At 50.7% G+C, this 57671-nt stretch carries 51 protein-coding genes and 1 other annotated feature (1 of these 52 running past the window's edge); of the genes, 39 read left to right on the top strand and 12 right to left on the bottom strand.

Going from position 1 to position 57671, the window contains the following annotated elements:
* Positions 1 to 215: the 3' end of an MFS transporter gene (locus A3849_RS19490; protein WP_074112925.1), read on the top strand. It extends 1075 nt beyond the left edge of the window; 215 of the gene's 1290 nt are visible here — the last part of the coding sequence; its start codon lies beyond the left edge, outside the window; its stop codon occupies positions 213 to 215.
* Positions 216 to 345: 130 nt separating this feature from the next.
* On the opposite strand, the gene A3849_RS19485 is transcribed toward A3849_RS19490, so the two are convergent.
* Entirely contained in the window at positions 346 to 969 is a 624-nt protein-coding gene (locus tag A3849_RS19485) for a YktB family protein (protein ID WP_074112924.1), read from the bottom strand.
* 310 nt (positions 970 to 1279) lie between these two features.
* Here A3849_RS19485 and A3849_RS19480 point away from each other — a divergent pair, with 310 nt between their 5' ends.
* Entirely contained in the window at positions 1280 to 1876 is a 597-nt protein-coding gene (locus A3849_RS19480) for a hypothetical protein (RefSeq protein ID WP_074112923.1), read from the top strand.
* 56 nt (positions 1877 to 1932) lie between these two features.
* On the opposite strand, the gene map is transcribed toward A3849_RS19480, so the two are convergent.
* Both map and A3849_RS19470 read right to left on the bottom strand, forming a co-directional pair.
* Positions 1933 to 2679, bottom strand: coding sequence for a type I methionyl aminopeptidase (gene map, locus A3849_RS19475; RefSeq protein WP_074112922.1), 747 nt, complete (start codon positions 2677 to 2679; stop codon positions 1933 to 1935).
* A 27-nt stretch (positions 2680 to 2706) separates the two neighbouring features.
* A complete protein-coding gene (locus tag A3849_RS19470; protein WP_074112921.1) occupies positions 2707 to 3489 on the bottom strand; it encodes a TetR/AcrR family transcriptional regulator in 783 nt (260 codons plus the stop codon).
* 516 nt (positions 3490 to 4005) lie between these two features.
* Between A3849_RS19470 and gndA the strand changes: the two genes are divergently transcribed.
* Both gndA and A3849_RS19460 read left to right on the top strand, forming a co-directional pair.
* Positions 4006 to 5418: an NADP-dependent phosphogluconate dehydrogenase gene (gndA, locus tag A3849_RS19465; protein ID WP_074112920.1), complete on the top strand. Its 1413-nt coding sequence runs from the start codon at positions 4006 to 4008 to the stop codon at positions 5416 to 5418.
* A gap of 189 nt (positions 5419 to 5607) precedes the next feature.
* A complete protein-coding gene (locus A3849_RS19460; RefSeq protein WP_074088551.1) occupies positions 5608 to 6120 on the top strand; it encodes a shikimate kinase in 513 nt (170 codons plus the stop codon).
* A 25-nt stretch (positions 6121 to 6145) separates the two neighbouring features.
* On the opposite strand, the gene A3849_RS19455 is transcribed toward A3849_RS19460, so the two are convergent.
* Positions 6146 to 6454, bottom strand: coding sequence for a rhodanese-like domain-containing protein (locus A3849_RS19455; protein ID WP_074088552.1), 309 nt, complete (start codon positions 6452 to 6454; stop codon positions 6146 to 6148).
* A gap of 113 nt (positions 6455 to 6567) precedes the next feature.
* Here A3849_RS19455 and aroA point away from each other — a divergent pair, with 113 nt between their 5' ends.
* The 7 genes from aroA to A3849_RS19420 all read left to right on the top strand — a co-directional run bounded on the left by aroA (position 6568) and on the right by A3849_RS19420 (position 15235).
* Complete coding sequence (gene aroA, locus A3849_RS19450; RefSeq protein WP_074112919.1) at positions 6568 to 7860, top strand: 3-phosphoshikimate 1-carboxyvinyltransferase; 1293 nt, start codon at positions 6568 to 6570, stop codon at positions 7858 to 7860.
* A 29-nt stretch (positions 7861 to 7889) separates the two neighbouring features.
* The gene (locus A3849_RS19445) at positions 7890 to 8441 is read left to right on the top strand and encodes a GNAT family N-acetyltransferase (protein ID WP_074112918.1); all 552 of its coding nucleotides are present in this window, start codon (positions 7890 to 7892) and stop codon (positions 8439 to 8441) included.
* Between the two features lie 130 nt (positions 8442 to 8571).
* Positions 8572 to 9006: a CoA-binding protein gene (locus tag A3849_RS19440; RefSeq protein ID WP_074112917.1), complete on the top strand. Its 435-nt coding sequence runs from the start codon at positions 8572 to 8574 to the stop codon at positions 9004 to 9006.
* Positions 9007 to 9425: 419 nt separating this feature from the next.
* Positions 9426 to 11312, top strand: coding sequence for a glucose PTS transporter subunit IIA (locus tag A3849_RS19435; RefSeq protein WP_074088556.1), 1887 nt, complete (start codon positions 9426 to 9428; stop codon positions 11310 to 11312).
* A complete protein-coding gene (gene ptsP / locus A3849_RS19430) occupies positions 11309 to 13075 on the top strand; it encodes a phosphoenolpyruvate--protein phosphotransferase (protein WP_074112916.1) in 1767 nt (588 codons plus the stop codon). The genes A3849_RS19435 and ptsP overlap by 4 nt, the downstream gene beginning before the upstream one ends.
* Before the next feature lie 209 nt (positions 13076 to 13284).
* Complete coding sequence (locus tag A3849_RS19425; RefSeq protein ID WP_074112915.1) at positions 13285 to 13824, top strand: sigma-70 family RNA polymerase sigma factor; 540 nt, start codon at positions 13285 to 13287, stop codon at positions 13822 to 13824.
* Positions 13811 to 15235 carry a DUF4179 domain-containing protein gene (locus A3849_RS19420; protein WP_074112914.1) on the top strand — a complete coding sequence of 475 codons (1425 nt, stop codon included), beginning with the start codon at positions 13811 to 13813 and terminating at the stop codon, positions 15233 to 15235. Before A3849_RS19425 ends, A3849_RS19420 begins: the two co-directional genes overlap by 14 nt.
* Positions 15236 to 15293: 58 nt before the next feature.
* Here A3849_RS19420 and A3849_RS19415 read toward each other — a convergent pair whose 3' ends face one another.
* Entirely contained in the window at positions 15294 to 15818 is a 525-nt protein-coding gene (locus tag A3849_RS19415; RefSeq protein WP_074112913.1) for a type 1 glutamine amidotransferase domain-containing protein, read from the bottom strand.
* 243 nt (positions 15819 to 16061) lie between these two features.
* Between A3849_RS19415 and A3849_RS19410 the strand changes: the two genes are divergently transcribed.
* The 3 genes from A3849_RS19410 (at position 16062) to A3849_RS19400 (ending at position 18586) form a co-directional block, all read left to right on the top strand.
* A complete protein-coding gene (locus tag A3849_RS19410; protein WP_143191866.1) occupies positions 16062 to 16466 on the top strand; it encodes a hypothetical protein in 405 nt (134 codons plus the stop codon).
* A gap of 320 nt (positions 16467 to 16786) precedes the next feature.
* On the top strand, positions 16787 to 17797 hold the full coding sequence (gene ccpA / locus A3849_RS19405; RefSeq protein ID WP_074088561.1) for a catabolite control protein A: 1011 nt from the start codon (positions 16787 to 16789) through the stop codon (positions 17795 to 17797).
* Positions 17798 to 17890: 93 nt separating this feature from the next.
* Complete coding sequence (locus A3849_RS19400; RefSeq protein ID WP_074112911.1) at positions 17891 to 18586, top strand: 5'-methylthioadenosine/adenosylhomocysteine nucleosidase; 696 nt, start codon at positions 17891 to 17893, stop codon at positions 18584 to 18586.
* Between the two features lie 29 nt (positions 18587 to 18615).
* Here the strand turns inward: A3849_RS19400 and A3849_RS19395 are convergent, their stop codons facing one another.
* Complete coding sequence (locus A3849_RS19395) at positions 18616 to 19248, bottom strand: GNAT family N-acetyltransferase (protein ID WP_074112910.1); 633 nt, start codon at positions 19246 to 19248, stop codon at positions 18616 to 18618.
* A gap of 160 nt (positions 19249 to 19408) precedes the next feature.
* Between A3849_RS19395 and acsA the strand changes: the two genes are divergently transcribed.
* Positions 19409 to 21133: an acetate--CoA ligase gene (acsA, locus tag A3849_RS19390; protein WP_074112909.1), complete on the top strand. Its 1725-nt coding sequence runs from the start codon at positions 19409 to 19411 to the stop codon at positions 21131 to 21133.
* Positions 21134 to 21249: 116 nt separating this feature from the next.
* On the opposite strand, the gene A3849_RS19385 is transcribed toward acsA, so the two are convergent.
* On the bottom strand, positions 21250 to 24180 hold the full coding sequence (locus A3849_RS19385; protein WP_074112908.1) for a transglycosylase domain-containing protein: 2931 nt from the start codon (positions 24178 to 24180) through the stop codon (positions 21250 to 21252).
* A gap of 138 nt (positions 24181 to 24318) precedes the next feature.
* Positions 24319 to 24576: a binding site (T-box leader), on the top strand.
* An 80-nt stretch (positions 24577 to 24656) separates the two neighbouring features.
* On the opposite strand from A3849_RS19385, the gene tyrS reads away from it, so the two are divergent.
* Positions 24657 to 25910, top strand: coding sequence for a tyrosine--tRNA ligase (gene tyrS, locus A3849_RS19380; RefSeq protein ID WP_074112907.1), 1254 nt, complete (start codon positions 24657 to 24659; stop codon positions 25908 to 25910).
* A 116-nt stretch (positions 25911 to 26026) separates the two neighbouring features.
* Here the strand turns inward: tyrS and rpsD are convergent, their stop codons facing one another.
* Complete coding sequence (gene rpsD, locus A3849_RS19375; protein WP_074112906.1) at positions 26027 to 26626, bottom strand: 30S ribosomal protein S4; 600 nt, start codon at positions 26624 to 26626, stop codon at positions 26027 to 26029.
* Positions 26627 to 27119: 493 nt separating this feature from the next.
* Here rpsD and A3849_RS19370 point away from each other — a divergent pair, with 493 nt between their 5' ends.
* The 5 genes from A3849_RS19370 (at position 27120) to A3849_RS19350 (ending at position 32180) form a co-directional block, all read left to right on the top strand.
* The gene (locus A3849_RS19370) at positions 27120 to 29126 is read left to right on the top strand and encodes a sensor domain-containing diguanylate cyclase (RefSeq protein ID WP_074112905.1); all 2007 of its coding nucleotides are present in this window, start codon (positions 27120 to 27122) and stop codon (positions 29124 to 29126) included.
* 113 nt (positions 29127 to 29239) lie between these two features.
* Entirely contained in the window at positions 29240 to 30103 is an 864-nt protein-coding gene (locus tag A3849_RS19365; protein WP_074112904.1) for a hypothetical protein, read from the top strand.
* A 92-nt stretch (positions 30104 to 30195) separates the two neighbouring features.
* Positions 30196 to 31311: an aminopeptidase gene (locus A3849_RS19360; RefSeq protein ID WP_074112903.1), complete on the top strand. Its 1116-nt coding sequence runs from the start codon at positions 30196 to 30198 to the stop codon at positions 31309 to 31311.
* Between the two features lie 135 nt (positions 31312 to 31446).
* The gene (locus tag A3849_RS19355) at positions 31447 to 31692 is read left to right on the top strand and encodes an HPr family phosphocarrier protein (RefSeq protein WP_074088570.1); all 246 of its coding nucleotides are present in this window, start codon (positions 31447 to 31449) and stop codon (positions 31690 to 31692) included.
* Between the two features lie 182 nt (positions 31693 to 31874).
* A complete protein-coding gene (locus tag A3849_RS19350; RefSeq protein WP_074088571.1) occupies positions 31875 to 32180 on the top strand; it encodes an Fpa/YlaN family protein in 306 nt (101 codons plus the stop codon).
* 157 nt (positions 32181 to 32337) lie between these two features.
* On the opposite strand, the gene cax is transcribed toward A3849_RS19350, so the two are convergent.
* Positions 32338 to 33408, bottom strand: a complete 1071-nt coding sequence (gene cax / locus A3849_RS19345; RefSeq protein WP_074112902.1) for a calcium/proton exchanger — start codon at positions 33406 to 33408, stop codon at positions 32338 to 32340.
* Between the two features lie 153 nt (positions 33409 to 33561).
* Between cax and A3849_RS19340 the strand changes: the two genes are divergently transcribed.
* Positions 33562 to 33927 (top strand): Asp23/Gls24 family envelope stress response protein, encoded by a 366-nt coding sequence (locus A3849_RS19340; RefSeq protein WP_019911482.1) that lies wholly within the window; start codon positions 33562 to 33564, stop codon positions 33925 to 33927.
* Positions 33928 to 34065: 138 nt separating this feature from the next.
* On the opposite strand, the gene ftsW is transcribed toward A3849_RS19340, so the two are convergent.
* Together ftsW and A3849_RS19330 are read right to left on the bottom strand one after the other, a co-directional pair.
* Entirely contained in the window at positions 34066 to 35310 is a 1245-nt protein-coding gene (ftsW, locus tag A3849_RS19335) for a putative lipid II flippase FtsW (RefSeq protein WP_074112901.1), read from the bottom strand.
* Positions 35307 to 35654, bottom strand: a complete 348-nt coding sequence (locus tag A3849_RS19330; RefSeq protein WP_074112900.1) for a YugN family protein — start codon at positions 35652 to 35654, stop codon at positions 35307 to 35309. Before A3849_RS19330 ends, ftsW begins: the two co-directional genes overlap by 4 nt.
* Positions 35655 to 35891: 237 nt before the next feature.
* Between A3849_RS19330 and A3849_RS19325 the strand changes: the two genes are divergently transcribed.
* The 15 genes from A3849_RS19325 to A3849_RS19255 all read left to right on the top strand — a co-directional run bounded on the left by A3849_RS19325 (position 35892) and on the right by A3849_RS19255 (position 51166).
* Positions 35892 to 37061: a M20 family metallopeptidase gene (locus tag A3849_RS19325; RefSeq protein WP_074112899.1), complete on the top strand. Its 1170-nt coding sequence runs from the start codon at positions 35892 to 35894 to the stop codon at positions 37059 to 37061.
* A gap of 78 nt (positions 37062 to 37139) precedes the next feature.
* On the top strand, positions 37140 to 37571 hold the full coding sequence (locus A3849_RS19320; RefSeq protein WP_083613594.1) for a CBS domain-containing protein: 432 nt from the start codon (positions 37140 to 37142) through the stop codon (positions 37569 to 37571).
* A gap of 123 nt (positions 37572 to 37694) precedes the next feature.
* Positions 37695 to 39395 carry a DNA repair helicase XPB gene (locus A3849_RS19315; RefSeq protein WP_074112897.1) on the top strand — a complete coding sequence of 567 codons (1701 nt, stop codon included), beginning with the start codon at positions 37695 to 37697 and terminating at the stop codon, positions 39393 to 39395.
* On the top strand, positions 39392 to 41353 hold the full coding sequence (locus tag A3849_RS19310) for a helicase-associated domain-containing protein (protein WP_074112896.1): 1962 nt from the start codon (positions 39392 to 39394) through the stop codon (positions 41351 to 41353). The genes A3849_RS19315 and A3849_RS19310 overlap by 4 nt, the downstream gene beginning before the upstream one ends.
* 73 nt (positions 41354 to 41426) lie before the next feature.
* Entirely contained in the window at positions 41427 to 41867 is a 441-nt protein-coding gene (locus A3849_RS19305; protein ID WP_074106515.1) for a YlbF/YmcA family competence regulator, read from the top strand.
* Positions 41868 to 41910: 43 nt separating this feature from the next.
* Complete coding sequence (locus A3849_RS19300; RefSeq protein WP_074088579.1) at positions 41911 to 42174, top strand: YlbG family protein; 264 nt, start codon at positions 41911 to 41913, stop codon at positions 42172 to 42174.
* 121 nt (positions 42175 to 42295) lie between these two features.
* Positions 42296 to 43762 carry an ethanolamine ammonia-lyase reactivating factor EutA gene (locus A3849_RS19295; RefSeq protein ID WP_074112895.1) on the top strand — a complete coding sequence of 489 codons (1467 nt, stop codon included), beginning with the start codon at positions 42296 to 42298 and terminating at the stop codon, positions 43760 to 43762.
* A gap of 30 nt (positions 43763 to 43792) precedes the next feature.
* Entirely contained in the window at positions 43793 to 45148 is a 1356-nt protein-coding gene (gene eutB, locus A3849_RS19290; protein WP_074112894.1) for an ethanolamine ammonia-lyase subunit EutB, read from the top strand.
* 54 nt (positions 45149 to 45202) lie between these two features.
* Positions 45203 to 45913 carry an ethanolamine ammonia-lyase subunit EutC gene (gene eutC / locus A3849_RS19285; RefSeq protein ID WP_074112893.1) on the top strand — a complete coding sequence of 237 codons (711 nt, stop codon included), beginning with the start codon at positions 45203 to 45205 and terminating at the stop codon, positions 45911 to 45913.
* Between the two features lie 183 nt (positions 45914 to 46096).
* A complete protein-coding gene (locus A3849_RS19280) occupies positions 46097 to 47005 on the top strand; it encodes an EAL domain-containing protein (protein WP_074112892.1) in 909 nt (302 codons plus the stop codon).
* Entirely contained in the window at positions 46986 to 47951 is a 966-nt protein-coding gene (locus A3849_RS19275) for a GGDEF domain-containing protein (RefSeq protein ID WP_074112891.1), read from the top strand. Before A3849_RS19280 ends, A3849_RS19275 begins: the two co-directional genes overlap by 20 nt.
* Before the next feature lie 33 nt (positions 47952 to 47984).
* Positions 47985 to 48500: a hypothetical protein gene (locus tag A3849_RS19270; RefSeq protein WP_306010718.1), complete on the top strand. Its 516-nt coding sequence runs from the start codon at positions 47985 to 47987 to the stop codon at positions 48498 to 48500.
* A gap of 183 nt (positions 48501 to 48683) precedes the next feature.
* Positions 48684 to 49583: a LysR family transcriptional regulator gene (locus A3849_RS19265; protein ID WP_074112889.1), complete on the top strand. Its 900-nt coding sequence runs from the start codon at positions 48684 to 48686 to the stop codon at positions 49581 to 49583.
* 89 nt (positions 49584 to 49672) lie between these two features.
* Positions 49673 to 50242, top strand: coding sequence for a GNAT family N-acetyltransferase (locus A3849_RS19260; RefSeq protein WP_074112888.1), 570 nt, complete (start codon positions 49673 to 49675; stop codon positions 50240 to 50242).
* Positions 50243 to 50263: 21 nt separating this feature from the next.
* Positions 50264 to 51166, top strand: coding sequence for a PHP domain-containing protein (locus tag A3849_RS19255; protein WP_074112887.1), 903 nt, complete (start codon positions 50264 to 50266; stop codon positions 51164 to 51166).
* 323 nt (positions 51167 to 51489) lie between these two features.
* On the opposite strand, the gene A3849_RS19250 is transcribed toward A3849_RS19255, so the two are convergent.
* Complete coding sequence (locus A3849_RS19250; RefSeq protein ID WP_074112886.1) at positions 51490 to 53415, bottom strand: Rqc2 family fibronectin-binding protein; 1926 nt, start codon at positions 53413 to 53415, stop codon at positions 51490 to 51492.
* 192 nt (positions 53416 to 53607) lie between these two features.
* On the opposite strand from A3849_RS19250, the gene A3849_RS19245 reads away from it, so the two are divergent.
* Both A3849_RS19245 and dapF read left to right on the top strand, forming a co-directional pair.
* Positions 53608 to 56433: a calcium-translocating P-type ATPase, SERCA-type gene (locus A3849_RS19245; RefSeq protein WP_074112885.1), complete on the top strand. Its 2826-nt coding sequence runs from the start codon at positions 53608 to 53610 to the stop codon at positions 56431 to 56433.
* Between the two features lie 72 nt (positions 56434 to 56505).
* Positions 56506 to 57342, top strand: coding sequence for a diaminopimelate epimerase (gene dapF, locus A3849_RS19240; RefSeq protein ID WP_074112884.1), 837 nt, complete (start codon positions 56506 to 56508; stop codon positions 57340 to 57342).
* The last annotated feature ends 329 nt before the right edge of the window (positions 57343 to 57671 follow it).

The raw sequence follows: 57671 nt of genomic DNA, 5'->3' as shown, positions 1-57671 counted from the left end.
AGCAGGTGCCTAAGGGAGAGAGGGGAACCGTATGGGGACTGTTCCTGACGCTGCAGGGTTCCGGTATGGTGGCTGGTCCCGTGATCTCAGGGAAACTCTGGGATTCCGTGGGGCACAGCGCTCCCTTTTTGGCAAGTGCTTTTGTTATGGTACTGTTGTTCGGGCTGCATCTGCTTATTGTCCATCGAACCGGGAAGAAGATTTGGACAAGCTAGAATGATTAGAGATAGTGTATAAAAACAGCAAAAGCCGCTGGCAGCCGGAGGATTCCGGAAGCAGCGGCTTTTTTGCCGACTAGAAGCGGGCAGAGCAGTAACTAAGTAAAGAAAGACAGTGCATGGAAATTTAGAAGGACATGCGGTAGAGCGGAAGCAGAGTCTCGAATGTCTTCCGGACTACGGTGAGAAGCTTATCGCCATCGGATAACAGCGGGTCCTCTCTAGCGATCCGAAGTCCGCATGTGACCTCGGCTTTCTTAACCTCTTTAAGCTTGCGCGAGAGCTCGGTGAATGCGGGCTTATCCATGCCGGCATGCGGGGTTCCCTTTGAATCCAAATGATCTGTAGACCAGAAGTACCCGCCTGGAAGCTCTGATTGAATGTCGTCCATATTCCGGAGCAGCGCCTCGGCAAATGTCACTTTATTAGTGCTTTCATAAATGATGGCAAAAACAATAAAGAGATGGCTCTGAAACATGCCAACCTGAAAATGCGGCAGCGCCTTATAGCCTCTTTTATTCGGACCCCATGCCACCCAGGTATCATTCGGCGCATGAACAGTCCGGCGTGCATGTTTGGCTACATGCGGGAACATCTCCTCCCCGGTGAGCGAGGATAATAGTGGGGCGACTTCATCGCCCAGCTCGTTCAGCTTAGGCCGGACTTTTGCGATCAACGCATTCATGCGCGGCTCCAGACCGTCAATCTGAAATACATCAAAATCATCAGTGGTAAATCCTTGAAATGGCATTGCAGCGTCTCCTCGTGTGAATAATGGTGTAAATATGATGATAACAGCAGATTAAAGTCTGCATAGCCCTCTGTACCTGCATTACAGACAAGTTATTTGCAGCAAAACTGGAGTGAAGCGTTTGGAAAAGGCAGAAAGCGGGTAAAAATAGTCAATAAACCAAGTTACCGCTACATAAAATGAAGTATAAAATAAGAGTAAGACGAACGCAAAGTTTTAAAAAGCAGGTTGAGGTCCGGCAGTCGGTTCTGCTCTAAGTTAAGCTAATGAAGCTGGCTTTGCTGTAACAAAGCAGTTAGGGGGGAGTGCCGTGAACAAAAACGACGAAGTCGAGTATTGCAATCTGGAGCTGCGCTTTGACAGACAGCATCTCCAGGATCTGATCAAGGACTTGATTAAGGAAGGCTATTCCCTTTATTGGAGCGAGAATGAAACGGTTTTTCTTATCTCGGTGCGCACCGGCCGCAAGCTTGTGAAGCTGCGTTTCCAGCGGATTAAGGAAGGTTTCAAACTGGTGGGAGATTATATGATCCGTGATGCGCGCCTGTCTGAGTGGATGGAAAAGCTGATTGGTGATATGCGGGGGCATGCCGTCGTTAAGCGGTTTCGCGACCGCCAGATCATTATTGAAAATATTTTGTTCGGCGAAGTGATCCGGCTGGTGGAAATCTCCGGCTACCAGCAGCGAGTGCTCTACCAGAAAGGCCCGCTGCTGTCTGATCAGGAGCTGACAAAGCTGTTCTTCTCTGTGGATGGGGAAGAGCGGATCCGCGACCGCAGGCTTGAGGTGGATGAGGTGCTAGACCAGCTCCACAAGGCTATTCTGACCAAGGATACTGAACGGATAGAAGCATGCAAAGCCAGGCTTCTGGTGTTGACAAGGGAACTGAATATGCTTGAATGGTGATATAGCCGAAATTCAGGTTAGGCCAGGGCATCCCGTTTATGGGGTGCCTTGTTTACTTACTGGGCAGTTAAAATCAGCGGTCCGTCCGGCGTGATAGCGATCGTATGCTCATATTGCGCTGATAACTTGCCGTCGGCCGTTCTCGCCGTCCATTCATCGTCGTCGATCGTGATACGAAACGTACCTTCGTTGATCATCGGTTCAATCGTAAACACCATGCCTTCCTTTAACCGGATGCCTTTGCCGGCTACGCCGATATGCTCGTAGCTCGGCTCCTCGTGCAGACTCCGCCCGATTCCGTGCGCCAGCAGATCGCGTACGACTGAGAACCCGTTCGCTTCCGCATGCTGTTGAATTGCCGACGTTATGTCGCCAAGCCGGCCCCCAGGGAGTGCCCAGGCGATCCCCAGCTCCAAACATTCCTTTGCTACATTCATTAATTTTTGCGCCTCCGGCCGGATATTGCCCACCGCATAGCAGTAGCACGAATCGCCGAACCATCCGCCGTATTCCACGACGATATCGAGTTTCAGCAAGTCACCGTCCATAAGCACCCGGTTTGAAGGAATACCGTGGGCGACCACATCGTTGACCGATATGCAGGTTTCAGCGGGGAAGCCGTTGTACCCTTTGGTAAACTGCTTGCCGCCCAGCTTGGTGATATGCCCTGCAACAAAGTCATTGATTTCCCGGGTGGTTATCCCTGGCTGGATCAATTTGGCCACCTCACGGTAGCAGTCCGCGATGATTTGGCTCGCCGGCTTCATTTCTTCGATTTCCCTGGGTGATTTTAAAATGATCATCTTGTGTTTGTCCGCTCCTTTTTCATTTTACAATTTTAAAAACAGGGCAATATCCCTGGCCTCCTCATGCAGCTTTCCGCGGCGAAGCGAAAGCGAGGCGCAGCCGACCAAGGCGGCCAGCAGCATTTCGGCGCGCTGCAGCCGATACGGCAGCTCCGCCGCGTTTCCTCCGGTAGCGGCAGTCCCATCCGCCGCACGCCCGGATTCCAGCAGCTTGGCCAGCGGCGCGAGCACCTCCCGGCGGAAAGCGGCCGAGAGCAGGGCTGAGCGCGCTTCAGGCAGCGAGGCAAAGCCCTCACCGGCCAGCTTATGCAGCAAGTACAGGGCGTGGTCCTCCGCCCAAAGCTGCAGCAGCCGGACGCTGGCAACGGCGACGGGGCCAAGCTCTGCGGCAGCAGCCGTTTCGGGGTTTCGGCTTCGGGAATCCGCCATAGCTGATATTCCGGTGTCCGCCGCCGCAGCTAAGCCGAAATGCCCGCCCGCCGGCGTTTCCCCCGAAGCCGAAGCGCGCGTGACCTCCAGCGGAACCTTTAGTAGAGCCTCCAACGGGGGCTTCAGCGGAACCTCTAATACGGCCTCCAGCCATCCCACGGACCGCTCCAACGCGTCCCATAGCAGATCGTAGAGCAAATCGCCCTTATTGCTGTAGTAATGGTACACCGTGCCATAGCCGAGTCCCGCCTGCGCGGCCACATCGCGGATTTCCAGTAAAAGCCCTTTATTCAAAAAGACATCGGCAGCCGCTTTACGGATTTGCGCCAGACGCCGCAGCCGGATATCTTCGTTTTGTTCCTTCGTGCGTGGAGTCATCTCGTCCGTTCACCTCTTTTATTATTGACCTGCTCTTATGTCAATATAAAACATCGGCTTGCGAATAACAAGAGGTTAGCTGAAGGATTTCCGGCTCAACTTGGAAATCAGTGCTTGATGAAAGGGTTTGCCTCGAATGAGCGAACCTGTTTGGAACATTGCAACGCGAATGGTCAAAGCGCTTAATCAGCCCGATAAACGAAGGTTCCTTTTCTAACGGTTGTATGTATACATTTTTGGTGTCACTCACAACCATTAGATTTCTCGCCCGCTTCGCGCGCCCGCATACTCCTCTGATCAAGTACCGGTTTCAGTTTTGAACGGGGGTTCACTTCTGGCGGCAAAAACGTTAAAATACTCGTTGTGAGCAATTTCCACGATTTACGCAGGAATTTGTCAATGAAATTGATCGCTTTCAAGCAGGCTGAACTTTGCTGTCTCTGATAAAGGATGGTATTCTAATACTGCGAGAAATGGATTTCACAAAAATATAAGGTGCAAAGGGTGGAGAACCAGATGGCAAAACAACAAATCGGTGTGATTGGCTTGGCAGTAATGGGTAAAAACTTGGCTCTTAACATCGAGAGCAGAGGCTTCACAGTATCGGTATATAACCGTTCCCCGGAGAAGACTCATGACCTTATCAGCGAAGCGGAAGGCAAAAACCTTGTGGGTACTTTTTCCATCGGGGAATTTGTTGAATCGCTGGAAGTGCCGCGTAAAATTCTGATTATGGTTCAGGCGGGTAAAGCAACCGATGCTACAATTGAGCAGCTGTTACCACATCTGGATCAGGGCGATATCATCATCGACGGGGGCAATGCTTATTTCCCTGACACGGTTCGCCGCAATAAGGAATTGGAGGAAAAAGGCTTCCGCTTCATCGGTACAGGTGTTTCCGGCGGCGAAGAAGGCGCACTCAAAGGACCTTCCATCATGCCTGGCGGCCAAGAAAGCGCCTATAAGCTGGTTGAACCTATTCTTACGGCAATCTCGGCCAAAGTGGACGGAGAGCCTTGCTGTACATATATCGGACCTGACGGTGCCGGACACTATGTAAAAATGGTGCATAACGGTATCGAATATGGCGACATGCAGCTGATTGGCGAAGCCTACCATTTGCTGAAGGATGTTCTTGGCCTGGATGCCAAAGAACTTCACAGCATCTTCGCGGACTGGAACAATGGTGAGCTGGACAGCTATCTGATCGAGATTACCAAGGACATTTTCGCAGTATATGATGAAGAAACCGGGAAGCCGATGGTCGATGTAATCCTTGATGCTGCCGGCCAAAAAGGTACAGGCAAATGGACAAGCCAAAGCTCACTGGATCTCGGTGTACCGCTGTCCATGATCACCGAATCCGTATTCTCACGGTTCCTGTCAGCTATGAAAGAAGAACGTGTTGCAGCGAGCAAAGTGCTGAGCGGCCCCGTAACCGAGCCATTCCAGGGCGACAAAGCCGAGTTCATTGAGAATGTCCGCAAAGCTCTGTTCGCGAGCAAAATTGTATCCTATGCCCAAGGGTTTGCACAGCTTCGTGTAGCTTCCGAGGAATATAACTGGGATCTGAAGTACGGCAGCCTGGCCAAAATCTGGCGCGGCGGCTGCATTATCCGCTCCCGTTTCCTCCAGAACATCACCGATGCCTACGAGAACAATCCAGAGCTTAAGAATCTGCTTCTTGATCCGTTCTTCAAGGACATCATGGACTCCTACCAGTCCGCATGGCGGAAAGTAGTATCCGCTGCAGTAATGCAAGGGGTTCCGGTTCCAGGCTTCTCCAGTGCCCTGGCTTACTATGACAGCTACCGTACAGAACGCCTGCCTGCGAACCTGCTTCAGGCACAGCGCGACTATTTCGGTGCTCACACCTTCAAACGTGTGGATAAAGAAGGCGTCTTCCACCACAACTGGTTGTCTGAATAAATTCAGGTATAAGCTACAGACAGCGGCCCGAATGGCTACTCGCGTGAATGCGGGGGCTTTCGGGCCTTTTTTTGCGGAAGTGGTCTCTATTTGATGATCTCGAAGCCGTTTCTGCTCAGAGATTTAGCGTTTGTGCAATGTTTTCACCCTGTGTTATGATATGACAAATGTCGCGGTTGGAGGGTCGTTATGAATTACGCCAATAAAAATATCATTCTGGTCGGGATGATGGCCACGGGGAAGTCGACGGTCGGCGCACTGCTGGCAGAGGAACTGGGCTATGAACTGATTGACCTGGATCATGTGATTATACAGAATGAAGGACGGAGTATTGCGGAACTCTTCGCTGAAGGCGGGGAGGAATATTTCCGGAAGATCGAATCGGCTGTGCTGAAGGAAATGCTGGAAGGGGAAAGCCGTATTATCTCCACAGGCGGCGGCGCCGTGCTGGCTCCGGGGAATGCGGAAATCATGCTGCAAAAAGGACTTGTGGTCGCGCTAACAGCTACTGAGGAAGAGATTATCGCCCGTGTCAGCGGGGATGAGAACAGGCCGCTGCTCGCCGGCAATGCACAGGAACGGGTACGTGCGATTCTGGAACAGCGCAGGGACGCGTACCGTTTTGCACATTGCACGGTCGATACAACGAAGCGGAGTGTGGCAGAAGTGTCGGAGTATATTTTAATGCACTACCGCGGTTGAGCTTTTAAGCGTATGTGTGATAGACTTAGGCATCCGCAGTTTCATTCCAGTCAATCATTCCGCCGCTGAGGTTGGATGTCTTGAAGCCGAACTGCTGCAAGTATTCGCATACACGCTGACTGCGCGCGCCAGAGCGGCAGATGAAGATGAGCTCCGCTTCCTTAGGCAGCTCGTCCGTATGCTGCGGAATCTCACCCATTGGAATGTGCTGTGCTCCGGGGATCATCCCGAAAGCGACTTCATCGTCTTCACGGACGTCTATCAGTACAAGGTCTTCACCTGACTCCAGACGCTGCCGTAATTGTCCTGCTGTGATTTGGGGAATCTCATTCATGGTTGTGACCTCTTTTCATCAGAAGAATGCCTTCATGATAACACAATTGCAGATTACCCTGTCAAACCGAGCAATACATAATATATATTCCACCAATAAGGAGAGCTTAGATCATGGATGTTATTGTTAGGCCTACACCCACCCTGCAAGGGGAATTTGGAGCCCTGTCTTCCAAAAATTACACTACACGTTACCTGCTGGTCGCCGCTTTATCGGAAGGAGTCAGCACGATCTATCACCCGGCACACAGCGAAGACAGTGATGCGATCCGCAGATGTATCGCTGATCTGGGAGCTGTACTTACGGAGGATGAGGAGAAAATTGTCATTCAGGGCTTTGGCCGCCATCCCCGCGATGTGAAGGAGCTGAACGTGGGTAATGCCGGTGCGGTGCTGCGATTTTTGATGGCTGTGGCTGCTCTCAGTCCTGAGGTCACCTTTGTAAATACATATCCCGATTCTCTGGGCAAACGGCCGCACGACGATCTGATTACTGCGCTCGGCCAGCTGGGTGTAGAGGTTGAGCATAATAACGGCAGATTGCCGATCACAATTCGCGGCGGCAGACCGGCGGGTGGACGGATCACGGTATCAGGTGCGGTCAGCTCGCAGTATTTAAGCGCCTTGCTGTTCCTGACCCCGCTGCTTGAAGAAGACAGCGAAATTATTGTGCTGGATGACTTGAAGTCTAAAGTGGTTGTAGGACAGACGCTGGAGGTTCTGGAACAGGCAGGGATTGTTGTTCACGCTGCTGAGGATTATATGTCCTTTAAGGTGCCGGGCAGCCAGGCCTATGAAGCCAAATCCTATACGGTACAGGGGGATTACCCTGGATCGGCAGCTGTCCTTGCAGCAGCGGCAGTCACGAAATCGGATGTGAAAATCCACCGGCTTGCCGAACAGAGCAAGCAAGGAGAGAGAGCGATTGTTGATGTACTGCGCATGATGGAAGTACCGCTTACCCATGAGAATGGCACGGTGCATGTACGGGGCAACGGTATTCTAAAGGCTGTGGAATTCGATGGTGATGCGGCAACGGATGCTGTCCTTGCAATGGTGGCAGCTGCCGTTTTTGCTGAAGGAACCTCACGTTTCTATAATGTAGAGAATCTGAGATACAAGGAATGCGACCGTATTACTGACTATCTGGCTGAACTTACCCGTGCCGGAGCAAGTGTAGAGGAGCGGCGGGATGAGATCATTGTCCACGGTAAGCCGGAGGGTGTTGAGGGCGGTGTGACAATCAATGCCCATTACGATCACCGGGTAATCATGGCGCTGACGGTAGTTGGCCTCCGCGCCCGCCAGCCCCTGCGGATCAAAGATGCTCACCATGTTGCCAAATCATACCCACAGTACTTCGACCATTTGCGTTTGCTTGGAGCAAATGTAGAGTGGGTAGAATAGAGTTATTTTGAACAGAGGTGTCCATAACTATGACTGAAGTTAGTCAATTAAGCATAAATCCGCTTACTCAGGATAATATACAGTCGGTACTTCAGCTTTTTAAAGATTCGATCTCGGATGCCTTTGAACAAGAAGGACTGGGACATTTGCAAGAAGATATTCAACATGAAGTTAAAAAAAAGAAATTAATGGCTGAAGCTTCTCTGGACTCCAAACATTCAGATCCCTATTTCCTCGTTGCCCAACTAGACGGGGCTGTCGTCGGCACGATTTCATTTGCACCCTGTGGTGAGGATATTCAGTCATGTACCGGACATCAGCTTGATGATGTTGGCGAGCTCGGGAGTTTATACATTTTGCCAAGGTATCAGGGGCAAGGTGTAGGTTCAGCCCTGATTAAGGAATTGATGGCATATCTGCGTAAACAAGGAATGGATCAGTTTTGCCTCGACAGCGGCTACACACGTGCACAGACAAGATGGCTGCAGAAATTTGGAGAACCCTATATAACGGTTAAGGATTATTGGGGCCCCGACTCGGTTCATATGGTTTGGTTGTGCAAAGTAAGCGATTTTAGCTGAAACTGATAATTTGGATCTTTTTACGCTGCGCTGTATGATGGAATAGTAAATGACTACGTGCCGGGTGGAAGAAGCATCCATGTAGCTTAGGCTATTACAACGGCACGATAAACAGAAAGGGGAAATACAGATGAGCTTTGAGAACCCAAGCCGGGAGCAGATTGGAGAAATCCTTGCTGCCGCGGGCAATATAGCTGTAGTCGGGCTCTCCGACAAAACAGACCGTACCTCTTACATGGTGGCAGGTGCTATGCAGAGCCGGGGCTATCGCATAATCCCGGTCAATCCATCGGTGGATGGTGAGATTCTGGGCGAGAAATGCTATCATACACTGGCGGAAATCCCTGAGCCTGTGGACATTGTCAATGTGTTTCGCCGCAGTGAATACTGCGCGGATGTAGCCCGGGAAGCCGCTGGCATTGGCGCGCGTGTCCTCTGGCTTCAGCAGGGCATTATCAGCCAGGAGGCTGCCGATATCGCAGCTGAGCACGATATGATTGCGATCATGGACCGCTGCATTAAGGTTGAGGAAGCGATCACGATGAAAGGCCGCAGCCGGGTGTAAGTGCTAAAGGTGGAGCTAATCTGCGGAACCCCGGAGCCCTAAGGGTTCTTCCTTCCTCACGGTTGCGCGGCGTTCCGGCTAATGTGCTCCGCTGCATCATTTTCACCAGAACCGTCGTTTTTTTCAGGCGGTATTGTTATACTTAATGAAGACGAAGAACGTCCTTTTCTCCATTTCACTTTGGAGCAGGACGTTCTTTTTTTATTTTTTCCGGGGATGGAGCCAACGAAAGGGCATAATATTACTCAGAATCAAATCGCTTTCCATCACTCTGATTAATCAAGTACATTAGGTGCACAGGCGGCACCAGCCTTCTACATGAAATTCCTCACTTAAGCGGTAACTTTGTGCTCATAATCTTTTGACAAAAGCTGCTGTAGCGCTTACCATTCAATATAGAATGAAAGGAGAGGGTCACCTTGAATTGGCTCGGATCTTTGCAGCAGTTGGGCAGAGCCATTATGCTTCCTACCATGGTGCTTCCGGCGGCGGCTATTCTGCTGAGTCTGGGCAGCTTGCCGTGGTCTGCATGGGGACTTTCTTCGGTATCCGAAGTGACTACTTACGCGGGGCAGGGGATATTTTATTTCATGCCTTATTTGTTTGCTGTCGGTGTGGCGTGGGGGTTATCCAATCAGGCCGGACCGGCGGGGATGGCGGCACTCGCGGGAATGTTCACTTATGACCGGATTGTTTCCAACATGGGAGACGGGGCTGTACAGCCTGCAACACTAATCGGAATTATCCTCGGAATTGTCGCCGGTGTGGCGCATAACCGGTTCAAAAATATCAAGCTGCCGGAGGCGATCCAGTTTTTTGGAGGATCGCGTTTTGTTTTGCTGTTCATGGGACTATTCTCCGCGCTGTTCGCCTGGGTGATGCTTGGACTCTCACCGGTGCTGCAGCATGGCCTGGATATTATGTTCCGGGATATTCAGATGACCGGCGGTTACGGAGTCTTCGTCTACGGGGTTCTTTACAGGGTGCTTACGGCATTTGGACTGCATCATATTTTGAATAATCTATTCTGGTTTCAGCTGGGAACCTATGCTACACCTGACGGCAGCGCAGTCGTGCAGGGGGATTTGCCGCGTTTTTTTGCCGGAGATCCTACAGCGGGTATTTTTATGGCCGGTCTGTTTCCGATCATGATGTTCGCGCTGCCGGCAATTGCGTTTGCCATTATTCAGGAAGCACGTGAGGATTTGAAGCCCAAAATCAAGAAAACGTTTTTGCGCGCCGCTTTGGTCTGCTTTTTGACCGGAGTATCGGAGCAGATCGAGTTTGCTTTCTTGTTTGCTTCTCCTTATTTGTTTGCACTGCATGTGGTCATGTCCGGCCTGGCGATGGTGCTGACCTATGCGCTCGGCATCCATCACGGCTTTTCCTATTCTGCAGGGGCCATTGATTTCTTCCTTAATCTGCATTTATCGCAGCGAGCCTGGCTGCTCATTCCGATAGGGATCGGCTACGGCATTGTCTACTATAATGTGTTCCGCTGGGCAATCCGGCGCTTTCAGATTCCGACTCCGGGACGCGAGGAAGGCTCGGAGCTGGGCGACTGGGCGGGCAACATCCCTTATCAGGCACCATTGATCCTTGAAGCGCTGGGCGGGAAGGAAAACATCGTTCAGGTGCAAGCCTGTATCACAAGGCTAAGATTAACGGTACACAATGACAGAAATGTAGATACGGGGGCGCTGAAGGGCTTGGGTTCGGCAGGTATTATCAAGCTGGGCGGCGGAAATGTTCAGGTCGTATTCGGGACCTATTCAGAGCTGATCCGTGAAGAGATCAACAAGCTTCTGCTCCGTGATCTGCCTCAAGTGCTGTTCAGTTCGCCGATTCAGGGCCGGATGATGCCGATTGAAGAAGTGCCGGATCATATTTTTGCCGCAAAGCTGGTTGGCGACGGAGTGGCCTTTTTCCCGGAAAAGGGAGAGCTCGTCTCGCCGGTCTTCGGCAAGGTCATGCACGTATATCCAACCATGCATGCAGTAGGCATTTCTACGCCAGAGGGGCTGGAGGTGCTTATGCATATAGGGATCGATACTTCACAGCTAAAAGGGCCGTTTGAGGCGCTAGTGAAGGAAGGGGACAGTGTGGAGCCAGGGCAGCTGCTGGTTAAATTTGACCTGACCTTTTTGCGTGACCATGCAGCCTCATTAGCTACCCCGATGGTCATCACTAACCCGGACCGTGTAAAATCCTGGAGCTATGCTCCATTCAAGAATGTTAAAAAAGGGCAGTCTTCCGTGATGTCCGTAGTTTTACATGAAAGCAATGTTGGAGGGATTGAAGCATGATACAAGGCATAGGCGCCGCAGCAGGTGTAGCCATCGGGAAGGCCTTTGTCTTGCCGAACTGGGAATGGAGCCTGCCGGACACACAGGTGAACCCTGTAGATCTGGCGAAGGAATTTGAACGTCTGTACGAAGGCATCCGTACCTCTAAGGATGAGATCGAGTTTATCAAAAAAGAATTCCGGGAGGTTGTCGGGCCGGAGGAATCGAGCATTTTTGACGCCCATCTGGCCATTCTGGATGATCCGGTATTCATGAGTGAAATCCGCGGTATTATCGAGCGTCAGTACAAGGCGGCTGAGGTGGCAGTCAAGGAAGCGATTGACCACTTTGTCGCTATGTTTGATCTGCTGGACGATGAATATATGAAGGAACGTGCTGTCGACATCAAGGATGTCGGCAACCGTCTGCTGAAGCATCTCCTGGGAGCGCCCGAGGTCACTCTGCCATCAGATACGCAGCCTTATATTCTGGTGGCCAAGGAGCTCTCACCTTCACAGCTGGCCCATTTGAATCCCACCTATGTGCTTGGCATCGTAACTATGATGGGGGGCAAAACCTCACACTCGTCCATTATGGCGCGGGCACTCGGTATTCCGCTGGTGGCCGGGCTGGAGAACAAGATCCTGACTCCGATTCAGACCGGCGATATGCTGGTTATGGACGGTGAAGCGGGGGTCGTTCAGCTCTACCCGGATGAACAGACCGTGGAGAATTATGCATCCAGACGAGCGAAGCAGCAGCGCAAAAAAGAGCAACTGGAACTGCTCGCTACCGTGGAGGCCGTGACCAAAGACGGCGTTCCGCTGCGCCTGGCCGGCAATATCAGCTCCGTGAAGGAGCTGGATATGGCGCTCAAATACGGGGCGCAGGGTGTCGGACTGTTCCGGACCGAATTTTTGTATATGGACCGTACTTCTTTCCCGACGGAAGAGGAGCAGTTCGAAGTCTATAAGCTGGTTGCGGAAAAAGTAGGAAGCGAAACGGTGGTCATCCGGACATTGGATATTGGGGGAGACAAGCATCTGGATTATTTCCAGCTTCCTGAGGAGCAGAATCCATTTCTTGGCTACCGGGCAATCCGCATCAGTCTGGACCGTAAGGACATGTTCAAAACCCAGATTACCGCTATCCTGCGGGCCAGTCATTACGGGAATATGAAAATGATGTTCCCGATGATTTCTTCCATTGAGGAAGTACAGGCTGCCAAAGCGGTCTTGAACGAGGTCAAGGAAGAGCTTGATCAACTTGGGGTTCCGTATAACCGCAATATGCCTGTAGGCATTATGATTGAGGTCCCGGCAGCGGTGATGATTGCAGATCTTCTGGCAGAAGAGGTTGACTTCTTCAGTATCGGTACGAACGATCTGGTGCAGTATGTATTGGCGGTAGATCGGATGAATGAACAGATTGCCCATATGTATCATCCTTACCATCCTGCAGTACTGCGGATGATCCGGATGACCGTGGAAGCAGCACAGAGTGTAGGCATCGAGATTAGTGTGTGCGGCGAAATGGCTGCAGATGAACGGTCTTTGCCACTCTGGCTGGAGCTGGGAATCAGTAACCTCAGCATGTCGCCTCAAGCGCTGCTGAAGGTGAAGCACCGTGCCCTGAACACGCTGGCTTCCGAAGCCAGAGAAACGGCCAAGTTGTGTTTCAAGCACCGGACCAGTACACAGACAGAGGAGCTGCTGACAGCCTTTGCCGGACGGAGCGGGGTTCCGCTTGGGGCAGGTGCCGATTCAAAAGAAAAAACCTCTTGAGTGTACAAGGGAACCCATAGTGACAGTGAGCAGAATCCGGCGGGTCCGCCGGATTTTTTGCAAGTATTAGCCTCGGGATTCAAGCCAATGCCCCACTTTGTGGGGTTATTTTTGCTGTGCTTTCAAAAAAAGTAAAACCGTTTCCCTGCTAATGTAGTCAGTATATATAGAAATTCTAATAAAGAGCAGAGAGGGTGAGAAGTCGGAGCATGGAGAATCTTTTGGAGGGGGAGCGGGTGCTTGCTGTGGAAGAGGAGGAACAGCAGTTTATCCGCCAGGTCGCGGAGCAGAGGAAAATCCTCTACGGGATTGCCTACAGTTACTTGAGAAATGAACCAGATGCACTTGAAGTACTTCAGGAAAGTACATACCGGGCCTGGATCAGACGCAACAGCCTCAAGGACCCCGGGCGGTTTGCCCCCTGGTTGACCCGCATCCTGATCAATTGTTGCAAGGATGAACTGAAGCGCAGGAAACGGCTTAACCTGGTTGAACCTGTAAACCCCGGCGGCAGGATTATGGAAATGACCAGTGACCGCAAGCTGGATATGGAGCAGGCGCTGGACGGCGTAAAGCTGAAATACCGCCAGGTGCTGGTGCTGAAATATTACCAGGATATGACTGTATCCGAAATAGCCGAGGTGCTGAACCGGCCGGAAGGAACCATCAAGACCTGGCTGAACAAAGGATTGAAGCAGCTGCGCGATAAGTTGAAACGGAAGGGGGTATGGGAGCATGGTTCAGAATGAGGAAAAGCTGCTGAAGGATTATTTTGACGAGCTGTCTCTGGAGGCAGCGGAGGTACACGAGGTTAAGCTGCTTACGGCTATCCGCAGCGGGGTCCATGGTTCAAGAGGCGGGCGGATTCCGGGCAGAAGGGGTTACTTCCTGGGCGGATTAGCTGTGCTGGCCGTTGTACTGATGTTTGCGGTTCCGTGGATTGGCGGGCGTGAGGGGCTGCCTAACAGCACTATTCAAAGTCAGCTTGGCTCCGTGCACGACTGGGGGGAGTTTGAGGTATTCCGTACGGCTGTCGGCAGTAATCTTACGGTGTCATCAGCCCTCGATGCAGGTTTGGTGCAGCGGGTTAACGGCACTTCAGCGGAACGGAGCGGATACAGACTGACTGTAGACGGCATCGCAGCCGATCAGAAGGGGATTATCATTCTCTACACTCTGCAGAACCATACACTGGAGAATACGCGGAAGTTTAGAATATCCATGGTCAACGATGAGGATGCAATGGTAGATCGGTATGGGCCCAGGAGTGTGCAAAATTCGAAGCCGGGTATCACGCGCGGATATCAGCACATTTTGTGGGACGAAGAATATAAGGAATTGCCGGATCGATTGTTCGTAAAAGCGGGACTCTATGACGAGAACGAACGGGATGTAGCGCGCTTCACAACAGAAGACTATGCAGCAGAACTGTCCGTGCCGATAGCTCTGAATCAAGAAGCTTTAGCCAAAGCCGGACAAACACTCAAAATAAATCAAAATATGATTCTTGCAGGCCAGAACATTAAAATAAACAGTGTGTATATTGCGGTATCCGGCATTTATGTGGAAGCAGAATATGATGAGCGGAACTCCAAAGAAATCTTCGGATTGATCTCACCCCAGCTAATGCTGGGCAGGAGCAATGACCTTACGGAGTTACATACAAAACGCTCGATTTCCCAAGACAGGATTCGAACGCTCGTTTTTGACAACGTTAATACCTCCAAGGAGCCGCTGGAGATGAGAATCAATGGAATCCAGGCTCTGGACAAAAATGCAATGGAGCTTGTGATTGATACGGATAAGAAGCAGGTAATCAAAGGGCCGGATGATCGAATAAAGGTTTCTGTTAATACCGGTGCTTCAGGTAAGCGGACCATGCTGCTGGAAGTCTATCCGTCTAAGCAAAGAGTCAGGGCAATTGACGATGTAAACATGATTTTGGATGAGGACTTTACAGATGGCTCGGGGACTCAGCATACCACAAGGTTTGAAGACATCAGTGTGCCTATGCGCAAAGAGAGCACTGTTCAGGGAGCCATTCCTGTTTTGTATTATTACAATATAGGTAATGAAGCGCTGCCAGAGCCTCTAACGTTCAAGATTAACAGCTACCCCAATCCGATAAAAGAACAAGTTTCCCTCGCTATCCGCAAATAGCCGCATATTCACAGTAAAAGCCCTGACCTTCTAGCTGAAGGTACAGGGCTTACTAATGTTATTCTCCCGCCAGCGCATCGCAAAAGGCTTTGCCATAAGGCGGAAGATCCGGTGGGCGGCGGGCTGAGATGATATGCCCGTCTGTGACGACAGCCTCATCTTTCCAGATCGCTCCGGCATTTTCCATATCATCACGGATGCCGGGAGTAGATGTAACTGTTACACCGTCCAGTATTTTCGCAGAGATCAGCACCCAGCCGGCATGGCAGATTTGGCCGATTGGCTTCTTGGCGGCGTTGAAATCCTGCACCAGCTTCAGTACCGCGCTATATCGGCGGATTTTATCAGGAGCCCAGCCGCCCGGCACCAGAATGCCGTCATAATCGGAGGCGTTCAGTTCATCCCAGGAATATTCGGCTTTAGCGGGTACGCCATATTTTCCAACGTACGTTTTGTCTTTTTCCAGTCCGGCCAGATGCACTTCGGCACCTTCCTCCCTGACACGGTACACGGGGTACCACAGCTCTAAATCCTCGAACTCATCGTCAACGAGTGCAATGACCTTTTTTCCGGTTAGTCTCATGCTTTGCAGCTCCCTTCGTCAATCGTGGCTTCAGTACATTCTAGCAAATTTGAAATATGAAGTCATCCCGGGCGTAGGAATACTTTGCTTAATTGCCAAATTAATCATTTTATGCAAATCAGAAGGGATTGAGGGGAAGGAGGTCGAATATAGCAGTTAAGCAGGGATTTTATTACTAAGTCTGAGGTGTGGGAGATGCATAAAGAACAATTAATGAAGAGACCGTGTGACTGCGGCGGTATCATGACCATACATATGCATACGCTGATCTATAGTGCAAAGATAAAAATAACACATGTTCCAGTCTACACCTGTACCGAGTGCGGCCGTTACGAGCCTCTGCCATTTATCCGAAGCGATCTGGGCAAGCTGATTCACGAACTCGGGGAATCACCGCCTAAGCGGCATATTTCGTTTGCGGACAAGAATGAATGGGCAAGTGTACTTAAAGAAACTTTTGCAGCTGGATTGTTCGCGGGTGGAATATCTGAGGTAGAGGACGCGATCCGGAGTGGCATACAGGGGCGCATAGACTTACTGTTGGATGTCTACCAGGTGGCAGCAGATCTTCTTGATCGTAAGTGGATGGACGAAACTGGAAAAAGAATAGCTCAATTGACAGTCCAGTCGGCAGAAAAAGCGAAATAAATGCAGAATAAAGCGGATTCTGAAATTTTTTCTGCAAAATCAATGAAAATCTTTCACGAATGTTGGATTTTTCACGCGCTTTTTGATACGATAGAATTATATCAGACAAACCTATGAATACGACAAGTTCATTAGAAGCAATTACTCGGAGAAAATGATGTAACAGCAGGGCCCTTATTCCGTATAACGGTGGCGTTCCCGGCCTTTTGAAAGAAATTTTGAAAGGAAAATGAAGCGTTATCATTGCACAATTGTACAAAGTGTCGTATCATAATTTTAATTAGTCGAACGATAAAATTTATCGCAATGGAGAGAGTAATTTGACGGTAACCATTTACGATGTAGCTCGAGAAGCAGGCGTATCTATGGCTACGGTATCACGGGTTGTGAATAATAACCCAAACGTGAAACCGCAGACCCGGAAGAAAGTTTTTGAAGCGATTGAGCGTTTGGGCTATCGTCCAAATGCCGTGGCGAGAGGTCTCGCCAGCAAGAAAACGACAACCGTTGGGGTTGTTATCCCCGATATCTCGAACTCGATTTTTGCGGAAATTGCGCGTGGGATCGAAGATATTGCCAACATGTATCATTACAACATTATTTTGTGTAACGCGGATAAACGCAAAGAGAAGGAAATTCGTGTCATCAATACGCTTTTGGAGAAGCAAGTGGACGGTCTGCTCTTCATGGGCGGGACTGTAACTGAAGAGCACATTCAAGCGTTCCAGACGTCTGCTGTGCCAATCGTACTCTGCGCTACGCGTGATGAGAAGGGGACTTATCCTTCAGTTGATATCGACCATGAGACGGCGGCATTTGATGCTGTGAACACACTAATCCGTCATGGTCACCGCGAAATTGCAATGATCAGCGGTACCCTGCAGGATCCTGCCAACGGCTATGCCCGTTTCCAAGGCTATAAGAAAGCACTGGAAGCAGCAGGCATTGAGTATCAGGAGGACCTGGTACGCATCGGGAACTATCGTTACGAATCCGGTGTCGAAGCCATGAAGTATTTCCTGGGGCTGAAGAAGAAGCCGACGGCTATATTTGCTGCAACCGATGAAATGGCGATCGGAGCCATCCACAGTATCCAGGACGAAGGTCTTAAGGTTCCCGATGACTTCTCAATCATCAGTGTCGACAACATCCGTATGGCATCCATGGTTCGTCCTTTGCTGACTACAGTAGCACAGCCAATGTACGATCTGGGCGCTGTAGCAATGAGACTGCTGACGAAGCTGATGAAGAAGGAAACCGTTGAGAATCCGCGGGTTATTTTACCGCATGAGACGATCCTCCGTTTGTCAGTCAATCATGTGAACAAGTAAGCATTCGAATAGGTTTGAATATCTGTACGTAGAAAGCTCCTTCTGGGGCTTTTTATGTTTTATATCGTTGATTTTGACCGTGGGAGGATACATATGAACGAAGTCATTGGATTAATTGGAGCAATGGACGAGGAGATAAAACTGCTACTCGACAGCATGGAAGATAAAGTGAGCACTCTTAAGGCGGGTATTATTTATTATACAGGTACTATTTCAGGCAAACAGATCGTTCTCTGTAAATCGGGGGTCGGCAAGGTGAATGCTGCGGTAACGACACAAATTCTGATCGATACCTTTGGCGTGGCATGTGTGTTGTTCACAGGTGTTGCGGGAGCGGTACATCCGGATCTGGGCATAGGGGATATTGTGATCTCAGCGGACTGCATTCAGCATGATATGGACGTTACCGCTCTTGGCTACCCACGGGGGGTGATCCCCTATCAGGCGGTATCCTCTTTCCCCGCAGACCCTGCTCTTGTTCAATTGGCAGAAGAGGCCTGTATGAGCCTGAAGCAAAAGTCGATTACGGGAATAGTATTGTCAGGGGATCAATTTATTGCCAGCGCAGCCGTTGTGGCTGGGCTCCGTGAACATTTCAACGGGGCATGTGCGGAAATGGAAGGGGCCGCCGTTGCACAGGTTTGCTTTATGAACGCTATTCCTTTTGTGATTATCCGCTCCATGTCTGATAAAGCAGATGGTTCGGCACATGCAAATTACAACGAATTTACGGTAACCGCCGCCGGATGCTCCCATGCTATCCTTGAATATATGCTTAAGGCGATGTAAATCTTCCTTCCGGAGATGGATCTGCTGCATTAGTACATGAAACGCTGTCTGAAGCGCACCCGGTCAAAGGTTTCCTGCGAAGACATAGGCACTTCACGGCCGATACGGACCATGAGGCAATTGGCAGGGTGGGAGCAGATCTCCGGATCATCTGTGGCATACCACACCATATCCACAGTTTGCATAAGCTTCTCCATCATCTGGCGGTAAGCCCATACATCAAGTCCGCTGCCTTTAAGATCCCAATGCCAGTAATATTCGGTTGTAAATACGATGCAATTCTCCAGCTGTTCCTGCTCAAAAGCACTTGTAATCAGCAGCTTTGCAAGCCCCATTCCCCGATATCCATCCGCTACTTCAATAGCACCCAGCTCTATAAGATCAACCATGCCGCCCTGAGACCACAGCTCCAGTTCATCAGGATAGTGAAAAGTAACATATCCTGCTATCATATTGTCTGCAACAGCGGCTATTACACGGCCCTCACGCAATCCAGCAATCTCTATAAGCGCTTCCAACTGTTCCCGCGGTTTACGGAAGGCATCCAGATCAGGATGCATCTGCAGGCCTTTCAGCGTGTCTGGAGACAGAGGTCCACTAACGGTAAGTATACTATCTTGTTGATGAAGGATATGGGATACAGGAATTTTGCGGTGCTCCATGGCCAGGCTCCCTTCAGTCACTATAATCTAGAATGTAACCGCTTCCTGTGATATACTAAGTCCGACATAAAATATTCACAATTAAACCGTTGACAGCATTGCTTAAGAGAAGAGTCTCGCCCTTAAAGCTTAAATCAAACGAGTGAGGGAGGCAAGAGTAATGGGGCAAGTCCACAGCGAAATTTTACCGGGCCGCGTGAAGCAAGCCAATATGGCGGATTATTCCCGGGCAGTAAGCGAATTCCGGTGGGAAGATGTGGAGAAAAACTTCTCCTGGCATGAGAGCGGCAAGGTGAATATGGCCCATGAAGCGATTGACCGGCATGTGCTCGAAGGCCGCGGAGCGGCAACGGCTTTGATCTACAGTGATGCCACAAGGGAAGAAATGTACACGTTCTCAGATCTGCGGGAAAGGTCCAACCGCTTCGGAAACGTGTTGCGTACGCATGGTATTGGCCGGGGAGACAGAGTTTTTATTTTTATGCCCCGCAAGCCGGAGCTGTACTTCAGTCTGTTGGGCATTCTCAAGGTAGGTGCGGTGGCGGGACCATTGTTTGAGGCATTTATGGAAACAGCTGTTAAAGACCGCCTGGAGGATAGCGGCGCCGTAGCCCTCGTAACCACACCGGAGTTACTGCATCGGGTCAAACGAGAAGAGCTGCCTGCGCTGAAGCATATTTTTGTGGTAGGAGGCACTGCAGATATTGAACAAGGGCTAGTAAGCTATGAAGAAGAAACCGCTGCAGCGTCAGTGGAGCTTGATCCCGAATGGCTTAGTCTGGAGGATGGGCTGATTATGCATTACACCTCCGGCTCAACCGGCAAGCCCAAAGGTGTATACCATGTGCAAAGAGCAATGATTCAGCATTATTACACAGGGAAGGTTGTACTTGACTTGCGTCCTGACGATATCTATTGGTGCACAGCCGATCCAGGATGGGTCACGGGAACCTCTTATGGGATTTTTGCCCCTTGGCTGAACGGTGTGACCAACGTTGTGCGTGGTGGACGCTTCAGTCCGCAGGATTGGTATAAGACCATTGAACGTTTTGCGGTTACTGTATGGTACAGTGCACCTACCGCATTCCGCATGCTTATGGGGGCAGGAGAGGCGAGCCTGCAGGGGATTGATCTTAGCAGTCTGCGTCATGTCCTGTCTGTAGGGGAACCGCTGAATCCCGAAGTGGTGCGCTGGGGGGACAAATTCTACCAGCAGCGCATACACGATACGTGGTGGATGACGGAAACCGGAGCACAGCTGATCTGTAATTACCCGGGAATGGATATCAAGCCCGGCTCCATGGGGCGGCCACTGCCCGGTATCGAAGCTGCTATATTGGATGACCGGGGTAATCTGTTGCCGCCTTATTCTATGGGTAACCTAGCGATTCGGACCCCTTGGCCCTCTATGATGGGTAAGATCTGGAATAACCAAGCAAAATATGAAGAGTACTTCCGCATTCCCGGCTGGTACATCTCCGGAGATTCTGCTTATATGGACGAGGACGGTTATTTCTGGTTTCAGGGCCGTATCGATGATGTCATCAATTCCTCTGGTGAGCGGATTGGACCTTTCGAGGTGGAGAGCAAGCTGGTAGAGCATCCTGCGGTAGCTGAAGCCGGGGTTATCGGTAAACCGGATGTTATGCGTGGAGAGATTATTAAGGCGTTCATTTCTTTAAGGGATGGTTATTTCCCAACGGCCGAGCTAAAGGAGGAAATTGCGGCTTTTGTCAAAACGGGATTATCCGCTCATGCAGCACCACGTGAAATCGAATTCAGGGAAAAGCTGCCCAAGACCCGATCCGGCAAAATTATGCGCCGCGTTCTGAAAGCCTGGGAACTGCATCTCCCCGCGGGTGATCTGTCTACCATTGAGGATTAAAGAACGATATAGAGTTGCCAAAAAATAGAGTCGCCAAAAAACACCACTGCCGGCAATGACCCGGTAGCGGTGTTTTTTGGGGTTACTAGAGTCTGACAGTTTCTGCAGACCCAATATTAAGGTGTTGTAGCTCCGGCATTCCCGCCAGCAGTGGCATTGCCTTCAGCGGGTGCATTGGTGCCCGATCCGGCAGGAACGTCAGAGCCACCCGATGGCGGGATAATAATCATCCCGGGATCCTCTGTAGCTGACGGCCCGGCTCCCGGGTCAGGTGTCGCTTCTGTATCCGGAATATCTGCCGGTGGTGGAGTCGATTCCGGGGTCGGTGTAGCACCTCCTGCAACACTTCCGGATGCCGACTCATGACCGGCAACATCTACGGCAGCCACATAGAAGGAGGCATTCACATTAGCTGGAGTACCTGGTGTAAAAGTGGTTCCTTCGCCAACAGAGAGAACAGCCTGCTTCTTGAACAAACCACCGTTCAGTGAGCGGTACAAGCGGTAGCCGACTACATCCGGCGAGCCGCTCGGATTAAAGGTAATGACGGCCTTGCCCGTACTGTAGGATACATTGACTCCGCTTGGAGCTGTTGGTGCATTGCCATCATCCACACGGGGATCAACCTCGGTTGGGAAGTCGGATTTGGCATCTTCAGGCATATAATATTCCAGCGGTTCATGCTCCTTCATTGAAGGGAAAGCCGCAAGCAGTTCCTTTACCAGATCCTGAATTGGCTTTTCGCGCTTGACGACAATTTTTTCTTTGAGGAAGTCCTCAGGTGTGCCATCCAGAGGGATATAGTTTACTCCATTATAGCTAATATACTTTGCTTTGGAGATTCCGTCATCACTTGCGGTCGGCACATATTTTGCATTGAACAGATCTGTAGTGAACCTGTCGGTCAAGTCAGTAGGAAGCTTACCGCTGTATGCAGACACTGTCTTCTTGACAATTCCTTCAGGTTTCGGGAATTCCTTCGTGACAAAAAGCTCAGGCTGCTTATCAATAACGGCGTTCATCACTTTCGTCCATAAGGTCTGTGCCTGCCGTTTCTGGGTATCGCCCTGAAGGGTATTAATTTGCTCCTTGTAGCCCACCCACATGCCAAGGGTCACATCCGGTGTATAGCCCATAAACCACACATCCCCATAATTTTGGGTAGAACCGGTTTTGCCGACAATCGGCACATCTTTGAAGTGCTTATAGTTTTTCTTAACTGTACTTGCTGTTCCTTCGGTAATAACCGTCCGCAGCATATCCGTCATCAGATAAGCGGTTTGCTTCGAGTAGACCTGCTCCGGATTTACTTTATGCTGGTAAACAATTTTACCTTGGGAATCTACAATCTTCTCGATCATATAGGCGTCATTGAATGCCCCCTGATTCCCGATAGAGGAGTAGGCATTTGTTAATTCCTCAACTGTAACCCCATAGCGTAAACCGCCGATAACACCGGTCTGTGCGTTGTAATCATTATCCTGTATGGTGGTAATGCCCAGTTTCTTGGCAAAAGCCCACGCCTTCTCGATTCCAACCTTTTCATTGAACAGCTTTAGGGCTGGCAAGTTCAAGGATTTGTTAAGCGCATAACGGGCTGTGACCAGACCCTGATACCGGTTGTTGGCATTTTTGGGGATGTGGAATCCTTTGCCCCCGTCTTTGAGAATAATCGGCGCATCATCCAGAATGCCTGCAGGCTGAATTAATCCGGCGTCCAGCGCAGGGAGGTAGGCAGCTATCGGTTTCATGGTCGACCCCGGCTGGCGAACCATTTGCGTGGCATAGTTCATTTGCTCAATGTTGAAGTCCCTGCCTTCGATCATGCCCAGGATAGCCCCTGTTTTGTTGTTGATCATCATGCCCGCTGTCTGTTCCTTGCCTCTGGCCTTACTGTCCTTTGTGAAGTTTTCGCTGTCCTCGGAGATGCTGTGCATAGCGCTGTATACCTTTTTATCAATCGTTGTATATACGCGGTAGCCTCCGTTCATAAGCTGCTGACGCGCTTCCTCCAGCTGCACACTATGATCTTCAGTAGAAGAGGAATTCGGATCGACCACACCGTTATTCCCTTCATTGATGGACATTAGGACCTCGGCTGCTTTGCGCTCCGTCTCTAGCATCAAATAAGGATATGTAGCGTAAGCCTTCTTCGTATGCGGCGCTAAAGAAGCCTTGATATCAAACTGGAGTGCTTCGTTATACTGGGAGGCAGTGATTTTGTTCTCCTCCAGCATCCGGCGAAGTACAAGCTTTTGGCGCTCCATGGCACGTTTAAATGCGGTTTCATTAAATGTACCAACTCCATTAAACGCGGAATACTTGGAGGGGAGCTGGGGGAGTCCGGCTAAATAAGCAGCTTGGGCAGTATTCAGCTTTTCCAGATCATCTAATCCGAAAATTCCTTTCGCTGCTGCTTTGATACCATACACATTGTAGCCGTTGGATCCGTTTCCGAAAGGAACCTTATTCAAATAGGCCGTCAAAATTTCCTGCTTGGATAAATATCGTTCTAACCTTAGAGACAGCAGGATCTCCTTGATCTTACGGTCCTCTGTCCGGTCCAGATTCAGGAACACGCGGCGCGCTAATTGCTGGGTCAGGGTGCTCCCGCCGGTCTGGACGGATTCGTTCAGCAGCTTTTGCTTTACGGCACGCAGGGTGCCGCTAAAATCGACCCCTTTATGATTGTAGAAATTATTGTCCTCTATAGCGAGAACGGCATCAATCACGAGCTGCGGAATATTGTTGAATTCTACAAGTCTGCGGTCCTCTTCAGTCCGGAGCTGGCCGATCGGTTGGCCATCGCGGAAATACGCAAAGCCGGTAATGGAATTCTGGCTGACTTGCTGTTGGATCAATTCCTCGGAGCGGACAGGATCGTCCTTCACTATGGAAGTGACATAGCCTGCCACAGCACCACCGGCAAACAGTATGCCGAGTATGCCGAGTATAAACATCCACTTCACGACGGAACCGAACCTGCGGAGCCAGGATCTACGGGGTGGACGCTGCTTTGCGTTCTTCTTTTTGTTCTCCTCAACCATCGACGTTAATCCTCCTTTTAACGGAACTATTATAGCACAATTTGGCGATTTTGAATGCGCCCCTGCGTTATACGGCTTTTCAGCCTGTAGTTGACTTTTGAAAAGCGGCTGTGATACAAATAGATTCAATTAGATATCATAAAGGCGTGGAAGGACATCAGTAGAAGGCAAGCCAAGTGTTTCAGAGAGCCGGTGGGTGGTGCGAACCGGCAGCAGGCCCCTTTGAATTACAGTCTGGAGCTGACCGGAGGAAAGACAATCTGTATTTTGGCTTGTCCAGTAGTCCGGTACCGGGTATGATCCCGTTATCGCAATGAAGTGGAGGATTACGGCTGCGTCCAGGCGCGGCGGATCTTTAATTAGGGTGGTACCGCGAGTCTTTTGCTCGTCCCTTGTGGGATGAGTGAAAGGCTCTTTTTGCGTTATTTGAACATGGGACGAAGGATGCACTAACAGATTTTTTAGGAGGCGTAATTATGAAATGGGAAGAGTTGACCCGTGCGCAGCAGCAGGAAGTCGAGCGGCAGCTGGAAGTGGTCTCACGCGGAGCGGCAGAAATTGTACCGGAGGAGGAATTGAGAGGCAAGCTGATGAAGTCAGTGGTGACGGGGGTTCCGCTTAACGTTAAGTTGGGGCTGGACCCGTCGGCTCCGGACATCCATATCGGGCATACGGTTGTGCTTCACAAGCTGCGTCAGTTTCAGGAGTTTGGGCATGTAGTTCAGCTGATTATCGGGGATTTCACTGGACGGATTGGCGACCCCACAGGTAAATCTGAGACACGCAAGCAGCTTAGCGAAGAAGATGTGCAGCGCAACGCGGCGACTTACAAGCGGCAAATTTTCAAAATTCTTAATCCTGAGCAGACACAGCTACTATGCAACTCGGATTGGCTGAGTCTGATGACTTTTGCGGAAGTAGTAAATTTGTCATCGAAAGTAACCGTGGCGCGGATGATGGAGCGTGACGATTTCACGAAACGCTTCCAGGGCGGCCAGGCCATCAGTATTCATGAATTTTTCTACCCGCTGATGCAGGGAATGGATTCCGTTGAGAATAAGACTGATATCGAGCTGGGCGGTACGGATCAGAAGTTCAATATATTGATGGGCCGTACTCTGCAGAAGGAATACGGGATAGAGCCCCAGGTTGTCATACTGATGCCTTTGCTCGAAGGGCTCGACGGAGTTAAGAAAATGAGCAAGAGTCTCGGCAACTACATTGGTATCGATGAAGATCCGAATGAAATGTACGGGAAGACCATGTCTGTTCCGGATGAGCTGATGCTGAGATACTATGAAATGGTTACAGACCTCAGCAGTGAGGAGCTGGCTGCGCTGAAGGAAGCTCTGTCGTCAGGGAAGGCACATCCAAGGGATGTCAAAATGCAGCTGGCCTATACCTTTGTACGCATTTACCACGGTTCAGCAGCAGCGGAGTCTGCACAGCAGCATTTCATCACTGTCTTTCAGCAGCGGGCGCTGCCTGAGAATATCGAGATCTATAATCTCGCAGCTGCTGAGCTTGAGAATGGCAAGATCCAGCTGGCCGAGCTTCTGACTCGAATTGGTTTTGCAGGCTCAAAAGGTGAAGCTAAACGAAGCATAAAGCAAGGCTCAGTTAAATTAAACGAAGTGAAACAGGAAGAAATAAACGGTGAGCTCATGCCGAAAAATGGAGATATTATCCAGGTGGGCAAGCGGAGGTTCATTAAGTTGAACTTGGTCTAGCAATGCTGAATAACCAGCGAAGGAATTTCTCTAGGCTGTACTCTTGTTCAATGGAAATGAAAAAAAGCCCCCAGATTGCTCTGGAGGCTTTACTCGTTTTCGCTGTAGGCGAAATCTTAACGGTTGTAGAATTCGACGATTTGCTTTTCATCGATATCTTGGGACAGCTCGGCACGTTCTGGCAAACGAATGTATTTGCCTTCGAAAGAACCATCAGCATATTCCAGATAGCCTGCAAGGTGGGAACGGTTTTCCAGAGCTTCTTTGATGGAAGCCATAGCGCGGCTTCTTTCACGAAGTCCGATAACGTCGCCTACACTTACACGGTAAGAAGCGATGTCGACTTTTTTGCCGTTAACGGTAACATGTCCGTGGGATACCAGCTGACGCGCACCAGCGCGGGAGTTAGCAAAACCAAGACGGTATACCAGGTTGTCCAAGCGGCTTTCGAGCAGGAACATGAAGTTTTCGCCCGCAATACCCTGGAGCTTCTGTGCTTTAGTGAAGAGAGTCTTAAACTGCTTTTCACCCAAACCGTACATGTGACGCAGTTTTTGTTTTTCCAAAAGCTGCATTCCGTAGTTACTTACTTTTCTGCGTTGGTTAGCGCCGTGCTGTCCTGGTGGGAAAGGGCGTTTCAGGTCTTTGCCTGTACCGCTAAGGGAAATGCCCAGACGGCGGCTGAGTTTGAATTTAGGTCCGGTGTAACGTGCCATGTTATAGTAGACTCCTTTATAATTGAAATTTCATGTTAGGGCCTATTTGCGCCGCAAATCGTATACGTGAAAGCGTTAGATGGTTTCACACTGCCGGGGAAGTTCAGCCGCTGCCCTGGCAGTAACGAGATGCGTGAGGGTGACACAACGTTACGCCCAATTAAGACTTGTTACAGTCTTGTTCAACAATAAATATTATATGAAAATGACAGGTAAAGTCAAGAGCAACTTAAAAGAGTTTTTGTCTATCTTTGTCGTTAGTTCTTTGGTCCTAAAAAAAATCCCGGTTTTGAGGAAAATATAATGCAATACCTAAAGAAAGGGAGTAAAATATAACTAATTAGATGTTATCGGAATGCTATTTTAAAATTTAAAGATTTTTGTGATTCACATTATAAAATTATCCTTCTCTTTCTTGTTGAAGCGGTACTGGCCTATTAGAGGGCGGCAAAGTCGTTTCTGCTTGTTTTGAGATGCAAAGGGGATCCTCTTTATGTCAGAGCGGGAAGCATACGAACGCAAGGATAATCGTGTGCTGTTACAGGACACCATGCAATCAAGCGGAGAGAATCAAGATCCCGCCGCATGGCTCAGGGAAATGGATATTGTATCCTATGACTTCCCTTATGCAGTCAGTTTGATTGTGGAAAGTTTCAGGGAATGGCGAAATCTGGCTGGACCGGCATTCGCGAAGTCCTGGAACTGGGGTGTGCTTAATTTTGAAGGGAAATATATTGATCATACAGATTTTATAGGCCATTCGGAGCAAAGCTGGAAGGTTCAATGGGAGGCTGCGGCAGCCATTGCCCTAGAATCAAAAAAGCTATATACGGTACATCAAGAGGCTGATGGACATCAAATGTCCTTTTTAGTTCTGCCGATATACTCGCGCGGTAAACGGGAAATCTTTGCTCTGCTCGGCTGCGCCATGCCGCAAGATCAATATGAACAAGGCGGACTGCATACTGCGGAAGCCATGGCGGCACATTATGAGACTTGCTTTTACCGCAGATTTGAGCATGTCTTCGTGTCTGACTTGGCTGGAGTGCATCTTCATGCGGAGCGTGAGAGCAACAGGCGTTCGCTGCTCTTCCAAATTGTGCAGCGGATGCATGACAATATAGATGTGAACGCTGTGCTTAATGAGGTTATTGACAGTATTTCGGCCATGTACCCGGGAGCCAGACTGGAACTCTTCATGTCACAGGACCACCGGAGCTCTCATCCTCAGGTCAAACCCCTTCCGCTGCGCTGGGGCAATGATGATGTGTGCGCAAAGGCATTCAAGGATGGGCGAGTTGCCTTGTATGCCGGACGCGATGACAGCCATTCCGTTGAGATTGGCCTTCCGCTCGGCGGGAAGCAGGGGGTATATGGCGTATTTCATATGGTGATGGACAAACCCTCTTTTCCGGAGGTCGATTTGCGCTTTCTAACCATGGTAGCTGATACTGCAGGGACTGCTTTTGAAAATGCCAAACTGTATGAACGTTCCAACCAGCTGATTCGAGAACTTCGCATGAGCAATGAACTCACTCAGCGTCTGAATCAAAGCCTGCGGCTCGGGGAGATTTTTCAATATGCCTTTGAAGAGCTGCTTGATATGTTTGATGCGGACTTTTGCTGTATTTTGCATATGAATGAAGAGAAGGGTGGGCTGGAGGCGATTGCCTGCAACTATCACCCTCTGCTGGGTGAAATTATTGAGAAGAGTGCAGGACTTGGAGGCAAGGTGTATGCCACGGGTGAGGCGCTTATTCTATCCGATTATCAGAATTCGGCGGGAACCTATTCCCGTCTGATGGATGCTACCGGGTCGAATTCTATCATCGCTACTCCACTAAATGTCGGCGGAGAGGTCCGCGGCGCAATTATGCTTACCCACCGTGATCCGCATTTCTTCTCTTATGACAGCTACAGGCTGCTTCAGGCGATGGCTGGCCATATCGGACTTGCGGTAGGCAATGCACGTCTGCATGCCGAGGTTAGGCGTTTGGCTAACCGCGATACTCTGACCGGATTGTATGCGAGGCATTATCTGGACGAAGTAATCAAGGACAAACAGTCTACTGATTTTTGCGGTTCCTTAATTGTTGTCGATATCGATCAGTTTAAGATGGTCAATGATACATATGGACACCAGCAGGGTGATAAAATTCTGAAGCAGGTAAGCGAAATCGTCAAGTCATCTATCCGTCAGGGTGATATTGCTGCGAGATGGGGCGGAGAAGAGCTCGCGGTCTATTTGCCTCAGCTTGGCGTTCAGCAAGCTGTATTCGTAGCGGAACGTATCCGCAAGCGGGTAATGGGTGAGACCAAGCCGCGTGTAACCGTCTCCTGCGGGATTGCAGAGTGGAGCTGGACCGACGATAAGGTCAGCGTGGAATCGCTCTTCTATCGGGCAGACATGGCATTATATGAAGCGAAGAATAACGGCAGAAACCTGGTTGTGATTGATAATAAAAAAGCCGAAATTAGTGCAAAGAATCCTTGGGTGTAAACCTGAGGATTCTTTTTTGCGTTTCACTGCGAATTTCATTGTGCGTATAAGCCTCAGTGCATAGGAGACTCTAAAGAAATATTAACACCCTTAACCTGAAAGGCTTGAATGCCATGAGAAAAACAAATGTTAAGAAAAAGGTTTTGAGTACTCTTCTGCTGGGCTCCGCGATACTTTGCACGAGCTGTGGACCCATAAATAACAAGCCTGCGGCCGAGGATCTGAATCTGGCGCTAGCCGGGATGCACGGGAGTGACGGGGTATCTTTTGAAGGGGCTTCTTCCCTGCTGCTTAACGGTAAACCTGCCCCGGAAACTGCGCTATATTATGGAGGATCTGTTGCAGAACATAACAAGGTAAGTCTTTACACAGTTTTGCCGGATAAGGGTACACCCCGTACGGCGGCCAGGGGAGAAAAGGTAACGCTGAAGTCAAGTCCGGCCGGGACTCCAGCCTACTATTCCAAGCTTGAGAAGAAAAATGGCGAATGGACCCTGCTGTCAGAGAAGGGTTCTGCCGAGGGAGATAATCCGCTGCCTGCGCTTAATCCGATCCGCCAGCTCGATGAACTGGAGAATCTGGAAAAAAAGGTGACCGAAGAAGCGGGTACGGCAAGGGGAACAAGGGTTTTGCGTATCGAGCTCAGTGAAGCGGAAGCGAAGAGGCAGTTAGCCGCAGAGCTCCAGCATCAGATGGATGCGATTCGTCCAGAAGGGTCTATGATAAATCTTAAGGTAGCAGACAAGGGATTGGAGTCATTGCAGCTGGTATGGGAGCAGAAGAACAAGGAACTTCAGCAGAAGCTTCAGCAGGTATCCGTCAAGACAGTATATTATCTCAAGGTAGACAAGAAACGTAACCTTCCGAAGAGCCTGACCGGCAGCCGGAAAGTAAGCCGCCCTGGAGTCCAAACGATAAGCGGCAGTACCGTAGAGGAAATTTATCTGACACAGGTCAATTTTTATGGCTACCGCTGAATTTCGGTGTCCTCATGCCTTGCGCTCCAGTACAGGCGTGCTACAATGAAACGGTATGTTGACTATTAGTATGAGGAAGGAAGAGAGAAAGAATGAAAGATCCGAGGATTCAAAAGCTTGCGGAGAATCTTGTAAGCTACTCCGTGAACGTGCAACCGGGCGAGAACGTGCTGGTCGAAATGATCGGCAGCGAGAGAGATTTGATCAAAGCTGTGGTGGAGGAAGTGGGCAAAGCCGGGGGCCGTGCATTTGTGCAGCTTACTGACCGTACGGTCCTGCGCAGCATGCTTAAATATGCAACACGCGAAGGTCTTGAAGCCTGGGCGGAAATTGACCTGAACCGGATGAAGCAAATGGATTGCTATATCGGAATACGTGCCGGGGAGAACGTTAATGACCTCTCTGACGTTCCTGAAGAAAATATGAAGCTGTATAATTCTCTGTATTCCCATCCGGTACATAGCGAACAACGCGTCAAGCACACAAAATGGGTTGTTCTCCGGTATCCGAATGCTAGTATGGCCCAGTTAGCCAATACTACCACGGAAGCCTTTGAGGACTTCTACTTTGAGGTCTGCAATCTGGATTATGCCAAAATGGATAAAGCTCAGGACGCGCTTGCGGACCTTATGCGAAGAACGGACAAGGTCCGCATCGCCGGACCAGGTACAGAGCTTACTTTCTCCATACTGGGAATTGGTGCGGAGAAATGCTCCGGACAGAAAAACATTCCGGACGGCGAGGTCTACAGCGCTCCTGTCCGTGACTCCGTAAATGGAACGATCAGCTATAACGCTGCCACCCTGTATAACGGTGTGACATTCGAAAATGTCAAATTCAAATTCGAAAACGGAAAAATTGTTGAAGCTACAAGCAATGATACCGCGCGGTTGAACGAGATTCTGGATTCAGACGATGGTGCCCGCCATATTGGCGAATTTGCGATCGGCTTCAATCCGTATATCCTGCACCCTATGAAAGACATTCTGTTCGATGAGAAAATCGCCGGCAGTCTGCACTTCACCCCGGGCCAAGCCTATGATGTAACGGATAACGGGAACCGGTCCTCGATTCACTGGGACCTTGTCCTCATCCAGCGTCCGGAATACGGTGGCGGCGAAATTTATTTTGACGATGTGCTGATCCGCAAGGATGGAATTTTTGTTCTTCCTGAACTGGAAGGTCTGAACCCCGAAAACCTGAAATAAAATGGATTCACAAGCGAATTTTGCGGCTTACATTCTATTTCAGGAAAATTCCTTGCACGAGTAAGCGGATTCAATGTATCATGGAATTGGTTACAAAAGACTTAAGTTTCATAATCAAGTTGCGGAGGGATACCTATGTCCAGTAACAATGCGGCAATCGTGGATATTGCCCAAACGGCAAGCCAGTTCAACTCATCTATCGTTCTTCAAGCAGAGAACAAGTACATTGATGTTAAGAGTATTCTTGGATTGTTTACAACCCTTGTATCCAGCCAAAGCTACGAGCTGCATGTTCATGGCGCAGATGCCGAAGAAGCGAAGAAGGCAATGAGCGAAGTGTTTGCCAAACACGGATTGAAATTTACAGTGGTAGCGGAATAATTCAATTATTCCCGTAGGACGTCCTGCCTGTGCGGCAGGGCGTTTTTTCTGTACACATGAGTAAAATATGCTGCATTTCTGCTTGATTATAAACTGCATTCTTGTATTGGGTTCCGATTTCGACTAATATTAAACTAAATAGCAATTGCAGCTGTAACTTTTGGACATGGGGGGGATAATGCATGACTTCATCGGATTTACAGGAACAGCTTAATCTAAGAGCAGTCACTCTTCTACAAGAAGATGCAGATAAAATTCAGAAGCTCATTGAAGTGCAGATGGAGAATCTGGCGACACGCTACTGTCCTCTCTATGAGGAAGTGCTGGATACCCAGATGTACGGATTCTCCAGAGAGGTGGATTTTGCGGTCAGAGCAGGTCTGGTGCCGGAGATTTCGGGTAAGCTGATACTGAGCGAGCTGGAGCGTAATCTGGCTGTACTGTACGATGCGCTGAATAAGAAGGCTGAAGAGCGCGAGATGTTATAGTCCTAACTATTCTCAAGTTGAAACGGCTGCGATGTCCAGGACCTGTGGCACCCGTTTCAATGATGAACAGAAGGATAAGGTATGGTGTTCAACAAATAATCCTTATATTATAAAAAAGCACATGGTGACCTATTGGTCCGCCATGTGCTTTTTTGTCTTAGACGAGATAAAATGAAACGCCGAGAATCATGTATACGGCAAGCAGGAGCAATCCCTCATACCAGTTGGTTGCCCCATCCTGAATAATGGATTTGGCGATGAAGACCGAGACGGCGATCGCGACAATCTCTATCGTGGTGAAGACAATGTCCATCGTGTTGCCCATGAAATAGCTGGCAAAGATCAGGACCGGAGCAACGAATAAGGCGATCTGCAGACTGCTGCCGACAGCTATTTCTACGGCTGCGCCAATCTTGTTCTTCATGGCCAGCATGATTGCAGCGCTGTGCTCCGCGGCATTACCAATGATGGCAACAAGGAATGCACCGACAAAGAGCTCGCTGAAACCGAAACGTTCGGTCAGAGTTTCCAGTGTACCCACCAGCCATTCACTGACGAAAGCAACCATTATTGTTGCCAGCACCAGATAAATAATCGATCTCTTCATGGACCAGGCTGGCTTGTGCTCATTCGGCAGTTCTTCATCATTGTCTTCGGTAACGTCTGCCAGATATTTTTTGTGTGTAATCATGGAGAAGACTAGCCAGGCCATGTAGGCCGCAATCAGCAGTCCGGCGACCACGAGACTGAGTACATCCGTATCTTTTTCCGTGATGGAATGAGTATTGAAGAACATGGCGGGTACAAAGAGGGCAATGACCGCCACGATCATCAGGGAGCCATTCAGTCCAGCCAGCGTGACATTGAAGTTCTGAACTTTGAATTTCATGCCGCCGGCGAAGATACTAAGACCCAGTACCAGCAGAAGATTACCGATGATGGAGCCGGTGAGGCTGGCTTTAACCATATCGAACAGACCTTCTTTGACCAGGAAAAAGGCGATTATCAGCTCTGCCGCGTTGCCGAAGGTGGCATTTAGAAAGCCCCCCAGCCGCTGTCCGGCATAGTGGGCTACACTCTCGGTAGCTCTGCCCAGAAAACCGGCTACGAAAACGACCGAAATGGCGGAGAGTATGAACTGCAGCGTGTGGTCCCAGTCCGCATAGTGTCCGATGGCGCTAAGCAGAAAGGTAACTGCTAACAGCGCGGGAGATATCCATTTTTTCAAGTAAGGCACACTCCAGTCTCAGTATGTAGGTTGAATTCATAATCAATATACCCAAATTGTTCCTGTGTGTAAACGGGAATGCGAGAAAGTCATTTGCTTTTTAGCCTGTTTTCGAATTACAATAATTGATAATGAGTGTAGGGGGGTTATGGCATGGCGGAACAACTTCAACTGGAAATGGGTAACATACGGATATCAAATGACGTCGTCTCGAAGATTGCCGGACTGGCTGCTTTGGAGACCCCGGGAATCGCGGCCATGTCTGGCGGATTGTCCGAAGGTTGGGCCAAGCGTCTCAGTGGTAAGAATGTACAAAAGGGTGTAACCGTTGAAGTAGGGCAGCTTGAAGCCGCAGTGGACTTACGTATTATTGTTCTGTATGAAACTCCGATTCACGAGGTGTGCCGAATGCTTCAACAGAATGTACGCGAGGCTGTGGAGAGCATGACGGGACTTCATATCGTTGAAGTCAACGTTAAGGTAGAAGGCGTGGCCTTCAAGAACGACGAAATTTCGTAAGCGGTATACCGCTGAAGAAGGCAGCTTGCTGACCTGAATACCAAAAGGCAGTCCGGGAGGTTATCCTGGGCTGCCTTTTGTGTGTTGGGTGAAACAATATAAGGATTGATTTCTCGATGAACTAGCCCTTATGTAGCGTCAGCGGGCACGTACCTGTCTAACGGTAGTAACCGATTTCGTGACTTCCTCTTTGGCTGGCCGGTTGGTCTCTCTGGAAATGCTCAGCATGATCCCCATAGAGAGCATGGTAACGAGCAAGGAGGAACCGCCATAGCTGATAAATGGAAGGGTTACCCCGGTAAGCGGGATCGTATTGGTGACTCCGCCGATGTTGACAAAGGCCTGAATGGCAATCAGTCCCATGACCCCGATGCCGACGAGGGTTCCGAAAGGATCCGTGCATCTGAGCGCAATCAGGATGCCTCGCCAAATGAAGTAGAGGTAAACTAACAGGAAAATGGATGTCCCCACAAATCCCAGTTCTTCACCGATAACGGCAAAGATGAAGTCTGTATACGGATAGGGCAGGTAATGCAGCTTCTGGATACTCTGCCCGAAGCCGGAACCGCGGGCTCCACCTTCCCCAAGAGCGATCAAGGACTGAACGATATTGAAGCCGCTGTCTTCAGCATCTGCCAGAGGGTTGATGAAGGCGCTGATCCGGTCCTGTTTGTAGTCCTGGTTGACTGCCACGGTCTCTGAGGACGGTGACAGGGAATCAATGGCCGTCTTCGCCCCCATAACAATGCCGACACCCAGCACAAGCAGCGCAATGGAAGCCATAATGTGCTTCATGCTGGCCCCTCCTGCGTAGATAACAAGCCCGCTGGTAGCGACAAGGATAAGACATGAACCTAAATCCGGCTGCATCATAATGAGTCCGGCAACAATTCCGACAATAACCATCACGGGAATATATCCAGTGCGCAAATCTCTAAGCCGCTCGCCTTTTTTGGTAATCAGGGCTGCCAGATAGAGAATGATGGATATTTTGGCCAGCTCTGTGGGCTGGATGCCGAGACCGCCGATGCTAAACCAGCTTTTGGCACCATTGATTTTCTCTGTAGATGCCACGAACAATAGCAGAACTAATGTAATCATGAAGATCGGTGCATACCATTTCTTGAATTTGGTGTAGTGGATATTCATGGTCATAAACATGACGATGCTTCCAAGCACCACCCAGATGATCTGGCGTTTTACAAAAAATAAGGGATCATTTCCGAACTTTTCACTGGCTAAGGTGAGGCTTGAACTGGAGCTGAAGACCATCACGAGTCCAAAGCCGACAAGCAGGAGAGTCAGAATAAGCAACTGGAAATCAGGCGTTCCTCTTTTGGGCAGGCTGACATTTTTTGTCGTCGTTCCCTTTACACTCCTCAAGCCTCAAGCAGCGCTTTCAGTTCAAGAATATGCTTCGCGGCATCATCCAGAACAGGTTTTGGAACCTGAGATTCATACTCCAGACCATGAGGAAAGGTGGCTTTGCCCAAGTAAACGGCTTCAATAGCAAGCACAGCGTCCGACTTTTCCAGCTTGCCCTCGACAGCGCGTGTATTGATCCGTAAAAAATATTCTCCGCCGTTCTGCTTGTCTTCGATTTTGCAGTCGTAAGTAGCACGGTAGTATTCCCACTGCCAGCGGATGAACCCGGCTTTGGCGGCACTTTCGTCCAGATAGAGAAGGTCGCTCTTCAATCCAACGAGGCCCGTGTTCTCAAATATCATAGGCACATTTCCTCCTTATGAAGTATAATCATAATTTCATGCTCATTATTATAGATGTTCTTTTTCATGATAGTATGTTTCCCGGTGTTCTGCAAGGCGTGTTAGAGCGATCGGTACCCTCTTTTTTGTGTTTCTGCTACAATAATAGAAATATAGCCTTATCGGCTGAATGAAAGTAGAACGGAAGGGTCAAAAGCCTGTCCAAAGCGGGAAACAGGAGAAGGGAATGGATTAGATATGGAGAGGTTAGCACTTGAACAGCTGCTGCCGGATATGGTGGAATGGCGCCGGCATTTGCACCGTCATCCGGAGCTGTCTTACCAGGAGAAAGAGACATCGGCATTTGTTGCTGCAAAGCTTGAAGAGTTCGGGATTGAGATTATCAGAAGTAAGGCGGGTTATGGATTGACCGGGATATTAAAGGGGCGGAAGCCTGGGAAAACGGTTGTTCTGCGTGCAGATATGGATGCTCTTTCCATCACGGAAGAGAACGGCCGGGAATATGCCTCGCAGAAACCAGGAGTCATGCATGCCTGCGGTCATGATGGACATACATCCATGCTGCTTGCGGCTGCATCCTATTACAGCAGCCGCAAGGAGGAACTGCAAGGAGAGCTGCGCTTCCTCTTTCAGCCGGCTGAGGAAATCTGCCCCGGCGGAGCACTGGGAATGATTGCAGAAGGGGTACTGGAGGGCGCCGATGCGGTCTACGGGTTGCATCTGTGGACACCGCTGCCCTTTGGAACGGTAGCCAGCGCACCCGGGCCGCTGATGGCATCAGCGGATGAGTTCTTCATCGACATCATCGGCAAAGGCGGACATGCCGGTACTCCACATCGCACAGTCGATAGTATTGTGGCCGGAGCTGCTCTTGTGACGCAGCTGCAGAGCATAGTCAGCCGGTCCGTAGACCCGCTACGTCCCGCTGTAGTCAGTGTGGGTACGATTCAGGGAGGGTCAGCTCAGAATATCGTTTCGGAGCGCTGCAGGCTTACCGGAACGGTGCGCGCGTTCGATGAGGAGACCCGTTATCTCATCCGCCAGAGAATGGAAGAGATTGTAGCTTCCGTGGCCGCAGCCTATGGTGCTGAAGCCAAGATGGAATATTTGATGGGGTATCCCCCGCTGGTGAATGATGAGGCGGAATTCCGCCGTTTTTTCCGCGTAGCTCCCGCAGCACTTGGAGATGCGGTCAGAGTTGAGCGCATGGAGAAAATCATGCCGGCAGAGGACTTTGCATATTATGTCAAGGAAATTCCCGGCTGCTTCATCTTCGTTGGAGCGGGCAACCCGGATAAAGATGCGGTGTATCCGCATCACCACAGCAAATTCGATTTTGACGAAGATGCCTTGTTATATGGTGCGAAACTGCTCGTAGCGATGGCTGATTCCTGCCTGAATGAATAAATAAATTACGCATAAATTAACAGTTTAAGGGGACCCTACTTCCGAAGAACATGGACAACATGACAGGAGGGTTCAATCTTGAAGACAGTCAAAGAAGTGATGACGGCGCATCCTGTGTGTGTGACACTACAGGACAATATCTATGAGGTTGCCGTGAAAATGAGAGATGCTGATACAGGTGTAATCCCCGTTGTTGATTCAACAGATCGAGAAACCTTGATTGGGATCATTACGGACCGGGACTTGGTCATCCGTGGTTATGCACAGAAGCATTCCGGTTCAACTTCCGTGGAAACGGTAATGACCAAAGGGATCACTGCTGTTTCCGAATCGACCTCTGTAGATGAAGCAGCCGATCTGATGGCTTCCAAGCAGATCCGGCGTATACCGGTAGTGAACGGGAAAAAGCTGATCGGGATTGTATCGCTGGGCGATTTGGCAGTGAAGAACATTTTCGCTGATGAAGCAGCGGATGCCCTGACTGACATTTCACATCAGCACCTGCATTAGATAAGCATTAGGGGAAGCTCATGTCCGTTATTTACGGAGGTGGGCTTTTTCCTGCTACCTTTTTTTATCAAAAGATACATAGTCCCGGGAGACCATAGCCAGATTCGTATTGGAGGGTTTTGGATGAAAGAAAGCGGAATAGGAGCGTGCATCGTCCGTAAGGACCGGACCCTGCTGCTGGAATGCGGACATCCCGGTTTTGAGGCGGCGAGAACGGTCTTGGCTGATTATTGTGAGCTTGTAAAAAGCCTGCCTGCCTATCACACTTACCGGATTACCCAATTGTCACTTTGGAATGCGGCTGCGGCAGGCAAGACTGCCGAAGAAATATTACAGAGTCTGAGCCTGCTATCGCGCACGGGGATTCCCGCTGGCCTGGAGGAAGAAGTCAAACTTCTGGTATCCCGTTACGGAAGACTGCAGCTCTATGCGGATTCGGCCGATCCTTCGCTGATGATCCTGCGCGCCGATAACCCTGGGCTGCTGGACGAATTGGCAGAACAAGCAAGCCTGGTTGAGGTCGGTCTGGTAAGGACGGCTCTAGTGGAATATCAATGTCCGGCAGAACAACGGGGTCTGCTGAAGCAGGAACTGGCGAGGTTGGGGTTCCCGGTCCTTGATTATGCAGGATATCGGGACGGTCAGGCATTATATGTGCCATGGAAGGAACCTGCCGGGAGTGGGACGGCTGCCGTTCGGGATGCTTTTGGTCTGCGTGACTATCAGGACGCAGCGGTCCGCAGGTTCGAAGAAATGGGCGGGAGCGGTGTGGTTGTTCTGCCTTGCGGTGCAGGCAAGACGATTGTAGGTCTGGCGGTGCTGAAGAGTCTCCAATGCGAGACACTGATCCTCACTTCAAGCGCCACATCAGTGGCGCAGTGGCGGGAAGAGCTGCTGACGAGAACCGGTCTGGATGAAGAATCCGTAGGAGAATATAGCGGCGTGAAAAGAGAGGTCCGGCCGGTTACGGTGGCGACATATCAAATGATGACGCACCGGCGTTCCAAAGGAGGATCTTTTGTTCATATGAATCTGTTTACGGAGCGGAATTGGGGACTGATTATTTATGACGAGGTGCACCTGCTTCCGGCTCCGGTATTCAGAGCTACAGCGGATATCCAGGCCACCAGGCGGCTTGGACTGACCGCTACATTAGTAAGGGAAGATGGTCGGGAAACGGATGTATTTTCTCTTATCGGCCCTAAATGCTATGAATTGTCCTGGAAGGTGCTGGAGAAACAGGGATGGATAGCGGCTGTAGACTGTATAGAAGTCGTTGTGCCCATGCCTGAAGAGTTAAGGCTCAAGTATCTGTATGCCGGAGAAAGAGAAAAGTTCCGGATCGCTGCAGGGAATCCGGTGAAGATTGCCGCTGTGGCGAGGATTGTTAGCACACATCCTGATGAACCGGTGCTGGTCATCGGGCAATACCTGGACCAGCTTAGGGACTTGGCGGAAAGCCTGGGTGCGCCGCTGATTACCGGGAAAACACCTCAGCGCGAGCGGGGCGAATTATATTCTGCTTTTAGAGAGGGAAGATTGCGGCTTCTGGTTGTATCCAAGGTAGCGAACTTTGCCGTGAATCTTCCGGATGCTTCGGTGGGCATTGAGGTGTCGGGTGCCTACGGTTCCCGGCAGGAGGAGGCCCAGCGGCTGGGGCGTATTTTGCGGCCGAAGCCGGGTGAGAACAAGGCCTACTTCTATACACTCGTGTCGGAGGACAGCAGGGAACAGGATTTTGCCTTGCGCCGCCGTCTGTTTCTGACCGAGCAGGGCTATGAATATGCAGTCCAGACAGAGCAGCAGGAGGAGATCATCCTATGATGGGGTTATCAAGGGAAGCATTACTGGTGCTCCACCAAATTATCAAAAATTATGCCGGCCGACGGTTTACGGAAGCTCAGGCAGAGCAACTGTCTCCAGTGTCGTTGTGCCGGGTAGAACTGCATCTGGCTCTTCTGGAACTGCGGGAGGCGGGTGTGCTGGAGCTTCGGCAGAAATTATGGGGGGAGAGGCTGTATCAAATTCCCGGGCAGGACCTCCCTTTTTTTCTACAGAAGCTGTTCCCCGGTGCACCTGTCCGGGCAGCAGAAAGGGTGTCGGTAATTGAAGCGGAGGCCGGACCGGAGCTCGCTGGACAATTGTTTCGAACGCTGGTGTTCATCGCCGGTGAAGGGCTTCCGGTTACTGCCAAAGGAGCCGTCCATAAAAAAAATATCAGCCGTCTGGCCGCCATGCTCACTCTGCCGGAGGAACAGTTGAAGGGTCTGTTCCCGCCGGATCAGCTAGCGTTGTATCCATTCCCGCTTCCGGTCATGGTTATGCTCGATCTCCTGCTATGTCTGGGGCTTGTCCACCGTACAGATTCGGCGTATCTTCTGGACACGGGTATGCTGGAAAACTGGCTGCAGCTTTCAGGCATACAGATGTCGAATCTGCTATACGGAGTGATACTGAACCGTTACGGCCTTCCGGAGCCTGCAGAGCAGCATTTCCGCAGTATCATTTCCTCATCCGGGTATTATTCAGGCCAGTGGTTTATGATCCGGGATATTCTGGCCTGGATGTCTGATATGGGACTGGCCCTAGGACAATCCATGGAAACGCTGGAGGCTTCTGCACGGAATTGGCTCAGAGCGCTGGCCGGATTCGGCTGGTGTGAGCTGGGAAGTCTGGTTGACGGATCAGCATGTTTCCGCTGGACGGCGGCCAAACCGGAGGAGATCCATCCGGGAGAGCCTGCTTCGTTCTCCAGCCCCGGCAGCGGTATACCAGTACAAGAGATCGGAGCTGAGAAAAAAAGGGATCAGGAGGCTTTAGGGCAGCAAGCCGGAAAACAGCCGGTTTCAGCATCTCCCGGATTCATCGTGCAACCGGATTTTGAGGTGCTGGTTCCTCCAGAGTGTCCTTACAGTCAGCGCTGGATGCTCGCAGCTTGTGCAGAACTACTGCATAGTGATGATCTATGGAGCTACCGGCTGACCCGGGACAAGCTGGATTCTGCGGCAGAGCAGGGGCTGTCACCACAAAATGTGATTAGCTGGCTGGCAAGTCATGCAAAGGGCGGACTGACGGATCAGGTGGAGCAGACTTTGGTGCAGTGGGGCAAAGGAATCGGCAGAACAGAGCTCTCAGAGGTAATCCTGCTGTCTTGCCGTTCCGAGGCCGACGGAAATGATATCGCTGCCCATCCCCGTATGGCTGGAATTCTGTCCCGCTTAGGGCCATTGCATTTTATCGTCCGTGCGGAAGATATTGAGCTAGTACGAAAGGAACTGGGAGCAGCAGGAATGGCTCCAGCCAAGAGGATAGCAGGACAGGAAGTAAAGCCTGGGAAGGATTGGCCGTTAGTCAGCGGGAGTAGGGAGAACCTGTCTTCTGCAGCTGTATTTTCCGTCGACGGTACAGAACGCGGTCTGCTTGTAAGCGCCCCGGAACTGCCAAGAGTGCCTGTCAATCCGCATGCGGCAGAGGAGGCGATACTTACCGGTCTGGAGTCTGTTCCCCAAATGTGGATGAAGCAATGGCGCAAGTATCATGTTACGACTGCCCAAAAAGTAATGGAGCAGGCTTTGGAATGGGGGATTAAGGTCCGTTTGACTCATAAGGGACAAGACTGTGAATTCATCCCTGTACGGATCAGCCGCAATCCTTGGGAAGTAAATGGTGTGTTGCTATCCGTGGATTCGGATAGTGTGGAGGAGGCGCGGCTGAGCGCGGACGATTGGCAGGAAATGCAGCTCATCATTCCCAAATTGCGGAGAAATTCTTCTTCTGCTTAGGCTATCGGGTATGGTATGATAGGATAGTCTACGGTATGCAGTAGAACATTAACGCAGAAACGAGTTGAAGTTCATGAGCGTAGCGGAATTGAATACGGTCGATATGGCCGAAGTGCTGACATACGCCTATGAATTAGGTGATATGATTAATCAATCCGCCGAAGTGTCGGATTACTTATACTGGAAAGGACGGGTGGATGCCAGCCCGGAAATCCAGGCCATGGTCAAGCGGCTGCAGGGGAAGAAAGAGCTGTTTGAGGAGACACAGCGGTTTGGACATTTTCATCCTAACTATCATTCAGCCAAGGATGAGGTTACAGCGGTAGAGCAGGAGCTTGAGCAGTTCGAAGAGGTTGCCCGCTTCAAGCAGGCAGAGAAGAACCTTGATGATATGCTTCATTCCATGTCGGAAACCATTGCTTATTCGGTATCGGAGAGCATTAAGGTTCCGAGCAATGACCCGTCTCCCAAAGGCGGAGGATGCGGCAGCGGCGGCAGCTGCTCCTGCGGATAGATAGGCTTCGGATCAGGGGAACAGAAAGTGAGGCGAATAGCTGATGTTTGCGGAACGAACAGGATATATTGTATGGGTTAGTGACGTTAAGGCGGCACGGAATCTGGAGAAATACGGGACTTTGCATTATGTATCCAGGAAGATGCACTACGCCGTGATGTATGTGAATGCGGAACGAGCCGAGGAAGTAATGAAGAACGTCCGCAGACTCTCCTACGTGCGCAAGATTGAAAGATCCTACCGAAATGAACTGAAGACAGAGTATACCAGCAACGGACCGGACAAGACCCGTTATTATGGATTGTAGGTTCTGATCTTTGAGAATGAGCAGGTGCCAGGGCGGCATCTGCTTTTTTGCATAATTTACATAGGAACAGATAGATCTGAAAGTCACAGAGGGGTAAGAAGCAGGAGGGAACCTAAGGAACATGCAGAATGAAGAATGGCTCACAAGCGCAGGCATCGACATTGGAACCAGTACGACAAAATGTGTGTTCAGCCGTTTGAAAATAGAGCGGCAATCCGGCTTATCCAGCCTTCCGCAGTTTCATATTACCGAGCGAAATGTGTTCTATGAAAGCCGGATGCATCGAACACCGCTGATTGGAGATTCGCAGATAGATCTTGGGCAATTAGAGCGGATTCTGGCCAGCGAGTACAGCCGTGCAGGTCTTTTGCCTGCTGATATTCATACGGGAGCTGTTATTATTACCGGGGAAACAGCGTTTAAGCAGCAGGCGGATGTGGTATTGCATAGCCTTGCTGCAAATGCAGGAGAATTCGTCGTTGCACAGGCGGGCGGGGATTTGGAAGCTGTGCTGGCAGGCAGGGGATCTGGTGCAGAAGCCCGTTCCCTGCATATAAAGGGGCAGGTGGTCAATGTGGATATCGGTGGCGGGACAGCTAATGCTGCTTTTTTCGAAGGCGGGAGCTGTGTTCGAACGCTCAATTTCCATATCGGGGGCCGTTTAATCATGCTGGAAAGGGACGGGAGCATCACACGGATTTCCCCTCCTGTCCTGCATTGGCTGAAGTCTGCGGGTTTCACGATGTTACGGGAGGGAGAGGCGGCTGAGATTGGCCAGCTCCGGCAACTTGCTGAGCGATGGAGTGAAATGCTGCTGGAGGGGATCCAAGAGACTGTGGACTGGAGCAAATATCCTCTCATCTACGGAAATCCTGACAGTAGTAAGGTACACTCTGAAACAGAGATTGCTGAGATCTGGATATCCGGTGGTGTAGGTGCGCTTATGGAGCTCGAATCACCATTAGACCTCACTGAAGCCGCCAGATTCGGAGATATCGGACCGCTGCTGGCCTCGGCTTTGCGTATCGCCGGAATCCGTTATCCTGTAAAACTACAGGCTGCGCCAGAAGCGCAACGGGCTACCGTTATAGGGGCTGGAGTCCATACGGCAATGCTAAGCGGCTCAACTGTGTTCGCTGACCGGATGCTGCTGCCGCTGAGAAATGTACCTCTGGTACGTGTAACATGGCATGACCAGCCCGGTGGAGAGCTAACCTGGATAGAGACCGGAGTAAAAGAAGCTTTTGCGGAAGGGAAACAAAAGTATGGGGGTGCAGGAACACAGGCGTGCAAGTTCGCAGTAATTGTTCCGCATCTCTCTGTCTGCACCTATCCGATGATCCGCCGGATTGCCGAAGCTGCAGCTGCCTCGGCTCTTCATTATCAGCTGGAGATGGCCGTTATCATTTGTGAGAATGATATTGCAAAAGCGCTGGGGAATTGTATCTATTTGATAACGGGCGGGACCCTGCCTTGTGTATGCTTGGATCAGGTTACAGCCCGGCATGGGGATTATGTGGACATCGGTGAGCCTGCAGGTGAAGGATATATTCCGCTAGCTGTAAAAACCCTTGTTTTTCATTCATGAGGGAAAACACAAAGGAAGGGATTGAGGCCGATGAAATTGACGATCTCGCTACAAGGGAAGAGTTATGGCTTCCGCGATTTGAAGCAGCTGTTCGCTGCAGCCAATGAGGAGAGGTCAGGGGACATACTGGCTGGACTTGGAGCGGAGCATGCCAAAGAACGGATGGCGGCCAAGCTGCTGCTTGCGGATCTGACACTGGCCGATATCCGCAGCCACCCTATGCTCCCTCCTGAAGAGGATGAAGTTTCAAGAGTGATTGAAGAAGGTGTGGAGGAACAGGCATATCAGCGCATTCGCCACTGGACAGTGGGGGATCTTCGGGATCAGCTGTTGTCCCGAGATGCGGCCGGGGTTCAGGACATCAGCAAAGGATTGAACAGTGAGATGGTAGCAGCGGCTGCAAAGCTCATGTCCAACCTGGATCTGATTCAGGCCGCCGCCAAGTGCGAGGTTATCACCCGGTGCAATACGGTACTTGGGGGCAGAGGAAGACTGGGGAGCCGGGCACAGCCCAATCATCCGACAGATGATCCTGCAGGTATGAAGGCTTCAATCTATGAAGCGCTGAGCTACGGTGTTGGAGATACGGTAATTGGGATTAATCCGGTCATCGATACAACCGACAACATCCTCCGGCTGTTCCATGAGACAATGGAGGTCATCCATCGATGGAATATTCCGACTCAAAATAGTGTGCTTGCCCATGTCACCACCCAGATGAGAGCCATTGAAAAGGGAGCGCCAGCGGATCTGATCTTCCAGAGTCTTGCGGGTACGCAGAGCGGCAATGATTCATTTGGCATTAATCTGCGGCTGCTGGAGGAAGCTGATCAGCTGATTCAGGAGTCGGGAACGGCAAAGGGTGAGAACCGCTGGTATTTTGAAACCGGCCAGGGTTCCGAGCTGTCTGCAGGAGCCCATCATGGTATTGACCAGGTTACGCTGGAGTCCCGCTGCTACGGGCTGGCGAAGCGTTTCAAGCCCTTTATGCTGAATACCGTAGTTGGGTTCATAGGCCCGGAATATTTATATGACAGCAAGCAGGTGATAAGAGCAGGCCTGGAGGATCATTTCATGGGTAAAATCCAGGGGCTGCCGATGGGTGTGGATGTCTGTTACACCAACCATATGCGGGCAGACCAGAACGATATGGATAACCTGGCTGTCCTGCTGGCTGCCGCAGGGGTGAACTTCATCATCGGAGTGCCCATGGCCGATGACTGTATGTTGAATTACCAGTCAACCAGCTTTCATGATATAGCTACGCTGCGGGAACTGCTGCGCTTGCAGCCTGGCGCTGAATTCGCTGCGTGGGCAGAGAGCATGGGCATCCTGCAGGACGGGCGGTTGACCGCTCTTGCCGGTGACCCGACGAGATTGATGTAGATGGAATGTTCTCAAAAAAATCATAGCTAACCAAACGTTCAGGAGGAAAAAAATATGCCCTTTCGCGATGAAGACAGAATGCAGGAGCTGAAGCAGGCGACGCCCGCCAGAATTGGCACGGGCAGGGCGGGCACGCGGCCGACCACCCGGGAACTGCTGAAGCTGCGATATGATCATGCGGCTGCAGTTGATTCAGTGTACGGCAGCGTTAGCACCAACCTGCTTGCAGAGCTGGGGCTCTTCATGGTGGATTCCGGAGCGGTCGACCAAGAGCTATATTTAAGGAGACCGGATCTGGGCCGGCTCCTGCCGGATCACAGCATACAGCAGCTCACCCAGCGTTGTATTCCTTCCCCTCAAGTGCAGCTTGTGGTCTCGGACGGGCTCAGTGCCGGTGCCATTGAGCATAATGCGGGTGATTTGATTCCAGCGCTCCTGGATTCGCTGCAGGTGCAGGGTCTGAAGGCAGGGACTCCTTTTTTTGTAAGGAATGGGCGGGTGGGAATTATGAATGCCATTGGGGATATTCTCCATCCGGAGACTATCGTGCTCCTGATCGGTGAACGGCCGGGGCTGATTACTTCCCATTCGATGAGTGCCTATCTCTGTTATAGACCACATGCCGGAATGACTGATTCTGATCGGATGGTCATCTCCAATATTCATCAAGGCGGGACACCTCCTGTGGAAGCGGGTGCTCATATAGGCAGTCTGATCGCCAGTATGCTGAAACAAAAAAAGAGCGGGGTTGGTCTGGTTCAGTAAACAGAATGAACGGGATCTAATTCCTGAACTGCCCAACTCAGGGCAGTTTTTTTGTGGATGAAACCGTGGGATTTGTCGAAATGCCTCTGTTTTACCTTGTACTTTTTATCGCTGCTTAATACTTCCGCTATATGCTGGGAAGAGAGTGACAAAATTCACGAGAGAAAACAAACAGGTGACCTAATGACGAAACGAATGGCAATAACCCAAAAACTATCGGCAATTCCCCAGTATCTTCAGCACATCAACGGCAGGCTGCATAACGAGGTGAAGGAGCTGAGAAGGCTGTCGGCTCTGCTGGATATTATGAATCAAGGGCGGCTGGATACCTTTTTCCAACCGATTCTGCAGCTGAGAAGCGGGCTGACGATGGGTCATGAGGTACTGAACAGGCCCCCCAACTCAACGCAATTTCCGACCACGGAGCATTTCTATGAATTTGCCGGCCGTACGGATCAGATGTTCAGATTCGAGCACTACTGCCGGCGGATTTCGCTCTCGCGTTATATGGAGCGGCTGCCGGAAGGAGAAGCAAAGACCGACACGCTTGTATTTATCAACGTACACCCGGGAGTCTTGAATGATGTCCGGCATAAAAGTGGTGAAACGCTCAGTCTCCTGCAGGAGTTGAATCTCTCCCCGGAGCGGGTTGTGTTTGAATTAACCGAGAGGCAGGCAGTCCAGGATTATGTAGGATTCGAGAAAGTGCTGTCACATTACCGTGAGCAGGGGTTCCGAATTGCTGTGGACGATGCCGGCTCCGGCTATAACAGCCTCAAGACACTGGTCTATCTGAAGCCGGAGTTCATCAAGCTGGACAAATCCCTGATCCGTGGCATTCACGGCAACCGGGAGCAGCAGGAGTTATTGGAGCTAATCAGTGAATATGCCTATCGATCCGCTACCCGGGTCATTGCTGAAGGTATCGAAACGGAAGAAGAACTACTGTATTTGCAAATGGCGGGCATTGAGTTTGGACAAGGCTATGCGCTTGGCAGACCCGGCCACTGGCCTGTACGGGGCGCTTTTCCAGCGGATTCACCACAAGTTCCAGTTAGAGGAGGTTATAAGCATGTTTCTTCAGATCGGTGAAATTGCTGAACAAATTCCGGAGATCTCTCCTCACCAGAAATGCGCGTATGTGGACCATATCTTTAAGAGCAATCCTCAGCTTCAGGGTGTGGCAGTGACGGAGGGCGGGCAAGCGGTCGCATTGATCATGAGGATTCGCTTTTACCAGCAGATCGGTACACTCTATGGCTTCACCCTGTATATGGGCCGCTCCGTCGGACTGATCATGGATGGTTCACCGCTGGTTGTAGATTACAAAACACCGATTACCGAGGTCAGCCGGCTGGCGATGGACAGAAGTGAAGAACATCTCTATGATTACGTGCTGGTCACTCATGAAGGGGCACTATTTGGAGCGGTGAGCGTAAGGGATTTGCTGCTTAATTTTGCTGAGATCCAGGCGGTGGCCGCGAGCTTTTTGAATCCGCTGACCGGTCTGCCGGGGAATCTGAGCATAAATGAGTGGATGGTGAAATCGCTGCTGCAGGAGCAGTTCAGTGTTCTGTACATAGATCTGGATCATTTCAAGGCGTATAACGATACTTACGGGTTTAAGGAAGGCGACCGGATGATTCAGGCCACCGCGGAGATTCTCAAACATTGCACCTTGCGGCTGGAAGGGTTTTTGGGGCATATCGGCGGGGATGACTTTATTATTTTCATAGATGATTATCATTACGAGGAATATTGCCGGACGATTATGGAGGAGTTTGATAAGGTGATGCAAGGATTTTATCATCCAGGCCATTTGGCACAGCATTACGTGCTCACCGAGGGCCGCTCAGGCGTGGTGGAAGAAATTCCGCTGGTTTCGATCTCTATAGCCGTTGTTACTAACCGTTACCGTCGATTCGATTCTATCGAAGACCTTTCCGGGGAGGCGGCAAGACTCAAGAAAATATGCAAAATGATCAAAGGCAGCAGCTATGTCGATGACGGGGATCGCTCTATAAATAAAACCTGCTGACCTTGGGCACTACAGACTGTAAGGGTGATATGCTTGAACAACAAACGTCAATGCGGTAATATTGACAACAATAAGAGCATGCCAAGACCCTTTCAGTGGAGTGTGATGATTATGCATGTCAAGGGGATGGAAACGTGGGGGGTGTACGAGCCCTTTCACATCATGCTGAATGAATACAGTGTGGCCGATATTGTTATAACACCGCATGCGAGAAGCCGTTATACCGACCGGATCAGTAAGGAAGACGGCAAAGACGCGGATATTGGCGCGTGGATATGGCAATGCGTGAAGCAGAACCGGGTAAGGCCGTATTCGCAGAGAGAATATCATGCTTATTTGATCGACAATGACACATCAATGGTGGTTCAGTTCAAGGAACTGGAAGGGGCCGCCACGATCTCCGGAGATCCGCTGTATGTGATGATTGTGGTTACGTTTCTCGGCAATATTTCATCGACTCCCCAGCTGCGGGATCTGAGAGCCTACTTTTCATGGCTGCGCCATTCCCGCCGCATAAAACTGGTGAAGAAACGCCGCAGACGCAGATAACGAGCGCACAGTTACAGAGAAGGCATGCGGCGGAAGGCTGCATGTTTTTTTTGAAAATATAAGAATTTATATGTTTCACGCTATAAATCATCCTTATATTTCTCGCTGAAACGGATTCCGTCCCTTAAAAGGAGGGCGAAGCCGTTTCCACTTGAGTTTTTTATAATAGAAGGAGTCCTGAGCATGAATTTTCATCAGCTGCATATTTTTTATACCGTTTCCGAGAGAGGAAGTTTCTCTGCCGCGGCACAGACGCTTCACATGACACAGCCCGCAGTGACCATGCAGGTTCAGGCGCTGGAGGATTACTTCGGAGCCAAGCTCTTCGACCGTTCCAGTAAAAAAATAATCCTCTCGGAGGCCGGCCGCACGCTGCTGCCGTTCGCGCTGCGCAGCATTCAGCTGATGCGGGAGACGGACCAGGCAATGTCGGCGTTTACGCATATGCTGGAGGGACGTCTGCTGCTGGGAGCTAGCCTGACCATTGGAGAGTACGTGCTGCCGCGCCTTTTGGGTCCGTTTGGCAAAGCCTACCCTCACATCTCCATCATGATGAAGGTAATGAATACCTCTCAGCTGCTGGAGGAGATTCACAAGCATCAGCTGAATTTCGGCCTGATCGAGGCGCCGGTCTCCCATCCGGATATGGTCATTGAACCGGTTATGGGGGATGAGCTGAAGCTGATCGTACCCCGGGAGCACCCGCTGGCGGAGAATGATGAAGTCACGCTTGCGGAAGCGCTGCAGTATCCGTTTGTGCTTCGTGAACAGGGCTCAGGGACCCGCCGGGTCATGGAAGAACAATTGCTGGCCAAGGGACTGGATCCGGGGGCGATGCGAGTGGTGATGGAGCTGGGAAGTACAGGAGCTGTGAAATCGGCGGTGGAAGCAGGGCTCGGACTCACCATTATTTCTACCTCCTCAGTTAAGCATGAAGTGGCGCTGGGATTGCTGAAAATTGTCAACATTACGGATGCCTCGTTTAAAAGACAGTTTTATGCGATCCATCTCAAATCGACGCTGCTGCCTATCTCGGCGGTGACGTTTCTGACGTTTTTGCGTGACCATGCAGGAGATCAGTAAACAGTATAATCAATTTGTACATACGCTCATCCGCATATTTGGGGTATTATGGGAATCAATATGCTGAAATTATCGAGCGGAGGATACGTATGACCATTGTACTGCAGGGAGAAAAAGTTACGCTGAGGGATCTGACGGAAGAGGACATCCGCACCATTTATTATTATGAATATGAAGCCGAGGACAGGGAGCATCTGCTCTGGAATGGTCCTTACGGGGTGCAGGAATGGGAAAGCTATGAATCGTTCGCGCCGAAATTTACCGAGACCTTGGCTCTGGTATATACCGACGAGCCCCGCAGCCGTCTGGTGATTGATATTGATGGCGAACTCAAAGGAACGGTAGGCAGATATTGGTTGTCGAAGGAGACGAACTGGTTTGAAATCGGAATTGTTCTGTTTGATTCACGTTTTTGGTCAGGCGGATATGGGACCGAGGCATTCCGGATGTGGATGGAATATCTTTTTGATGCCATGGATACGGTCCGGCTTGGAATAGGCACATGGTCGGGCAATATCCGGATGATGGGGTTGGCCGCGAAATGCGGCATGATCGAAGAGGCGCGGGTTCGCAAGGCGCGGATTGTACGAGGTGAGTACTACGATGCCATTAAGATGGGGATTCTTCGTGAGGAATGGGAAGCAGCAAGGAGCCAATAGACTTGAAGGGCAGGTAGGATAATGGGGCAGGAGCATAAGAACAGCCAATTAAAAGAACAGACGGGCAGCGGTTTCTCAGGCAGAGCCGATCTGCATACCCATACATTATCTTCGGACGGAATGCAGCCACCGGCTGAGAATGTACGATTGGCCTATGAAAAAGGGCTGGCGGCAGTTGCAATCACGGATCACGATACAGTGGCCGGAGTCGCTGAAGCCCTTGAGGCCGGGCGGAAATACGGCATTACCATTGTTCCCGGAGTCGAAATCAGTACGCGAGCCGGCGGGAAAGAGATTCATGTGCTGGGCTATTTCATGGATACAGAGCAGGAACTGTTTCTGTCCAGGCTTGCAGAGCAAAGAGATACCCGAGCGCAGCGGAACGAGGCGATCATTGCGAAGCTGCAGGGACTGGGCATCGACATTACACTGGACCAAGTTACCGCAGGCATAGGACGGGAGCTGAAGCCCGACGAGAGCGTGGGCCGTCCGCATATTGCCGACGCATTGGTGCGCCTCGGGGCGGCTTCGGATATGCGTGATGCGTTCGACAAGTATCTGGCTGAAGGCGCAGCGGCTTATGTGTCACCGCCGCGCATCACACCGGAGCTGGCATGTGAATGGATTGCAGAAGCAGGTGGAGCAGCGGTACTTGCCCATCCTGGAATCTACGGGGACGATGAGCTGGTCCGCGGTATTATTGAACGCAGTGCGCTGCGCGGCATTGAGGTTTACCATTCAGATCACGGCCCTACCGATGAAGAACGTTACCTCGCGCTCGCTGAAGAATACGGACTCATGGTCACTGGCGGTTCGGATTTCCACGGTGCGCGCCAAGGGGTTGTGTTCCATGGAGAGATTGGCAGCGTTTCGGTGCCGGTCGCGGTGCTGGAGCGGTTGAAGGGTGAGTCATCCGGATCTTAGGTAAAGTGAAGCTGTATTGCGCATGGGAAGTGGTACGTGGTCCGGAACATGCCAAAAGAGCAAAGCAACGGCTGAAATGCCGTTGTTGAAGCACTATTGGCGAGAAGAGTGGGTAATAACGGCAAAAATGCCGTTATCGGGGCTCTAAAGGTGATAATAGGTAGGAATAACGGCAGAAATGCCGTTGTTAGCGACTCCCGCCGTGCCATTCCCGCTTTCGTGATATATAAAGAACCACCAGCCAAGGACATCTGTCTTTTAGCTGGTGGTTCTTTATGTTTAAGAATGCAGCCCGGAGTTACAGCAGCAATCCGTAGAATGCCTTAATTCTTGAGCGTATTCGGCAGACTCTTAATCCGTTCCTCGTCAGGAGTGACGAAAAGAGTCTTTTGATGATCGTAGATCACGAAGCCGGGCTTAGCCCCGCTGGGCTTGCGAACATGACGGATGAGTGTACAATCCACAGGAACACTGCTCGATTGTTTGGCTTGGCTGAAATAAGCAGCCAGTTGCGCGGCTTCCTCAAGCGTAGCATCTCCAAACGACTCGCTGCGGATCACCACATGAGAGCCGGGAATGTCCTTGGTGTGCAGCCAGGTATCATTAGCCGAAGCGAGACGGTTCGTGACATATTCGTTTTGAAGATTGTTTTTACCGACATAGATTTCCACGCCTTCCGAAGAAGTGAACACCTGCAGAGTAGGGCGGGTGGTTTTTTTCTTCTTTTTACCCTTTTTGCTGCGGTCGCGCAGGTAGCCCTGACCCACTAGCTCATCGCGGATTTCCTCGATGTCATTCAATGAAGCATGGGCCAGTTGCTGCAGCAGTGTTTCCATGTAAGCAATTTCCTCATGGGTTTTGAGCAACTGCTCGTTGATCACCAGCAGGCTGTTCTTGTATTTGTTGTATTTCTTGAAATACCGCTGTGCATTGTCTGAAGGAGTGAGCAGCGGATCTAGCGGGATGGTGATTTCCGCCTGGTCCTCATCGTAATAATTTACAAGTGTAGCTTGCTTGTCGCCTTTGGAGACAGCATGTAATGAAGCGAACAGCAGCTCGCCCCAGATCCGGAATTGATCGGCATCCTGGGCTTCGTCCAGGTCTTTTTGCAGATTGGCCAGCTTCTTGACGTTTTTGCTCCGTTCATTGCTCAGGAAACGGATCAGGTCACTAACCCGCTGCTTCACTGTATCGCGTTCGGCTTTATCTCCGTAATAATCCTCCAGGCAAGCGCTGATGGAGCTGTAATGCTTCACATGCTCATCCGAAAGTGTCAGCGTAATGGCAGAGAAGACGGGTTTGCCTTTGGCGTTTGCTCCTGACATTGGGGAAAAGCTGAATGTCCGCACTGGCGCAAGCACTTTGTCAAAAGCTCTCCATAATGACATCATCTCGTCTGTCCAATGTTCATCCGACTCGGGTGAAGCGACAGAAGTACTACCTGCGGAGTCGGCTGCTGAAGCAGGCCCGGTTACACCACTCTGCCGCACAATTTCTCCGGCAATTAACGGACTCATACCGCTGAAGGCATGCACGATCCATTGGATAGGGTCAGCTGAAGGCGCTGGACCACCGGAGCCGTCCGCCTTAGGCTCCTCCAGCGACTTCAAGAGGTCGGCGAGCTCACCCTCAATCATCTCTTCTGGCTCCTGCTCTTCACCGGAGCCAGCTGTCAGCGCTTCCTGCTCGGCAGCCGCTGCGAGACTTATAAATGCCTCTTGGCCGATCTCCAAAGGATTCAGCTTATGCTGCTGGGGCGGCTCAATATAAGCGATGCCGGGCATAACATTCCGATAGCTGCTGATTGTCGGAGTCACATGATGAATGCCGTCGATAATAATACCGGTCGTAAGATCGGTAAGAATGATATTGCTGTGCCGGCCCATCAGCTCGATGATGATTTTTTTGGCTGATACATCTCCGAGCTCATCCCGGGTCCTTACCTGGATATGAATGATGCGCTCCAACCCAACTTGACTGATGCTCTCGATGGTTCCGCCTTCACAGTGTTTGCGCATCAGCATGCAGAACATCGGCGCTTCCGCTGGATTAATGCTGTTTCTGTCGGTCAGATGAACCCGCGGATAAGTAGGATTGGCAGAGAGCAGCAGCTTGCCGCCACCCCCGGAGCCACGGAGGATGAAGATTAGATCGTGTGTACTGGGTTGATATATTTTGCCGATACGTGCACCGATAAAGGATTGAAGCTCGTGCACGATCGCTCTGGTTACTATGCCGTCTAATGCCATGATCATGTTCTCCTGTCGACTGATAATAAAGTACTCTCTCTATGATGCCATACTTTGACACATTTGCGCAAAAGGAGAAGCCATGGGAGAAGTGATATTTTGGGACGACTATGAATACACTTGGACATGAACAGGTGGAAAAGCTGTGCGCCGCCGGAAGTCAAGAAACGACCGGGAGGGGAAAGTAGGACTATGGAACAAAAAAGTTGGCACCGGCTCGGTGCAGAGGAACTGCAGAAGATGTTCGGCGTTCATCCGGGATCGGGCCTAAGCGGAGAGGATGCCGCGCAGAGGCTGATGGAGAACGGACACAATGAGCTGTCGGAAGGGAAGGCGATATCTCCGGTTACCCTGATGCTTAACCAGTTTAAGGATTTCATGGTACTGGTGCTGATGGGAGCGACGCTGGTGTCCGGTCTGCTGGGCGAATACCTGGATGCCATAACGATTGTCGCTATTATTATGCTGAACGGGGTTCTGGGTTTTGTCCAGGAATTCCGGGCCGAACGTTCGTTGCGTGCGCTCAAGCAGCTCTCGGCACCTTCTGCAAAGGTGCTGCGTGATGGAAAGGTTGAGCACATACCCGCCAAAATGCTGGTGCCTGGCGATATTGTGCTGCTGGAGAGCGGTGACCGGATTCCAGCCGATGTCCGCTGGCTGCAGTGCAGCGCTTTGTACGCAGAGGAATCGGCGCTAACCGGTGAATCACTGCCTGTCTCCAAGCATTCGGAAGCCATTCATGCCGAGGAAATTCCGCTTGGTGATCAGAAAAATATCGGATTCATGGGCACAATGGTTACACGGGGAACAGGCCGGGCCATCGTTGTACGCACTGGCATGGATACCGAGATGGGCAAAATAGCCGATCTGATCCTGAATACCGAATCCCAGGAAACCCCGCTCCAGCATCGGCTGGAGCAGCTGGGGAAAATTCTGATCTACGTTTCACTCGGCCTGACAATTGTGGTTGTAGCGGCGGGTATTCTGCATGGGCAGCCTGTAGCTGCTATGTTCCTTGCCGGTGTAAGCCTTGCTGTAGCGGCGATTCCGGAAGGGCTGCCGGCCATTGTCACCATTGCGCTTGCACTCGGCGTTCAGCGGATGATCAAACGCAAGGCCATTGTCCGCAAGCTCCCATCAGTCGAAACACTCGGGTGTGCCTCGGTGATCTGTTCTGATAAGACGGGAACGTTAACCCAGAACAAAATGACGGTCACGAGGTTATGGAGTGCCGGGCGGAATTTAGAGGTAACGGGTGAAGGCTATGCCCCAATCGGACATGTACTGCAAAAGGGCAAGCCCATTGACCTTAAAAATGATCAAAACCTGCGGCGCATGCTCCAGATCGGCGCACTGTGCAGCAATGCAGAGATTATTGAAACCTTTCCCGGAGAAACCAGGAGCAAACGCAAAGGCAAAGAGAAAGAGAAAAGCAGTGATACCGGCAAGAATGCGGCCAATCCGTCTGTATGGGAGCTGAAAGGTGACCCAACGGAAGGGGCACTGGTTACTTTATCCGCAAAAATGGGGCTGACTGCGCAGTCGCTTGCTGTAACCTATACAAGGGAAACGGAGTTCCCGTTCGACTCCGAACGCAAGCTGATGTCCGTGGTTGTCAATCATCCGGGCGGTAAAATGATCTGTACCAAAGGTGCGCCGGATGTTCTGCTGAACTGCTGCTCCTATATGCTGTGGGAAGGTGCGGTCGTACCTTGCACACCTACCTTACGCCAGAAGGTGTTGGAAGCCAATGAAGAAATGGCATCCGGTGCGCTGCGTGTTCTGGGAATGGCTTACAGGGAAATGCGTTCCGGTGAAGTCGCAGGCAGTGAAAAAGAAGCCGAATGCCAATTGGTCTTCGCCGGACTGGCCGGGATGATCGATCCGCCGCGCCGTGAGGTGCGCGATGCCATCAGCATTACCCGCAGAGCAGGAATCAAGACAGTGATGATTACCGGAGACCATGGAACCACAGCAGAAGCGATTGCCCACCAGCTGGGTATTTTGCAGCGTGGCGGAACTGTATTAACCGGCAGTCAGCTCACCCGGATGGATGACGATGCCCTCGATAAGGTATCGGATAATGTATACGTGTATGCAAGGGTCTCTCCAGAGCATAAGCTGCGCATCGTCAAATCCCTGCAGCGCCATGGGCATGTCGTGGCGATGACCGGGGACGGGGTTAATGACGCCCCAGCGATCAAAGCGGCGGATATCGGGATCTCCATGGGAATCACCGGGACAGATGTAACCAAAGAAGCCTCTTCGCTCATTCTGGGTGACGACAACTTCTCTACTATAGTAGCGGCCATTGAGGAAGGGCGGAACATTTACGAGAATATCCGCAAATTTATCCGTTACCTGCTCGCCTCGAACGTAGGGGAAATTCTGACGATGTTCTTTGCCATGATGCTGGGACTTCCTCTGCCTCTGGTTCCCATCCAGATTCTCTGGGTCAATCTGGTAACCGACGGCCTGCCAGCGATGGCACTTGGGGTGGATCAGGCTGAGAAAGATTTGATGGAGCACAAGCCGCGCGGATCGAAGGAGAACATCTTTGCCCGCCGCCTCGGCTGGAAAATCATCAGCCGCGGGCTGCTAATCGGCCTGTGCACCTTAGCCGCTTTCTGGCTGACTCTGCGAATTGACCCCGGCAGTCCGCAGCAGCTGATCCGGGCGCAATCGGTTGCTTTTGCCACCCTGGTTATGGCCCAGCTGATTCATGTTTTTGACTGCCGAAGCTCCCGCTCAGTGTTCCACCGCAATCCGTTTCAGAACAAATATCTGGTGCTCGCTGTGCTCTCATCAGTTCTGCTGATGCTGGCAGTAATGTATCTGCCTGTGCTCCAGCCAGTCTTCAAGACCGTGCCGCTTACCTTCCGTGAATGGTGTCTGGTGTTGGTTACCGCCGGCATTCCTACCTTTCTGATGGGAGCTGGCAGCGTGTGGGGCGGCAAGAAGAACCGCAGCCGCAGCGGAGGACGTGCAATGATAAAAAGTACAAAAATTTCGGCATAAAATCAATAGCTTAAACCCACTCCTTAAGGTATGCTTGGTTCACTGTTACTAACCTTTAGGAGTGGAATCTCAATGGAATTTACCAAAATGCATGGCCTTGGCAATGACTTTATTATCGTTTTCGGCGAGCAGGAGCTTCCTGCTAATGCCTCTGAGCTTGCAGTTACCCTGTGCAACCGGTTCTTTGGCATAGGTGCGGACGGGCTGGTCTATATACTGCCGTCGGAACGCGGTGATTATATGATGCGCATTATGAATTCGGACGGTTCGGAAGCAGAGCAATGCGGGAACGCGATCCGCTGTGTGTCCAAATATGTCTATGAGCACGGACTGGTTGGCTCTGAGCAGATTGTTATCGAAACCATCGGTGCCGGTGAGCAGAAGGTATCCCTGAAGGTGAAGGACGGCGTGGTGGAGACGGTTACGGTTGATATGGGTGAGCCTGTATTGTCGGGGGCACAGATACCTGTGGCTATCGATGCCGAGCCAGTGCTGGACCAGCCGATCAAAGCGGATGGCAGAGAGTTCAAATTCACTGCTGTATCTATGGGCAATCCGCATTGTGTGATCTATGTGGATGATGCTGTAGGCTTTGACCTGGCCACTTGGGGGCCTAAGCTGGAGGTACACCCGCTGTTCCCGAGAAAAGTTAACGTTGAATTCGCCACCGTGCTGGACCGCGGACATGTCGATATGCGTGTCTGGGAACGCGGAGCGGGACCTACCTTAGCCTGTGGAACCGGTGCTTGCGCCACATTGGTCTCCTCAGTACTGAACGGTCTAACCGACCGCACCGCGACGATCAGCCTGAAGGGCGGCGATCTCTATATTGAATGGAATGAACAAGACAACCATGTTTACATGACTGGACCGGCTCAGGTGGTATACACGGGTTCGGTGGACCTTTAATCTGTCATCCTACAATCACGAGTTAACAATAAAAGAGCTATTTTCAAGCGGAATCATTCACTTGAAGATAGCTTTTTTTCGTATTTATGCAGGATTGTGAATCGATACACAAATGAAAAAGATGCTTTTGCTGAAAAAAGTCGAAAAATATGCAAGGAATTAGAGGGATCATCCGATATAGAATATAAGTTTTTACAATTTTAGAAAATTGTTTTTCAGAGTTTGATCAGCATTAGAAAGGTGGACATTCATGAAACACAAATCAACCAGGATTTCGGCAATTATTTTGACCTCTGTGATGTTGATATCACTTGTGGGGTGTACAGGAA

This window comes from Paenibacillus sp. P46E (assembly GCF_001909095.1).
GTDB classification, from domain to species: Bacteria; Bacillota; Bacilli; order Paenibacillales; family Paenibacillaceae; genus Paenibacillus_AQ; species Paenibacillus_AQ helianthi.
The sequence above is the reverse complement of the archived record's forward strand: the minus strand, read 5'-3'. Positions and strand labels throughout refer to the sequence as shown.

Coding starts and splice junctions, on each gene's coding strand:
- A3849_RS19455 (WP_074088552.1), bottom strand. CDS start 6,454: ATGAATGAGATTCCCCAAATCACAGCAGGACAATTACGGCAGCGTCTG.
- A3849_RS19445 (WP_074112918.1), top strand. CDS start 7,890: ATGACTGAAGTTAGTCAATTAAGCATAAATCCGCTTACTCAGGATAAT.
- gndA (WP_074112920.1), top strand. CDS start 4,006: ATGGCAAAACAACAAATCGGTGTGATTGGCTTGGCAGTAATGGGTAAA.
- A3849_RS19245 (WP_074112885.1), top strand. CDS start 53,608: ATGGAACAAAAAAGTTGGCACCGGCTCGGTGCAGAGGAACTGCAGAAG.
- eutB (WP_074112894.1), top strand. CDS start 43,793: ATGAAATTGACGATCTCGCTACAAGGGAAGAGTTATGGCTTCCGCGAT.
- ptsP (WP_074112916.1), top strand. CDS start 11,309: ATGATACAAGGCATAGGCGCCGCAGCAGGTGTAGCCATCGGGAAGGCC.
- A3849_RS19470 (WP_074112921.1), bottom strand. CDS start 3,489: ATGACTCCACGCACGAAGGAACAAAACGAAGATATCCGGCTGCGGCGT.
- A3849_RS19295 (WP_074112895.1), top strand. CDS start 42,296: ATGCAGAATGAAGAATGGCTCACAAGCGCAGGCATCGACATTGGAACC.
- A3849_RS19300 (WP_074088579.1), top strand. CDS start 41,911: ATGTTTGCGGAACGAACAGGATATATTGTATGGGTTAGTGACGTTAAG.
- A3849_RS19385 (WP_074112908.1), bottom strand. CDS start 24,180: ATGGTTGAGGAGAACAAAAAGAAGAACGCAAAGCAGCGTCCACCCCGT.
- A3849_RS19370 (WP_074112905.1), top strand. CDS start 27,120: ATGTCAGAGCGGGAAGCATACGAACGCAAGGATAATCGTGTGCTGTTA.
- A3849_RS19415 (WP_074112913.1), bottom strand. CDS start 15,818: ATGAGACTAACCGGAAAAAAGGTCATTGCACTCGTTGACGATGAGTTC.
- A3849_RS19275 (WP_074112891.1), top strand. CDS start 46,986: ATGTTTCTTCAGATCGGTGAAATTGCTGAACAAATTCCGGAGATCTCT.
- A3849_RS19250 (WP_074112886.1), bottom strand. CDS start 53,415: ATGGCATTAGACGGCATAGTAACCAGAGCGATCGTGCACGAGCTTCAA.
- rpsD (WP_074112906.1), bottom strand. CDS start 26,626: ATGGCACGTTACACCGGACCTAAATTCAAACTCAGCCGCCGTCTGGGC.
- A3849_RS19310 (WP_074112896.1), top strand. CDS start 39,392: ATGATGGGGTTATCAAGGGAAGCATTACTGGTGCTCCACCAAATTATC.
- A3849_RS19425 (WP_074112915.1), top strand. CDS start 13,285: ATGGAGAATCTTTTGGAGGGGGAGCGGGTGCTTGCTGTGGAAGAGGAG.
- A3849_RS19255 (WP_074112887.1), top strand. CDS start 50,264: ATGGGGCAGGAGCATAAGAACAGCCAATTAAAAGAACAGACGGGCAGC.
- A3849_RS19280 (WP_074112892.1), top strand. CDS start 46,097: ATGACGAAACGAATGGCAATAACCCAAAAACTATCGGCAATTCCCCAG.
- A3849_RS19265 (WP_074112889.1), top strand. CDS start 48,684: ATGAATTTTCATCAGCTGCATATTTTTTATACCGTTTCCGAGAGAGGA.
- aroA (WP_074112919.1), top strand. CDS start 6,568: ATGGATGTTATTGTTAGGCCTACACCCACCCTGCAAGGGGAATTTGGA.
- A3849_RS19365 (WP_074112904.1), top strand. CDS start 29,240: ATGAGAAAAACAAATGTTAAGAAAAAGGTTTTGAGTACTCTTCTGCTG.
- A3849_RS19360 (WP_074112903.1), top strand. CDS start 30,196: ATGAAAGATCCGAGGATTCAAAAGCTTGCGGAGAATCTTGTAAGCTAC.
- A3849_RS19340 (WP_019911482.1), top strand. CDS start 33,562: ATGGCGGAACAACTTCAACTGGAAATGGGTAACATACGGATATCAAAT.
- dapF (WP_074112884.1), top strand. CDS start 56,506: ATGGAATTTACCAAAATGCATGGCCTTGGCAATGACTTTATTATCGTT.
- A3849_RS19350 (WP_074088571.1), top strand. CDS start 31,875: ATGACTTCATCGGATTTACAGGAACAGCTTAATCTAAGAGCAGTCACT.
- A3849_RS19355 (WP_074088570.1), top strand. CDS start 31,447: ATGTCCAGTAACAATGCGGCAATCGTGGATATTGCCCAAACGGCAAGC.
- A3849_RS19485 (WP_074112924.1), bottom strand. CDS start 969: ATGCCATTTCAAGGATTTACCACTGATGATTTTGATGTATTTCAGATT.
- A3849_RS19410 (WP_143191866.1), top strand. CDS start 16,062: ATGACCATACATATGCATACGCTGATCTATAGTGCAAAGATAAAAATA.
- A3849_RS19325 (WP_074112899.1), top strand. CDS start 35,892: ATGGAGAGGTTAGCACTTGAACAGCTGCTGCCGGATATGGTGGAATGG.
- eutC (WP_074112893.1), top strand. CDS start 45,203: ATGCCCTTTCGCGATGAAGACAGAATGCAGGAGCTGAAGCAGGCGACG.
- A3849_RS19440 (WP_074112917.1), top strand. CDS start 8,572: ATGAGCTTTGAGAACCCAAGCCGGGAGCAGATTGGAGAAATCCTTGCT.
- A3849_RS19305 (WP_074106515.1), top strand. CDS start 41,427: ATGAGCGTAGCGGAATTGAATACGGTCGATATGGCCGAAGTGCTGACA.
- A3849_RS19260 (WP_074112888.1), top strand. CDS start 49,673: ATGACCATTGTACTGCAGGGAGAAAAAGTTACGCTGAGGGATCTGACG.
- A3849_RS19315 (WP_074112897.1), top strand. CDS start 37,695: ATGAAAGAAAGCGGAATAGGAGCGTGCATCGTCCGTAAGGACCGGACC.
- map (WP_074112922.1), bottom strand. CDS start 2,679: ATGATCATTTTAAAATCACCCAGGGAAATCGAAGAAATGAAGCCGGCG.
- A3849_RS19395 (WP_074112910.1), bottom strand. CDS start 19,248: ATGGAGCACCGCAAAATTCCTGTATCCCATATCCTTCATCAACAAGAT.
- A3849_RS19330 (WP_074112900.1), bottom strand. CDS start 35,654: ATGATATTTGAGAACACGGGCCTCGTTGGATTGAAGAGCGACCTTCTC.
- acsA (WP_074112909.1), top strand. CDS start 19,409: ATGGGGCAAGTCCACAGCGAAATTTTACCGGGCCGCGTGAAGCAAGCC.
- A3849_RS19460 (WP_074088551.1), top strand. CDS start 5,608: ATGAATTACGCCAATAAAAATATCATTCTGGTCGGGATGATGGCCACG.
- A3849_RS19400 (WP_074112911.1), top strand. CDS start 17,891: ATGAACGAAGTCATTGGATTAATTGGAGCAATGGACGAGGAGATAAAA.
- A3849_RS19420 (WP_074112914.1), top strand. CDS start 13,811: ATGGTTCAGAATGAGGAAAAGCTGCTGAAGGATTATTTTGACGAGCTG.
- tyrS (WP_074112907.1), top strand. CDS start 24,657: ATGAAATGGGAAGAGTTGACCCGTGCGCAGCAGCAGGAAGTCGAGCGG.